The sequence below is a fragment of the Nocardioides mangrovi genome (assembly GCF_020073815.1).
Classification (GTDB): Bacteria; Actinomycetota; Actinomycetes; order Propionibacteriales; family Nocardioidaceae; genus Nocardioides; species Nocardioides mangrovi.
Map to the genome: position 1 here is coordinate 228,786 of NZ_JAIQZJ010000001.1, position 55,969 is coordinate 284,754.

58 protein-coding genes and 1 riboswitch (2 of these 59 only partly in view) are annotated in these 55,969 nt (G+C 71.9%); of the genes, 37 read left to right on the forward strand and 21 right to left on the reverse strand.

Annotated features, from left to right (window positions below; genetic code table 11):
* The 3 genes from dnaJ to K8U61_RS01030 all read left to right on the forward strand — a co-directional run.
* Positions 1–598, forward strand: partial view of a molecular chaperone DnaJ gene (gene dnaJ / locus K8U61_RS01020; protein ID WP_224121098.1) — the 3' portion only. 587 nt of this gene lie to the left of the window's left edge; 598 of the gene's 1,185 nt are visible here — the last part of the coding sequence; the start codon falls outside the window, past its left edge; it ends in the stop codon at positions 596–598.
* Positions 599–608: 10 nt separating this feature from the next.
* Positions 609–1,349, forward strand: a complete 741-nt coding sequence (locus K8U61_RS01025; RefSeq protein ID WP_224121099.1) for a 16S rRNA (uracil(1498)-N(3))-methyltransferase — start codon at positions 609–611, stop codon at positions 1,347–1,349.
* A gap of 211 nt (positions 1,350–1,560) precedes the next feature.
* Entirely contained in the window at positions 1,561–2,574 is a 1,014-nt protein-coding gene (locus K8U61_RS01030; RefSeq protein ID WP_224121100.1) for an aldo/keto reductase family protein, read from the forward strand.
* Between the two features lie 3 nt (positions 2,575–2,577).
* Here K8U61_RS01030 and K8U61_RS01035 read toward each other — a convergent pair whose 3' ends face one another.
* Positions 2,578–3,162, reverse strand: a complete 585-nt coding sequence (locus tag K8U61_RS01035; RefSeq protein ID WP_224121101.1) for a DUF3043 domain-containing protein — start codon at positions 3,160–3,162, stop codon at positions 2,578–2,580.
* A 150-nt stretch (positions 3,163–3,312) separates the two neighbouring features.
* On the opposite strand from K8U61_RS01035, the gene K8U61_RS01040 reads away from it, so the two are divergent.
* The 9 genes from K8U61_RS01040 to K8U61_RS01080 all read left to right on the forward strand — a co-directional run bounded on the left by K8U61_RS01040 (position 3,313) and on the right by K8U61_RS01080 (position 12,867).
* Entirely contained in the window at positions 3,313–4,107 is a 795-nt protein-coding gene (locus tag K8U61_RS01040; RefSeq protein ID WP_224121102.1) for a PspA/IM30 family protein, read from the forward strand.
* 33 nt (positions 4,108–4,140) lie between these two features.
* Positions 4,141–5,052 (forward strand): zinc metalloprotease HtpX, encoded by a 912-nt coding sequence (gene htpX / locus K8U61_RS01045; protein WP_224121103.1) that lies wholly within the window; start codon positions 4,141–4,143, stop codon positions 5,050–5,052.
* 10 nt (positions 5,053–5,062) lie between these two features.
* Complete coding sequence (pspAB, locus tag K8U61_RS01050) at positions 5,063–5,650, forward strand: PspA-associated protein PspAB (RefSeq protein ID WP_224121104.1); 588 nt, start codon at positions 5,063–5,065, stop codon at positions 5,648–5,650.
* Between the two features lie 126 nt (positions 5,651–5,776).
* A complete protein-coding gene (locus K8U61_RS01055) occupies positions 5,777–6,970 on the forward strand; it encodes an efflux RND transporter periplasmic adaptor subunit (RefSeq protein ID WP_224121105.1) in 1,194 nt (397 codons plus the stop codon).
* A complete protein-coding gene (locus K8U61_RS01060; RefSeq protein WP_308043074.1) occupies positions 6,967–7,677 on the forward strand; it encodes an ABC transporter ATP-binding protein in 711 nt (236 codons plus the stop codon). Before K8U61_RS01055 ends, K8U61_RS01060 begins: the two co-directional genes overlap by 4 nt.
* Entirely contained in the window at positions 7,674–8,909 is a 1,236-nt protein-coding gene (locus K8U61_RS01065; protein WP_224121106.1) for an ABC transporter permease, read from the forward strand. The genes K8U61_RS01060 and K8U61_RS01065 overlap by 4 nt, the downstream gene beginning before the upstream one ends.
* 11 nt (positions 8,910–8,920) lie before the next feature.
* Positions 8,921–9,787, forward strand: a complete 867-nt coding sequence (locus K8U61_RS01070) for a DUF5666 domain-containing protein (RefSeq protein ID WP_224121107.1) — start codon at positions 8,921–8,923, stop codon at positions 9,785–9,787.
* Between the two features lie 11 nt (positions 9,788–9,798).
* Positions 9,799–11,676, forward strand: a complete 1,878-nt coding sequence (locus K8U61_RS01075; RefSeq protein WP_224121108.1) for an efflux RND transporter periplasmic adaptor subunit — start codon at positions 9,799–9,801, stop codon at positions 11,674–11,676.
* 36 nt (positions 11,677–11,712) lie between these two features.
* Positions 11,713–12,867 carry a sensor histidine kinase gene (locus K8U61_RS01080; RefSeq protein WP_224121109.1) on the forward strand — a complete coding sequence of 385 codons (1,155 nt, stop codon included), beginning with the start codon at positions 11,713–11,715 and terminating at the stop codon, positions 12,865–12,867.
* Between the two features lie 45 nt (positions 12,868–12,912).
* On the opposite strand, the gene nadA is transcribed toward K8U61_RS01080, so the two are convergent.
* Both nadA and K8U61_RS01090 read right to left on the reverse strand, forming a co-directional pair.
* The gene (nadA, locus tag K8U61_RS01085; protein ID WP_263426474.1) at positions 12,913–14,088 is read right to left on the reverse strand and encodes a quinolinate synthase NadA; all 1,176 of its coding nucleotides are present in this window, start codon (positions 14,086–14,088) and stop codon (positions 12,913–12,915) included.
* Positions 14,089–14,121: 33 nt separating this feature from the next.
* Positions 14,122–15,003, reverse strand: coding sequence for a GNAT family N-acetyltransferase (locus tag K8U61_RS01090; RefSeq protein ID WP_224121111.1), 882 nt, complete (start codon positions 15,001–15,003; stop codon positions 14,122–14,124).
* A gap of 34 nt (positions 15,004–15,037) precedes the next feature.
* Between K8U61_RS01090 and K8U61_RS01095 the strand changes: the two genes are divergently transcribed.
* Both K8U61_RS01095 and erpA read left to right on the forward strand, forming a co-directional pair.
* Entirely contained in the window at positions 15,038–16,111 is a 1,074-nt protein-coding gene (locus K8U61_RS01095; RefSeq protein WP_224121112.1) for a glycerate kinase family protein, read from the forward strand.
* 60 nt (positions 16,112–16,171) lie between these two features.
* The gene (gene erpA, locus K8U61_RS01100; protein WP_224121113.1) at positions 16,172–16,534 is read left to right on the forward strand and encodes an iron-sulfur cluster insertion protein ErpA; all 363 of its coding nucleotides are present in this window, start codon (positions 16,172–16,174) and stop codon (positions 16,532–16,534) included.
* Between the two features lie 68 nt (positions 16,535–16,602).
* On the opposite strand, the gene K8U61_RS01105 is transcribed toward erpA, so the two are convergent.
* On the reverse strand, positions 16,603–16,809 hold the full coding sequence (locus K8U61_RS01105) for a hypothetical protein (protein WP_224121114.1): 207 nt from the start codon (positions 16,807–16,809) through the stop codon (positions 16,603–16,605).
* Positions 16,810–16,872: 63 nt separating this feature from the next.
* Here K8U61_RS01105 and K8U61_RS01110 point away from each other — a divergent pair, with 63 nt between their 5' ends.
* Positions 16,873–17,856 carry a carbohydrate kinase family protein gene (locus K8U61_RS01110; protein ID WP_224121115.1) on the forward strand — a complete coding sequence of 328 codons (984 nt, stop codon included), beginning with the start codon at positions 16,873–16,875 and terminating at the stop codon, positions 17,854–17,856.
* 3 nt (positions 17,857–17,859) lie between these two features.
* Here K8U61_RS01110 and K8U61_RS25295 read toward each other — a convergent pair whose 3' ends face one another.
* Together K8U61_RS25295 and K8U61_RS01120 are read right to left on the reverse strand one after the other, a co-directional pair.
* Positions 17,860–18,093, reverse strand: a complete 234-nt coding sequence (locus tag K8U61_RS25295) for a sulfurtransferase TusA family protein (protein ID WP_224121116.1) — start codon at positions 18,091–18,093, stop codon at positions 17,860–17,862.
* Positions 18,090–19,178, reverse strand: coding sequence for a cysteine desulfurase family protein (locus K8U61_RS01120; protein ID WP_224121117.1), 1,089 nt, complete (start codon positions 19,176–19,178; stop codon positions 18,090–18,092). The genes K8U61_RS25295 and K8U61_RS01120 overlap by 4 nt, the downstream gene beginning before the upstream one ends.
* Before the next feature lie 147 nt (positions 19,179–19,325).
* Here K8U61_RS01120 and ctaC point away from each other — a divergent pair, with 147 nt between their 5' ends.
* The 4 genes from ctaC (at position 19,326) to K8U61_RS01140 (ending at position 23,663) form a co-directional block, all read left to right on the forward strand.
* A complete protein-coding gene (ctaC, locus tag K8U61_RS01125; RefSeq protein ID WP_224121118.1) occupies positions 19,326–20,198 on the forward strand; it encodes an aa3-type cytochrome oxidase subunit II in 873 nt (290 codons plus the stop codon).
* Positions 20,195–21,946: an aa3-type cytochrome oxidase subunit I gene (gene ctaD, locus K8U61_RS01130; protein WP_224121119.1), complete on the forward strand. Its 1,752-nt coding sequence runs from the start codon at positions 20,195–20,197 to the stop codon at positions 21,944–21,946. The genes ctaC and ctaD overlap by 4 nt, the downstream gene beginning before the upstream one ends.
* On the forward strand, positions 21,946–22,344 hold the full coding sequence (locus K8U61_RS01135; RefSeq protein ID WP_224121120.1) for a cytochrome c oxidase subunit 4: 399 nt from the start codon (positions 21,946–21,948) through the stop codon (positions 22,342–22,344). Before ctaD ends, K8U61_RS01135 begins: the two co-directional genes overlap by 1 nt.
* 104 nt (positions 22,345–22,448) lie before the next feature.
* The gene (locus K8U61_RS01140) at positions 22,449–23,663 is read left to right on the forward strand and encodes a L,D-transpeptidase (RefSeq protein WP_224121121.1); all 1,215 of its coding nucleotides are present in this window, start codon (positions 22,449–22,451) and stop codon (positions 23,661–23,663) included.
* 319 nt (positions 23,664–23,982) lie between these two features.
* On the opposite strand, the gene qcrB is transcribed toward K8U61_RS01140, so the two are convergent.
* From qcrB to ctaE, 4 genes are read right to left on the reverse strand one after another with little or no spacing between them, the layout of a single operon-like run.
* The gene (gene qcrB / locus K8U61_RS01145) at positions 23,983–25,731 is read right to left on the reverse strand and encodes a cytochrome bc1 complex cytochrome b subunit (RefSeq protein WP_224121122.1); all 1,749 of its coding nucleotides are present in this window, start codon (positions 25,729–25,731) and stop codon (positions 23,983–23,985) included.
* 2 nt (positions 25,732–25,733) lie between these two features.
* Positions 25,734–26,777, reverse strand: coding sequence for a cytochrome bc1 complex Rieske iron-sulfur subunit (gene qcrA, locus K8U61_RS01150; RefSeq protein ID WP_224121911.1), 1,044 nt, complete (start codon positions 26,775–26,777; stop codon positions 25,734–25,736).
* A gap of 29 nt (positions 26,778–26,806) precedes the next feature.
* A complete protein-coding gene (gene qcrC, locus K8U61_RS01155) occupies positions 26,807–27,685 on the reverse strand; it encodes a cytochrome bc1 complex diheme cytochrome c subunit (RefSeq protein ID WP_224121123.1) in 879 nt (292 codons plus the stop codon).
* Between the two features lie 33 nt (positions 27,686–27,718).
* Entirely contained in the window at positions 27,719–28,357 is a 639-nt protein-coding gene (gene ctaE / locus K8U61_RS01160) for an aa3-type cytochrome oxidase subunit III (RefSeq protein ID WP_224121124.1), read from the reverse strand.
* A gap of 113 nt (positions 28,358–28,470) precedes the next feature.
* Here ctaE and K8U61_RS01165 point away from each other — a divergent pair, with 113 nt between their 5' ends.
* From K8U61_RS01165 to trpD, 3 genes are read left to right on the forward strand one after another with little or no spacing between them, the layout of a single operon-like run.
* A complete protein-coding gene (locus K8U61_RS01165) occupies positions 28,471–29,418 on the forward strand; it encodes a cytochrome c oxidase assembly protein (protein WP_224121125.1) in 948 nt (315 codons plus the stop codon).
* Positions 29,419–29,428: 10 nt separating this feature from the next.
* Complete coding sequence (locus tag K8U61_RS01170; protein WP_224121126.1) at positions 29,429–29,848, forward strand: Rv3143 family two-component system response regulator; 420 nt, start codon at positions 29,429–29,431, stop codon at positions 29,846–29,848.
* On the forward strand, positions 29,845–30,906 hold the full coding sequence (gene trpD, locus K8U61_RS01175; protein ID WP_224121127.1) for an anthranilate phosphoribosyltransferase: 1,062 nt from the start codon (positions 29,845–29,847) through the stop codon (positions 30,904–30,906). Before K8U61_RS01170 ends, trpD begins: the two co-directional genes overlap by 4 nt.
* A gap of 92 nt (positions 30,907–30,998) precedes the next feature.
* Here trpD and K8U61_RS01180 read toward each other — a convergent pair whose 3' ends face one another.
* Entirely contained in the window at positions 30,999–31,277 is a 279-nt protein-coding gene (locus tag K8U61_RS01180; RefSeq protein ID WP_224121128.1) for an Lrp/AsnC family transcriptional regulator, read from the reverse strand.
* A 9-nt stretch (positions 31,278–31,286) separates the two neighbouring features.
* A complete protein-coding gene (locus K8U61_RS01185; RefSeq protein WP_224121129.1) occupies positions 31,287–33,074 on the reverse strand; it encodes a DEDD exonuclease domain-containing protein in 1,788 nt (595 codons plus the stop codon).
* An 81-nt stretch (positions 33,075–33,155) separates the two neighbouring features.
* Here K8U61_RS01185 and K8U61_RS25300 point away from each other — a divergent pair, with 81 nt between their 5' ends.
* The 5 genes from K8U61_RS25300 to K8U61_RS01210 all read left to right on the forward strand — a co-directional run bounded on the left by K8U61_RS25300 (position 33,156) and on the right by K8U61_RS01210 (position 38,745).
* A complete protein-coding gene (locus K8U61_RS25300; protein WP_224121130.1) occupies positions 33,156–34,424 on the forward strand; it encodes an NYN domain-containing protein in 1,269 nt (422 codons plus the stop codon).
* Positions 34,425–34,611: 187 nt separating this feature from the next.
* Positions 34,612–34,818 (forward strand): hypothetical protein, encoded by a 207-nt coding sequence (locus K8U61_RS01195; RefSeq protein ID WP_224121131.1) that lies wholly within the window; start codon positions 34,612–34,614, stop codon positions 34,816–34,818.
* Positions 34,819–35,027: 209 nt separating this feature from the next.
* A riboswitch (cyclic di-AMP (ydaO/yuaA leader) is annotated at positions 35,028–35,189 on the forward strand.
* Between the two features lie 13 nt (positions 35,190–35,202).
* Positions 35,203–36,189 (forward strand): C40 family peptidase, encoded by a 987-nt coding sequence (locus K8U61_RS01200; protein ID WP_224121132.1) that lies wholly within the window; start codon positions 35,203–35,205, stop codon positions 36,187–36,189.
* A gap of 37 nt (positions 36,190–36,226) precedes the next feature.
* A complete protein-coding gene (locus K8U61_RS01205) occupies positions 36,227–37,501 on the forward strand; it encodes a hypothetical protein (RefSeq protein ID WP_224121133.1) in 1,275 nt (424 codons plus the stop codon).
* Complete coding sequence (locus tag K8U61_RS01210) at positions 37,498–38,745, forward strand: M48 family metallopeptidase (RefSeq protein ID WP_224121134.1); 1,248 nt, start codon at positions 37,498–37,500, stop codon at positions 38,743–38,745. Before K8U61_RS01205 ends, K8U61_RS01210 begins: the two co-directional genes overlap by 4 nt.
* Positions 38,746–38,760: 15 nt before the next feature.
* Here the strand turns inward: K8U61_RS01210 and K8U61_RS01215 are convergent, their stop codons facing one another.
* Positions 38,761–40,563, reverse strand: coding sequence for an AMP-dependent synthetase/ligase (locus K8U61_RS01215; RefSeq protein ID WP_224121135.1), 1,803 nt, complete (start codon positions 40,561–40,563; stop codon positions 38,761–38,763).
* 108 nt (positions 40,564–40,671) lie between these two features.
* Here K8U61_RS01215 and K8U61_RS01220 point away from each other — a divergent pair, with 108 nt between their 5' ends.
* From K8U61_RS01220 to K8U61_RS01240, 5 genes are read left to right on the forward strand one after another with little or no spacing between them, the layout of a single operon-like run.
* Positions 40,672–41,112, forward strand: a complete 441-nt coding sequence (locus K8U61_RS01220; protein WP_224121136.1) for an SRPBCC family protein — start codon at positions 40,672–40,674, stop codon at positions 41,110–41,112.
* The gene (locus K8U61_RS01225) at positions 41,112–42,305 is read left to right on the forward strand and encodes an ArsA family ATPase (RefSeq protein ID WP_224121137.1); all 1,194 of its coding nucleotides are present in this window, start codon (positions 41,112–41,114) and stop codon (positions 42,303–42,305) included. The genes K8U61_RS01220 and K8U61_RS01225 overlap by 1 nt, the downstream gene beginning before the upstream one ends.
* Positions 42,306–42,351: 46 nt before the next feature.
* Complete coding sequence (locus K8U61_RS01230; RefSeq protein ID WP_224121138.1) at positions 42,352–42,654, forward strand: hypothetical protein; 303 nt, start codon at positions 42,352–42,354, stop codon at positions 42,652–42,654.
* The gene (locus K8U61_RS01235; RefSeq protein WP_224121139.1) at positions 42,651–43,592 is read left to right on the forward strand and encodes an ROK family glucokinase; all 942 of its coding nucleotides are present in this window, start codon (positions 42,651–42,653) and stop codon (positions 43,590–43,592) included. The genes K8U61_RS01230 and K8U61_RS01235 overlap by 4 nt, the downstream gene beginning before the upstream one ends.
* 8 nt (positions 43,593–43,600) lie before the next feature.
* Entirely contained in the window at positions 43,601–44,566 is a 966-nt protein-coding gene (locus tag K8U61_RS01240) for an ROK family protein (protein WP_224121140.1), read from the forward strand.
* On the opposite strand, the gene K8U61_RS01245 is transcribed toward K8U61_RS01240, so the two are convergent.
* From K8U61_RS01245 to K8U61_RS01255, 3 genes are read right to left on the reverse strand one after another with little or no spacing between them, the layout of a single operon-like run.
* On the reverse strand, positions 44,499–45,743 hold the full coding sequence (locus tag K8U61_RS01245; protein ID WP_224121141.1) for an ornithine cyclodeaminase, nickel-pincer nucleotide-dependent: 1,245 nt from the start codon (positions 45,741–45,743) through the stop codon (positions 44,499–44,501). The genes K8U61_RS01240 and K8U61_RS01245 overlap by 68 nt on opposite strands.
* A gap of 40 nt (positions 45,744–45,783) precedes the next feature.
* Entirely contained in the window at positions 45,784–46,299 is a 516-nt protein-coding gene (locus K8U61_RS01250; RefSeq protein ID WP_224121142.1) for a hypothetical protein, read from the reverse strand.
* A 24-nt stretch (positions 46,300–46,323) separates the two neighbouring features.
* On the reverse strand, positions 46,324–47,097 hold the full coding sequence (locus tag K8U61_RS01255) for an alpha/beta hydrolase (RefSeq protein WP_224121143.1): 774 nt from the start codon (positions 47,095–47,097) through the stop codon (positions 46,324–46,326).
* Positions 47,098–47,174: 77 nt separating this feature from the next.
* Here K8U61_RS01255 and K8U61_RS01260 point away from each other — a divergent pair, with 77 nt between their 5' ends.
* Both K8U61_RS01260 and K8U61_RS01265 read left to right on the forward strand, forming a co-directional pair.
* Positions 47,175–47,909: a lysophospholipid acyltransferase family protein gene (locus K8U61_RS01260; protein ID WP_224121144.1), complete on the forward strand. Its 735-nt coding sequence runs from the start codon at positions 47,175–47,177 to the stop codon at positions 47,907–47,909.
* Positions 47,906–48,397 carry a flavin reductase family protein gene (locus K8U61_RS01265; RefSeq protein ID WP_224121145.1) on the forward strand — a complete coding sequence of 164 codons (492 nt, stop codon included), beginning with the start codon at positions 47,906–47,908 and terminating at the stop codon, positions 48,395–48,397. Before K8U61_RS01260 ends, K8U61_RS01265 begins: the two co-directional genes overlap by 4 nt.
* A 4-nt stretch (positions 48,398–48,401) precedes the next feature.
* Here the strand turns inward: K8U61_RS01265 and K8U61_RS01270 are convergent, their stop codons facing one another.
* From K8U61_RS01270 to K8U61_RS01285, 4 genes are all read right to left on the reverse strand, one after another.
* On the reverse strand, positions 48,402–49,088 hold the full coding sequence (locus K8U61_RS01270) for a class I SAM-dependent methyltransferase (protein WP_224121146.1): 687 nt from the start codon (positions 49,086–49,088) through the stop codon (positions 48,402–48,404).
* Between the two features lie 9 nt (positions 49,089–49,097).
* Positions 49,098–49,769, reverse strand: a complete 672-nt coding sequence (locus K8U61_RS01275) for a hypothetical protein (RefSeq protein WP_224121147.1) — start codon at positions 49,767–49,769, stop codon at positions 49,098–49,100.
* A 164-nt stretch (positions 49,770–49,933) separates the two neighbouring features.
* Complete coding sequence (locus K8U61_RS01280; protein ID WP_224121148.1) at positions 49,934–51,412, reverse strand: FGGY family carbohydrate kinase; 1,479 nt, start codon at positions 51,410–51,412, stop codon at positions 49,934–49,936.
* The gene (locus K8U61_RS01285; RefSeq protein ID WP_224121149.1) at positions 51,409–52,242 is read right to left on the reverse strand and encodes a DUF1028 domain-containing protein; all 834 of its coding nucleotides are present in this window, start codon (positions 52,240–52,242) and stop codon (positions 51,409–51,411) included. Before K8U61_RS01285 ends, K8U61_RS01280 begins: the two co-directional genes overlap by 4 nt.
* A gap of 157 nt (positions 52,243–52,399) precedes the next feature.
* Between K8U61_RS01285 and K8U61_RS01290 the strand changes: the two genes are divergently transcribed.
* Both K8U61_RS01290 and K8U61_RS01295 read left to right on the forward strand, forming a co-directional pair.
* A complete protein-coding gene (locus K8U61_RS01290; protein ID WP_224121150.1) occupies positions 52,400–53,623 on the forward strand; it encodes a pyrophosphate--fructose-6-phosphate 1-phosphotransferase in 1,224 nt (407 codons plus the stop codon).
* Between the two features lie 248 nt (positions 53,624–53,871).
* Complete coding sequence (locus K8U61_RS01295) at positions 53,872–54,900, forward strand: 6-phosphofructokinase (RefSeq protein WP_224121151.1); 1,029 nt, start codon at positions 53,872–53,874, stop codon at positions 54,898–54,900.
* Between the two features lie 7 nt (positions 54,901–54,907).
* Here the strand turns inward: K8U61_RS01295 and K8U61_RS01300 are convergent, their stop codons facing one another.
* A complete protein-coding gene (locus K8U61_RS01300; protein ID WP_224121152.1) occupies positions 54,908–55,282 on the reverse strand; it encodes a hypothetical protein in 375 nt (124 codons plus the stop codon).
* Between the two features lie 152 nt (positions 55,283–55,434).
* Between K8U61_RS01300 and K8U61_RS01305 the strand changes: the two genes are divergently transcribed.
* Positions 55,435–55,969 carry the 5' portion of an APC family permease gene (locus K8U61_RS01305; protein ID WP_224121153.1) on the forward strand. It continues 920 nt past the right edge of the window, so the window shows 535 of its 1,455 coding nt (coding positions 1–535); the start codon lies at positions 55,435–55,437; its stop codon lies beyond the right edge, outside the window.

Genomic DNA, 55,969 nt, shown 5'->3' on the forward strand with positions numbered 1-55,969 from the left:
CATCCCGGACCCCTGCCGTGAGTGCTCGGGCGATGGACGGGTCCGCTCGCGCCGCACGCTGACCGTCAAGATCCCGGCGGGCGTCGACGACGGCACCCGCGTCCAGCTGACCGGCGAGGGCGAGGTCGGCCCGGGCGGCGGTCCGGCCGGAGACCTCTACGTCGAGATCCACGTCGCGCCGCACTCGACCTTCACCCGGCACGGCAACGACCTCCACTGCACGGTCACCCTGCCGATGACCGCCGCGGCGCTCGGCACCACGCTCACCCTCCCGACGTTGGAGGCCGACGTCGTCGAGGCCGAGGGCGAGGAGTCCGAGTCGGGCGTCGAGACCAGCTTCGAGCTCGACATCCGGGCCGGGACCCAGTCCGGGTCCGAGCACGTGCTCCGCGGCCGCGGGGTGCCGGGCCTGCGCGGCGGGCGCGGCAACCTCATCGTGACCGTCGTCGTCGAGACGCCGACCCGGCTCGACCCGCGGCAGGAGGAGCTCCTGCGCGAGCTGGCCGCGATCCGCGACGAGGAGTCGCCGACCGGTCAGGTGCGTCCGGCGCAGAAGTCGATGTTCGGCCGGATCCGCGACGCCTTCAACCAGCACTGAGCCGGCGCTGATGTCGCTCCCCGTCCACCTGGTGCCGTCGCTGGTCGGCGTCGCCGTCGGTGACGAGGTGGTCGTCGAGGGCGACGAGGCACACCACGCGGTCGCCGTACGCCGGCTCCGGGTCTGCGAGGAGGTCGTCCTCACCGACGGCGCCGGCCGGTCGGTGCAGGGCCCGGTCGCCTCGACCGGCAAGCGGGTCTTCGCGATCACCGTCGGCTCGGTGGCATCCTCCGACGCGCCGGCGCCGGCGATCGTGGTGGTGCAGGCGATCCCGAAGGGCGACCGCGGCGAGCTGGCCGTCGAGGTGCTGACCGAGGTCGGCGTCGCCGAGGTCGTCCCCTGGGCGGCCGCGCGCAGCGTGGCGGTCTGGAAGGGCGAGCGGGCCGCGAAGTCCCTCGGCCGCTGGCGCTCGACCGCCCGCGAGGCGGCCAAGCAGGCGCGGCGCACCTGGTTCCCCTCGGTGGCCGAGCTCGCGTCGACCGCCGACGTCGTCGCGCTCGTGGGCGAGGCGGACCTGGCCGTCGTGCTGCACGAGGAGGCCACGTCCTCGCTGGCCGCCCTGCCGGTCCCCACGGCCGGCCGGATCGTCGTGGTCGTCGGCCCCGAGGGCGGGCTCACCGACGACGAGGTCGCGGCGTACGTCGCCGCCGGCGCCCACTCGGTCCGCCTTGGCGCCGAGGTGCTCCGCACCTCGACCGCCGGCGTCGCCGCCGTCTCCGCCCTGCTCGCCCGCACCCCGCGCTGGGGCTGACGCGATCGGCGCTGCTGCCCCGTCTGCCCCGACTGCCCCGACTGCCCCGACTGCCGCAGGTTCACCAAGGGATGAGGGCGGACCCGCGCTTCCCTCGGTGAGCTCCGCCAGGGGAGCGCGGGTTCACCAAGGGATCGAGGCGAACCGACACCCCGCGGCGTCACCGTGATCCCTTGGTGAACCCACACCCCCGCTGGCTAGGGTCGGACCTATGGAGACTCGCAACCTCGGACGCAGCGGCCTCAAGATCACCGAGATCGCCTACGGCAACTGGCTCACCCACGGCTCGCAGGTCGAGGAGGACGCAGCGGTCGCGTGCGTGCGGCAGGCGCTGGAGGAGGGCATCACCACCTTCGACACCGCCGACGTCTACGCCAACACCGCGGCCGAGTCGGTGCTCGGCCGGGCGCTCCAGGGGGAGCGGCGCGAGGGGCTCGAGATCCTCACCAAGGTCTTCTGGCCGACCGGCCCGGGCAAGCACAACGACCACGGCCTGTCCCGCAAGCACATCCTCGAGTCGATCGACGGCTCGCTGAAGCGGCTGCAGACCGACTACGTCGACGTCTACCAGGCGCACCGGTACGACGACGAGACGCCGCTCGAGGAGACGATGGAGGCGTTCGCCGACGTCGTCCGCCAGGGCAAGGCGCTCTACATCGGCGTCTCGGAGTGGCGCGCGGACCAGATCCGCGCGGCCCACGAGCTGGCCCGCGAGCTGCGCATCTCGCTGGTGTCCAACCAGCCGCAGTACAACCTGCTCTGGCGGGTCATCGAGTCCGAGGTCGTCCCGACCTGCGAGGAGCTCGGTCTCGGCCAGGTCGTCTTCTCGCCGATCGCGCAGGGCGTGCTGACCGGCAAGTACGTGCCCGGCCAGGCGCCGCCGGAGGGCTCCCGCGCCACCGACGACAAGGGCGGCGCCGACATGGTCGGCCGCTGGATGCGTGACGACGTGCTCGAGCGGGTGCAGCGGCTCCGCCCGATCGCCGACGAGGCCGGCCTGACGATGGCCCAGCTCGCGGTCGCGTGGGTGCTGCAGAACGACAACGTCTCCTGCGCGATCATCGGCGCCAGCCGGCCCGAGCAGGTCACCGACAACGCTCGCGCCGCCGGCGTACGCCTCGACGAGGCGACGCTGACGGCGATCGACGAGGTCGTCGGCGACGTGGTCGAGCGGGACCCCGCCAAGACCCAGCAGGTACGCCGGCGCGACCTGATGAACCGGTAGGGGCTACTTGTACTGCTCGGGCAGCTGCTGCCCGATGCGGACCTGCGCCTTCGGCAGCCGCATGAACTTCATCTGCAGCGCGCGCGTGATCGCGTAGTAGGTCAGGCCCTTGGTGGACTGGTCGGGGAAGCGGCGCGCCAGCTCGCGGCGCAGCCGGAAGCGCAGCCAGATCATGTCGCCGACCACGGCGAGCACGGTGACGAGCAGCAGCGTGTTGCCCCAGGCGCGGAGCGTCGCGTTGCCGGAGTAGCCGAGCAGCATGGTCACCAGCAGCAGCGGGATGACCAGCTCGATGAGCGAGAAGCGGCAGTCGATGAAGTCGCGCACGAAGCGGCGGACGGGGCCGCGGTCCCGCGCGGGGTAGTAGCGCTCGTCGCCGTCCTTCATCGCCTGGCGGACCGTCTTGCTCGACTCCGACCGCTGCACGCGGGACGCCGCCGCCTGCTCCTTGCGGGTCCGCGGCACCTTGGCGCGCGCCTTCGCGGCGGCCTCGGCCTCCTTGCGGGTCGGCGTGGGCCGACCCTTGCCACCGACCTTGTCGGTGACGGCGGTGGAGGTGACGGTCTCGGACTTGTTGCGACGGAACACGCTTGACCTTCAGGTACGACGGGCGGGCACGACGGGGGAGCGGCCGACGTGGCCGCGTCCCCAGCCTACCGGCGCCGCCCGTTCCCCGATTGGGTCGCACCGCCTAGGGTTGGGGTCCAGACGTCGGACGTTCGGAGAGGGACCAGCTCGATGGGCTTGTGGCAGCGCTTCACCCTGATCTTCAAGTCGAAGGCCAGCAAGGCACTCGACCGCGCCGAGGACCCGCGCGAGACGCTCGACTACAGCTATCAGAAGCAGCTCGAACTCCTCTCGAAGGTACGCCGCGGGGTCGCGGACGTCGCGACCAGCCGCAAGCGGGTCGAGCTGCAGATCGGCCAGCTCGAGCAGCAGTCGGCCAAGCTCCAGGGTCAGGCCGAGAAGGCCATCACCATGGACCGCGAGGACCTCGCCCGCGAGGCGCTGACCCGCAAGTCCGGCCTCACCACGCAGATCGCCGACCTGCAGACCCAGCTCGCGCAGCTCCAGGGTGAGGAGGAGAAGCTGACGCTCGCCCAGCAGCGACTGCAGGCGAAGGTCGAGGCCTTCCGCACCCGCAAGGAGACGATCAAGGCGACGTACACCGCCGCCGAGGCGCAGACCCGGATCAACGAGGCGGTGTCGGGCATCGGCGACGAGCTCGGCGACGTCGGCCAGGCGATCCAGCGGGCCGAGGACAAGACCGCGCAGATGCAGGCCCGGGCCGGCGCGATCGACGAGCTGATCGCCTCCGGCGCGCTCGACGACGTGACCGCGACCGCCGGCGGCGACGACATCTCCCGCGAGCTCGAGGCGATGAGCTCCCAGGCCGACGTCGAGGCCGAGCTGGCCCGGCTCAAGGCCGGCTCGACCCCGCAGGCGATCGAGGCCGGCGAGGACGGCGGCGACCTCCTGGCGGCGGAGCCCCAGCAGGTGACGGAGAAGAAGGCCGAGGGCGACTCCGCCTGACGCACCGCTTGGGCCGCCCCGGAGAATGGGTTCATGGCACGTACGCGCTTCGTCGGTGACGCCGGGCTGACCGCCCGGATGACCACGGTCATCTTCCTGCTCGGCGCGCTCTTCGTCGGCATCATCGCGATCCTGATCGCGGTCATGCCCGTGGGCTGGGCACCGTTCATCGCGATCATCGGCCTCGGGATCGTCTGGTTCCAGTGGTACAACTCCGACACCGTCGCGATGAAGGCGATGCGCGCCCGCGAGGTCAGCCCGCAGGAGGCGCCCGAGCTGCACGGCATGATCGACCGGCTCTGCGCGCTCGCCGACATGCCGAAGCCGCGGGTCGGGATCGCCGACACCGACGTCCCCAACGCCTTCGCCACCGGCCGCTCGCCCCAGCGCTCGGTCGTCGTGGTCACCACGGGCATCCTGCGCCGGCTCGACGCCGAGGAGCTCGAAGGGGTCCTCGCCCACGAGCTCTCGCACGTCGCCCACCGCGACGTGCTCGTCATGACCGTCGCGTCCTCGGCCGGCATCGTCGCCGGGATGCTCAGCCGGGGCGCGCAGTACGGCGCGATCTTCGGCGGCAACCGCCGCGACAACAACGGCGGGCTCCCGGTGTGGCTGGTCGTGCTGGTGGTCAGCCTGGTCACCTACGCCGTCAGCTTCCTGCTCCTCAAGCTCCTCTCGCGCTACCGCGAGCTGTCGGCCGACCGGGCCGGCGCCTACCTGACGATGAAGCCCGAGGCGCTCGCCTCGGCGCTGCAGAAGATCACCGGCGAGATCAACACCATCCCCGAGCGCGACCTGCGCTCGTCGCAGGCGATGAACGCCTTCTTCATCGCCCCCGCCGTCCACGGCGTCTCGCTGAAGACCCTCACCTCGACCCACCCGACCCTCGAGCAGCGGCTGGAGCAGCTGGCGAAGATCCGCGCCGAGCTGAACCGGCCCGCCTAGGCCCCGCCTGATGGGTCTCTGGGACGTCATCACCGGGCGGAGCCGGCCCAAGCCCGCGCGCCTCGACTCGCTCTTCCTGGTCCCGAGCGCGGCGATCACCCTCGAGACGACGCTCGGGCTGACGCCGACCGGCACCGGGTCGGTCTGCTACCGCGCCGCGACCGGCGCCGCGTTCGCCCAGGTGCAGGCCGAGGTCGTCGAGCTGCTCAACGCCGACCCGGACGAGCCGGACGTCGAGATCCGGCAGGACGAGTTCGGCTTCACCTGGCTGGTCGTCCACGACGACCCGGAGGACGAGGCCGGCATCGGCGACCTGATGACCGACCTGCACGCCGTCAACGCCTCGCTCGAGGAGCACGGCTTCGGCCCGGGCCTGCTCTGCTCGCTGGTGCCGTTCGCCGGGGCGGACGGACGACCGGTCGGGCTCGTCTACCTCTACAAGCAGGGCACCTTCTACCCGTTCGCCCCGGCTGCCGGCGGGGACAGGCGGCGCGACAACCTGCTGGAGATCCAGCTGCGCGACACCCTGGCCGGCGAGCTGCCGATGGAGCAGGACCTGAGCCGCTGGCTGGCCGTCTGGGGCGCCCCCGGCCTCTGAGCCGGCTCGGATCGCGCCGTACCCGGTCGCCCGCGGCCCCGGGTGCTCCGACGAAACTCCCGCCCCACAGGTCGCCCACAGGAAGACCCCACCACCGGCACAGCCCGCCTCGCGAGGGTGTGCGGCGTGTGGAAAAGACTTCGCGGCCGGCGACGCGCCTGGCTCCTCATCCCGCTCGTGCTCGTGGTCGCCGCCGGCAGCGGCGTGTGGCTGCTGACCAAGGACGACTCGTCCGCGGCGGCCAGCAGCACGACGGAGACCGTCAGCAGCCAGACCATCCAGCAGACCGTGTCCGCGGACGGCACGATCGCCGCCCGGCGTACCGCCGACGACAGCTTCGCGGTCTCCGGCACCGTGACCCGGGTCGCGGTCGACGAGGGCGACACCGTCAAGAAGGGTGACGTGCTCGCGACCGTCGACCGGGAGGCGCTGGTCGCCACCCGGACCGCCGCGGCCAGCTCGCTCGACGCGGCGATCACCCAGCTCGACGACGACTACGACGACGACGCCAGCGACGTGCAGATCGCGGCCGACAAGGCCAACATCGTCTCCGCCCGCGCCACGCTCGCCGACGCCCGTGAGGCCGTCGACGACGCCACCCTGCGGGCGACCGTGTCCGGCACCGTCACCGACGTCGGGATCAAGAAGGGCGACAGCGTCGGCTCGTCGAGCTCGAGCTCCTCCAGCTCGTCCAGCACCGGCATGTCCGACTCCAGCAGCTCGAGCAGCACCACCGACACCAGCGGCACGATCAGCATCGTCTCGACCAGCTCCTTCGTCGTCGACGCGACCGTGGCCGCCGAGGACGCCGACCAGCTCAAGAAGGGCCTCCAGGCGGAGATCACCGCCACCGGTGTCGACGACACCGTCTACGGCACCGTCTCCGAGGTCGGCCTCGTCGCGCAGACCAACGACAGCGGCGCCGCGGTCTTCCCGGTCACCATCGAGGTGACCGGCAAGCAGAAGGACCTCTACGCCGGGGTCTCCGCGACCGCCTCGATCGTGGTCAAGCAGGTGGAGGACGTCCTCACCGTCCCGAGCCGCGCGCTCACCACCGAGGACGGCGCGACCTACGTGACGAAGGTCGTCGACGGCAAGGAGGTCAAGACCGCGGTCGAGACCGGCGAGGCCTACGGCATGTCGACCGAGGTCACGAAGGGCCTGGAGGAGGGCGACACGGTCGTCATCCCGGGCTTCACCATGCCGACCGGCAGCGGCAGCACCGGCGAGCAGCAGCAGGAGGGCTTCCCCGGCGGCGGCCAGATGCCGGACGTCAGCCAGATGGGCGGGGGCGGTCAGATGCCGGGTGGTGGCCAGTGACGAGCGAGCCCATCATCGAGCTCACCGCGATCCGCAAGACCTACCGCAGCGGCACCATCGAGTTCGAGGCGCTGCGCGGCATCGACACCGACATCGCCGAGGGCGAGTACGTCGCCGTCATCGGCCCCTCGGGCTCCGGCAAGTCGACGCTGATGAACATCCTCGGCTGTCTCGACAACCCGACCGAGGGCCACTACCTCCTGGCCGGCGAGGACGTCTCCCAGATGACCGAGACCCAGCTCGCCGAGGTCCGCAACAAGCGGATCGGCTTCGTCTTCCAGCAGTTCAACCTGCTGGCCAGCCTCTCCGCCTGGCGCAACGTCGAGCTGCCGCTCATCTACGCCGGGGTCCCGCGGGCCGACCGCAGGGCCAGGGCCGTCCGCGCCCTGGAGCGGGTGGGCCTGGGGGACCGGGTGGACAACCGTCCCGGCGAGCTGTCCGGTGGTCAGCAGCAGCGCGTGGCCGTGGCCCGCGCGCTGGTGACCGAGCCGGCGATGATCCTGGCCGACGAGCCGACCGGCAACCTGGACTCCCGCTCGACCGCGGACGTCCTCGGGCTCCTCGACGAGCTCCACGCGAGCGGTCGCACCATCGTGCTGATCACGCACGAGCACGAGGTCGCCGAACGCGCCCAGCGCAACCTCGTCATCGCGGACGGCGAGATCACCTCCGACGTGCCGACCGCCCGTGCCGGGGTGATCGTGTGAACTGGCTCGAGACCGTCCGCGCCGGCGCAGAGGCGGTCCGTGCGCACCGGATGCGCTCCATCCTCACCATGCTCGGCATCGTCATCGGCATCGCCTCCGTCATCCTCACCGTCGGCTTCGGTCAGGGAGCGCAGAAGGAGGTCAAGGACGAGATCGACGCCCTCGGCAGCAACCTGCTCATCGTGTCGCCGGGCAGCACCACCGACTCCTCCGGCGTCCGTGGCGGCTTCGGCTCGGCCACCACACTGACCCTCGACGACGCCTCCGCGATCGGTGAGGACAGCGTCGTGCCCGACGCCGAGAAGGTCGCCGCCACCACGAGCACCAACGCGGCGGTGGCGGCGGGTGAGACCAACTGGACGACCTCGGTCGTCGGGACGACGCCCAGCTGGCTCGACGTGCGCACCCGCACCCTCGAGGCCGGCCGGTTCTTCACCGCCGAGGAGCTGGCGAAGGGCGCCGACGTCGTCGTGCTCGGCCCGGACACCGCCAGCGAGCTCTTCACCGGGCCGACCGCGGCCAACCCGGTCGGCCAGACCGTCAGCATCGGCGGCCGCCAGCTCACCGTGATCGGGGTCCTCGACTCCAGCGGCGCCTCCTCGACGGGTACGTCGGAGGACGACCAGGCCGTGGTCCCGATCAGCACCGCGAAGTCGCTCACCGGCTCGACCGACAACGCCGTCTCGACGATCTACGTCGAGGCCACCTCGGCGGACACGCTGAGCGCGGCGTACCAGGAGGTCCAGAGCCTGCTCCTGACCCGGCACGGCGTGGCCGCGAGCGACGCGGACTTCAGCATCTCCACGCAGGACTCGCTGGTGGAGACGGCCAACTCGACCAACGAGACCCTCACCGTGCTGCTCACCGGTGTCGCGGCGATCTCCCTGCTCGTCGGCGGCGTCGGCGTCATGAACATCATGCTCGTCTCCGTCACCGAGCGGATCCGCGAGATCGGCCTGCGCAAGGCGCTCGGCGCGACGCCGAGCGTGATCGGGCGGCAGTTCCTCGTGGAGGCCTCGATGCTGGGGCTGGCCGGCGGCATCGCCGGTGTGCTGATCGGCGTCGTCGGCTCGTGGGTGCTGCCCTCGATCATCGACCAGCCGGTCACCCTCTCGGCCTTCGCGACCGGGGCCGCCCTGGCCACCTCCCTCGCCCTCGGCGTCGGGTTCGGCGTGTACCCCGCCAGCCGTGCCGCCCGCCTGACCCCCATCGACGCTCTGCGGAGCGAGTGAAAGGAACCTCGATGAACCTCTCCCGCGTCACCCTCGCGACCGCCTCCTCGGTGCTGCTGCTGGCCTCGCTGGCCGCCTGCGGCGGCTCCTCCGACGACTCCTCGACCGCGAGTGACCAGAGCACGGCCCAGGCCGGGCAGCAGCAGGGCGCCGGTGCTGGCGGCTTCCCGGGCGCCTCGGGCCTGGTCGCCGCGGTCAGCGGCAAGACCGCCCAGGTGCAGAACGCCCAGTCCGGCCAGGTCGCGGTCTCCTGGACCTCCGACACGACCTTCACCCAGCAGGTCGACGCCACGCTCTCCGACGTCAAGGTCGGCTCGTGCGTGATGGTCACCAGCGCCGACGACAGCGGCTCGGACTCCACCGAGCAGGCCACCGAGGTCACCGCGGCCAGCGTGCGCATCGTCGCCGCGAGCGACGACGGCAGCTGCAGCACCGGGTTCGGCGGCGGAGGCGGCGGCATGCCGGGCGGCGGCGAGATGCCGTCGGGGGCGCCCAGCGACATGCCGACCGACATGCCCTCGGACATGCCGACCGACATGGCGCAGGGCGGTCGCGGCGGCTTCGGCGGCGGCACCTTCGGCGAGGTCACCGCGGTGAGCGGCGACGGGTTCACCGTCTCGGCGACGACGCCGGCCATGGGCGACGCCTCGGCCTCGGCCGACCCGGTCGACGTGGCCGTCACGGTCACCGGCGACACGACGTACACGACCACCGGCGACGCCACGGCCTCCGCGGTGAAGACGGGCGTGTGCGTGACCGCTCAGGGCGACACCGACGACACCGGGGCGCTGACCGCGACCTCGATCAGCGTGACCAAGGCGGTCGACGGTGCGTGCACCGGCGGCTTCGGCGGCGGCGCTCCCGGGGCCGCGTCGTGAACATCTCCCGCATGCGTCGTCCGGGCCGACGCGCCCGCCGCGTGATCGCGGGCGGCGTCGTGGTCGCGGTGGTCGGCGTCGGCTACGCGGCCTACGCCGCCAACGCGGACGCACCGTCCTACCGCACCACGTCGGCGACCACCGGCGACGTCGAGCAGACCCTCGACGTGTCCGGCAGCGTCGAGCCCGCGGGCCGTGCCGACCTCGCGTTCGCGACCTCCGGCACGATCGAGTCGATCACCGTCAAGGCCGGCCAGACGGTCAAGGCGGGGGAGGTGCTCGGCGAGCTCGACGACACCAGCCTGCGCAAGACGCTCCAGCAGGCGCGGGCCACGCTCGCCTCGGCCCGCGCCCAGCTCGAGTCCGACGAGGACGCCCAGGCCGACACCGTGAGCTCGGCCAGCTCCAGCTCCAGCACCGGCTCGAGCTCCGGTGGCGGTACGACGACCCCGTCGACCGGCGGGCAGTCCACCCCGACCGACACGGCCACGGACACCCCGACGGACACCCCGACGGACGACCCGACCACGCCGACCGACGACGGGGGACTGTCGGACGCCCTGGCCGAGCTGGCCGCCGAGCAGCAGGCGGTGGTCGACGCCCAGAGCACCGTGAGCGCCTCGCTCACCGCCGCCCAGGACGCTCTCGCCGCCCAGCAGACCGCCTGCACCGACGCGTTCTCGACCGACCCGGGCGACCCGTCCGACGACCCCACCACGGACCCGACCGACGGTGCCACCACCGACCCGGGCACCGGGACCGGCGACGACGCGACCAACCAGGCGTGCAGCGACGCGCTGACCGCCGTCCAGACGGCCCAGCAGCAGGTCTCGACCGACCAGGACGCGCTGCAGACCGCGCTCGAGGACCTCTCGGGCACCCTCACCGACGCGATCACCGCGCTCCAGCAGAGCGGTCAGTCGGGCGGCTCCGACAGCTCGGGCGGCTCCGACGGCTCGGGCGGCTCGGGCGGGTCGGACACCTCGACCGGCGGCCAGGGGAGCCAGCAGCAGTCGTCCGGGTCGGGCAGCAGTGGCTCGTCGCCGGCGTCCTCCGGGTCCGGATCGGCCTCGGCAGCGTCGTCCTCCTCGTCGGCGTCCTCGGCGTCCTCGGCGTCCTCGTCGTCGTCGATGAGCGGCTCGACCACGGTCAGCGCCGCGACCCTGGCCCAGGACCAGGCGGCGATCGACCAGGCGCGCGCCGACGTCATCACCGCGAAGGAGGCGCTGCGCACCGCGACGGTGACGGCGCCGTTCGCCGGCAAGGTGGTGTCCGTCGACGCCGCCGAGGGCGACTCCGTCTCGTCCGGCACCGAGGTCTTCATCGTGGTCGCGCCGGGCACCACCACGGTCCAGGTCGACGCCAGCAGCAGCGAGGTGCAGCAGCTGGAGGTCGGCCAGACCGCGACCGCGACGCCGGCCGGGTCGGACCAGGAGCTGGTGGGGACCGTGACGCAGATCAGCACGGTGCCCGACGACTCCTCGACGTACCCGGTCACCATCACCCTGAAGAAGAAGGACCTCGACATCGCGACGGGTCTCAACGCCTCCGTCTCGATCGTCACCGGTACGGCGACGGACGTCGTGACGGTGCCGGCCTCGGCGGTGAGCGACGGGGTGGTCATGGTGGTCGGCGACGACGGCGAGGCGACCCGCACCCGGGTCACCACCGGCGTCGTCGGTGCCACCACGGTCGAGGTCACCGATGGGCTCGAGGCCGGCGACGAGGTCGTGCTCGCGGACCTCAAGGAGGCGCTGCCGACCACCGACGACAGCAGCACCAACCAGGGCGGGTTCGGCGGCGGCGGCTTCAGCGGCGGTGGCGGCGGCTTCCCCAGCGGGGGCAGCGGGTTCAGCCCGCCCTCCGGAGGGGGTGGCTTCCCGGGCTGATGACCGCGGGGTGGCGGCCGTGGCAGAATTTCGGACGTGACGACTCTCATGGGGGACGAGTCGCGGGTCGCCCAGATCGACAAGTACCGCGTCCTCGTCGAGCCGCCTCGGGCGGACCTGCTCGCCCTCGTCGACGTGGCTGCCCAGGTGGCGCAGGTGCCGATGGCGACGATCAACCTGATCACCGACACCGAGCAGCACCAGATCGCCACCCACGGCTTCGACGCCTCCGTGTGCAGTCGCGAGGACTCCATGTGCGCCCTCGTCCTGCACGCGGGGGCGCCGGTCATCGTCCCCGACGCGACCCAGGACCCGCGCTTCGCCGACAACCCGTTCGTGACCGGCGTGATCGGCAACGTCCGCTTCTACGCCACCCACCAGCTGGTCACCCCGGAGGGCGTCGTGATCGGCACGCTGTGCGTCTTCGACGAGGTGCCGCGCACGCTGACCGACGAGCAGGAGCAGGCGCTGGTCTCGCTGGCGGCCCGGGTCGTCGACCTCCTCGAGCTCGAGCTGCGCACCCGTGAGCTCAAGCGCTCCAACGAGGCGCTGGCGGCGTTCGCCGGCCAGGTCAGCCACGACCTGCGCAACCCGCTGACCGCGGTCTCGATGTCGCTGAAGATGATGGACGAGGAGATCGACGGCGACGAGGACCTCGCGTTCCTCCTCAAGCGGGCGATCGGCGGCGCCGACCGGATGCAGAGCCTCATCGACGACCTGCTCAAGTTCGCCCGCGTCGGCGGCGAGCTCCAGCGCGGGCCGGTCGACTTCGCCGCCGTCGTCCGTGACGCGCTCGAGGACCTCGCGGTCCCGTTGTCCGACGCCACCGTGATGGTCGGCGACCTGCCGACCATCCTCGGTGACGCGGTCCAGCTCCGCGCCGTGGTGCAGAACCTCGTCGCCAACGCCGCCAAGTTCACCCGCGCCGGCGCCCCGCCCCACATCGAGATCGACAGCTCCCGCACGGGCGAGCGCTGGCGGATCGTCATCTGCGACCGCGGTCCCGGCATCCCCGAGGACCAGCGCGAGCGGGTGTTCCTGCCGCTGGCGCGCATCGACGAGGAGGTCGAGGGGTCCGGCATCGGGCTGTCGACCTGCCGCCGGATCATCGAGGCGCACGGCGGCCGGATCGGCCTCGCGGACGCGCCGTACGGCGGCACCTGCGCCTGGTTCGAGCTGCCCGAGGGCTGACCTGGCAGGAACTGATCGCCGGGTCGGCGTGCAGCTGCTGCCGGGTCAGTCCTTGGCGGTCCTGCCGGGCAGGGCGAGCATCCGCTCGAGCGCGAGCAGCGCCCACCGCTCGGTGTCGGGGTCGACCTCGATCCGGTTGACGACCGTGCCCGCGACCAGCGACTCCATCGCCCACACGAAGTGGGGAAGGTCGATGCGGTTCATCGTCGAGCAGTAGCAGACGGTCTTGTCGAGGAAGACGATCCGCTTGTCGGGGTGGGCCGCCGCGAGCCGCTTCACGAGGTTGAGCTCGGTGCCGATCGCCCAGGCCGAGCCCGCCGGCGCGGCCTCGATCGTCTTGATGATGAACTCCGTCGACCCGACCAGGTCGGCCTTGAGCACGACCTCGTGGCGGCACTCGGGGTGCACCAGGATGTTGATGTCGGGGATCTCCGCGCGCAGCGCGTCGACGACCTCGGGGGAGAAGCGCCCGTGGACCGAGCAGTGGCCCTTCCAGAGGATCATCTTCGCGTCGCGCAGCTGCTCGTCGGTCAGGCCGCCGTGCGGGCGGTGCGGGTCCCAGACCACGCAGTCGTCGAGCGAGTAGCCCATCTGCAGCACCGCGGTGTTGCGCCCGAGGTGCTGGTCGGGGAGGAAGAGGACCTTGGTGTCCGGTCCGTGCTGCTCGAACGCCCAGGTCAGCGCGGTCTCGGCGTTGCTGGAGGTGCACACGACGCCGCCGTTGCGGCCGCAGAACGCCTTGATGTCGGCCGAGGAGTTCATGTAGGTCACCGGGACGACCGACGCGGCGATCCCGGCCTCGGCCATCGCCTCCCACGCCATCTCGACCTGGGTGAGCCGGGCCATGTCGGCCATCGAGCAGCCGGCCGCGAGGTCGGGCAGGATCACCTGCTGGTCGGGGCCGGTGAGGATGTCGGCCGACTCGGCCATGAAGTGCACGCCGCAGAAGACGATGTACTCGGCCTCCGGCCGGGCCGCCGCGTCGCGCGCGAGCTTGAAGGAGTCGCCGGTGACGTCGGCGAACTGGATGACCTCGTCGCGCTGGTAGTGGTGACCGAGCACGAACACCTTGTCGCCGAGCGCGGCCTTCGCCGCCTGCGCCCGGGCCACCAGGTCCGGGTCGGATGCGGCGGGCAGGTCGCCCGGGCACTCGACGCCGCGCTCGCTGGAGAGGTCGGTGCCGCGGCCGAGCGGCAGCAGCGGGAGGTCGACGGTCGTCATGGCGTCCATCCTATTTGCTCGGTGTGGGGCGGCTCAGAGCAGTGCACCGTTGTGAACGTACGGCGCGGGCGGCTTCATCCCGCGCAGCGCGAGGTAGCCCTCCTGGTGCAGCCGGAGACCGGCCGCCAGCCCCACGTCGACGGCCCACTGGTTGGCGCCCGTCACGTGCGGCACGGCCGCGCGGTCGGGCGCCTCGGCGAGGGCCGCCCACAGCAGCCGGGTCGCCGTACGCCGGTTCGTCGCGGCGAGCAGTGCGACGCGGCCGCGCTCGTCGAGGTAGGTGTAGCCCGACCCGGTGGTCGTGTCGGAGACCAGCAGCCGCCACGAGGCCCCCATCAGCTCGTGGTCGACACCGTGCGCGGCGCCGCGGGTGGCCCGGTCGAGGGAGTCGAGCAGGTCGCGGTCGGCGGCCGAGCCGTCGCGGACCTTCTCGACGACCGGCAGCACGGCCCGGTCCACGGTGCCCGTGAGGAACATCTGCGGGTGCAGGTCGAAGCCTGCGCGGCGGTAGACGCGCGCCGCGGTGGGGTCGGACGACGAGGACAGCATGCCGCGGCTGCAGCCGCGGGAGTGCTCGAGCGCCGCGGCCAGCAGCGGCGCGCCGATGCCCTGGCCCTGGCGACCCGGCAGCACGGCGTACGTCGCCAGGCACCACATCGACTCGCGGCGCAGCGAGCTGGCCATGCCGACCAGGCCGGTCTCGTCCTCGGCGACCCAGCAGCCGCCCGGGTCGTGCTCGACGAGGTGGCGGGTCCGGCCGATCCACGAGGCCCGGTGCCGCTCGGAGCGGTGCTCGGGCTCGGGGTCGCTCGCGCGGCGCAGCCGCACGTCGAGCTCGTAGAACGCCGCGTCGCTGACCCGCTCCGCGCCCGGCACGTCGTCGGGGGTCATCGGCCGGATCAGCAGGTCGGTCACGCCGCCACCGTAGGGGTCGCGCCAGAATGCGCGCATGCGAGTTCTGGTGGCGCCCGACAAGTTCGCCGGCACCCTCACCGCGGTCGAGGCCGCCCAGGCGATCGCGTCGGGGTGGGCCCGCCGCGCGCCGGCCGACGAGCTCGACCTCGCTCCGATGTCGGACGGCGGGCCGGGCTTCGTCGACGTCCTCCACGCCGCGCTCGGCGGCGAGCTGCTGGCGGTGACCGTCCGCGGCCCGCACGGCGAGCCGACCCCCGGCAGCGTGCTGCTGGTCGGGACGACGGCGTACGTCGAGTCGGCCCAGGCGTGCGGCCTGCACCTCACCGGCGCCGAGGGCGCCGAGACGGCGTCGTCGTACGGCGTGGGGGAGCTGGTGCGGTCGGCTGTCGAGGCCGGCGCCACCCGCGTGGTGGTCGGGCTGGGCGGCAGCGGCACCAACGACGGCGGCGCCGGGCTGCTGGCCGCCCTCGGGGCGACCGCCGACCGCCCGCTCGACGCGGGGCCCCTCGCGCTGGAGGGCGTCTCGTCGGTCGCGCTTCCGGCGGTGGGCGTCGAGCTGGTCGCCGCCTCCGACGTCGACAACCCGCTGACCGGGCTGTTCGGGGCCACCAAGGTCTTCGGGCCCCAGAAGGGGGTCGCCGAGGACCGGCTGCCCGAGCTCGACGGCCGGCTCGAGGAGCTCGCCGCCGCGACCGACCGGCGGACCGCCCTGGAGAAGGGCGCGGGCGCCGCCGGTGGGCTCGGCTTCGCGCTGCTGCTCCTCGGCGCCACCCGCGAACCCGGGATCGGCCTGGTCGCCGCCGCCGTCGGGCTGGCCGACCGGGCCCGCGCCGCCGACCTGGTGCTCACCGGCGAGGGTGCCTTCGACTTCTCCAGCCGCTCCGGCAAGGTGCCGTACGGCGTGGCCGAGATCGCGGCCGAGGCGGTCCGCCCCTGCGTCGCGCTGGCGGGGCAGGTCCTGGTCGGCTCGCGGGAGATGCGGGCGCTCGGCGTGGAGTCGGCGTACTCCCTGGTCGACCTGGTGGGGGAGGACCGCGCGTTCGCCGACCCGGCCGGGTCGCTCGCGGACCTCGCGGAGCGCGTCGCCCGCAGCTGGTCCCGGGAATAACCGCCCGTGTGCGACCATTGGAGCCAGTAACAGACCTCCGTCGACCTTGGGAGAACGCACATGACCGAGCAGGTCGAGACCACCACCGAGCGCCGTACCGACTCGATCAACCTGAGCTCCGTGGCCGCCTCGAAGGTGAAGAGCCTCCTCGAGCAGGAGGGCCGCGACGACCTGTCGCTGCGCATCTCCGTGCAGCCGGGCGGTTGCTCCGGCCTCCGCTACCAGCTCTTCTTCGACGAGCGCAGCCTCGACGGTGACGTCGTCACCGACTTCGACGGCGTGTCCGTCGTCGTCGACCGGATGAGCGTCCCCTACCTCAACGGCGCGATGATCGACTTCGTGGACTCGATCGAGAAGCAGGGCTTCACGATCGACAACCCCAACGCCACCGGCTCCTGCGCCTGCGGCGACAGCTTCCACTGAGCTGACCCAGAGCTGAACGTCGAAGGCCCCGCTCCGGCTTGCCGGAGCGGGGCCTTCGTGCGTTCAGGTCACTCCCCGTAGATGGCCTGGGCCAGGCGGGCGGCGGCCTCGGGGACCTGGATGTCCCGCTTGGTCTGCTCGGCCGAGAGGTGGCGGGCGGCCGCGCTGAGCGGCCGGGTCAGGGCGGCCTGGACGGCGAGGCAGTCCGCGCCCATCTCGGCCGGGGTCGAGATCTCGTCGTACGCGAGGCGCTGGCCGGGGTGCGTGGAGGTCATGTCACGACGCTAGGGGCTACTCGAAGGTAGTCCTACGGGTACCGATCGGTAGTCTTCCGTGTCGTGTCTCTGCTGATCGCCGGCTCCATCGCCACCGACCACCTGATGAGCTTCCAGGGCAAGTTCCGCGACTCCCTCGTGGTCGAGCAGCTGGACAAGATCTCGCTGTCCTTCCTCGTCGACGACCTGGAGATCCGGCGCGGCGGCGTCGCGGCCAACATGTGCTTCGGCCTCGGCCAGCTCGGGCTGCGGCCGGTGCTGGTCGGCGCGGCCGGTGAGGACTTCGCCGACTACCGCTCCTGGCTGGAGCGGCACGGCGTCAACTGCTCGCACGTGCGGATCTCCGAGACCCGCCACACCGCGCGCTTCGTGTGCACCACCGACCCGACCGGTGCGCAGATCGCCTCGTTCTACCCCGGCGCGATGAGCGAGGCCCGGCTGATCGAGCTCGGCCCGGTCGTCGCCCGCGTGGGCGAGCCGGAGTACGTCCTCATCGGTGCCGACGACCCCGACGGCATGCTCCGGCACACCGAGGAGTGCCGTCAGCGCGGCTACGCCTTCATCGCCGACCCGAGCCAGCAGCTGGCCTTCAGCGACGGGGAGCTGATCCGCGACCTCATCGACGGTGCCGCGATCCTCTTCTCGAACGAGTACGAGTCGCACATGATCGAGCAGAAGACCGGCTGGACGGCCGACGAGGTCCTCGACCGGGTCGGCGTGCAGGTCACCACCCTCGGCAAGGACGGCGTCCGGGTGCAGCGGCGCGGCGAGGAGCCGATCGTGCTCCCCGCCGCCAAGGACGTCTCCGCGGTCGAGCCCACCGGCGTGGGCGACGCCTTCCGCTCCGGCTTCCTGGCCGCGCTGGCCTGGGGTCTCGAGCACGAGCGGGCCGCGCAGGTCGGGTGCGTCCTCGCGGCGTACGTCGTCGAGACGGTCGGCACCCAGGAGTACACCTTCACCCCGGCGCAGTTCCTCGCGCGCCTCGAGCACTCGTACGGCGCGGACGCGGCCGCCGACGTGCAGCCGCACCTCAAGTCGCTCGGCTGACCGCTAGGGGCCGACCCGGCGCACCAGGTAGCGCCCCGTCGGGTCCTCGCCGAGGTAGTCCTGGCCGCGCATCCGGCACCACGCCGGGATGTCGGTGCGCGCCGCCACGTCGTCGGCCAGCACCGCGACCACCCCGCCGACGGGCACCTCGGCGTACCGCTTGCCGAGCTCGATGACCGGCAGCGGGCAGAGCAGCCCGCGGCAGTCGAGCTCGAGGTCGACGACCGGGTCGGTCACAGGCCCACCTGCGTCCGGATGTCCCGGACGACCCCGGGCAGGGCCTCGAGGAAGCCCTCGACGGTCGCCGCGGTGGTGTCGCGGGTGAGCGAGACCCGCACGTTGCCGTGGGTGAGGACGCCCATCGCCTCGAGCACCCGGCTCGGTGTCAGGGTCGAGGCGGTGCAGGCCGAGCCGCTGGCCACGCCGTACCCGCGCCGGTCGAGCTCGGTCACGAGCGTCTCGCCGTCGACGTAGAGGCAGGAGAAGGTGACCAGGTGGGGGAGCCGGTCGACCGGGTCGCCGACCACCTCGACGTCGGGGACCTCGGCCGCGACCCGGGTCCGGACCAGGTCGACCAGCGCGTGCTGCCGCGCGTTGACCTCCTCACGCTCCTCGACGACCGCCCGCAGCGCGGCGGCCGCGGCCAGGGCGGCCGGGACGTTCTCGAAGCCACTGGCGCGCTCGTCGATGCGGTCGTCGCCGGGGAAGGGGTTGAGCCACCGCGCACCCTTGCGCACCAGCAGCACGCCGACCCCGGCCGGTCCGCCCCACTTGTGGGCGGAGCCGGCCAGCGCGTCCCAGCGGTCGGGGAGGGGGAGCCGACCCATCGAGGCGCAGGCGTCGACGAAGAGCGGGACGCCGGCCGGGACCTCGGCGACCGGCTGGAGCGTGCCCACCTCGTGGTTGGCGCTCTGGACGGCGACCACCGACGCATCCGAGGGCGCGGTGGCGGGATCGACGCGCCCGAGCCGGTCGACCGGCAGCTCGAGGGCCGCGCCGGCCCAGGTGGCGGCGTGCACGACCGCGGAGTGCTCCACGGCGGTGTGTGCGACCGGGCCGGGCCCGCGGCGCAGCCCGAGGAGACCGCGGTGGACCGCCTCGGTGCCGGAGGAGGTGAAGGTGACCTCGTCGGGGCGCACGCCCAGGCACTCGGCGACCACGGCGCGGGCGTTGTCGAGCAGCAGTCGTGCGTCCCGGCCCGGTCCGTGGAGCCGGCGGGGGTCGGCGTACCCCCGGTCGTACGCCGCGAGCAGGGTCTCCCGAGCGGCCGGGTGCAACGGCTCGGAGGATGCGGTGTCGAGGTACGACGCGGCACTTCTCACAGTCGCAACTTACCGACACCCCAGCGGCTCATCAGGGGCACGGTTCCGATAGTGTGCGGCGTATCCGTGATCGTTGAGAGAGAGGCTCAGACGTTGAGTCTGCAAGTCCCCAGGCGCGCGGCCGGACGACCGGCCACCCTCCGTCGGGTGAGCTCCATCGCCATGGCCCTCGTCGGCGTTCTGCTGCTGGCCGGCTGCTCGACCGACAACGAGTGGGAGCGCTTTGCGATGCCCGACCCGGCGTCGGAGCAGGGTGAGCGCATCCTGAGCCTCTGGCAGGGCGCCTGGATCGCCGCGCTGGTCACCGGCGTCATCGTCTGGGGCCTGATCTTCTGGGCGATCATCAAGTACCGCCGTCGCAGCGACGACGAGATCCCGGTGCAGACGCGCTACAACCTGCCGCTCGAGATCTTCTACACGATCGCGCCGGTGATCATGGTGATCGTGTTCTTCGCCCACACGGTGAAGACGCAGAACTACGTGCTCGACGACGACCGCCCGGTGGACAACACCATCGAGGTCGTCGGCCAGCAGTGGTCCTGGACCTTCAACTACGGCATCGGCGAGATGGACGCGTCGGCCAACGACGACGCCGCCGACGACAACTTCCCCTACTCGTCGTACGTCCACGACTCCGGCACGGGCTCGCACATCCCGATGCTCTACCTGCCGGTCGGCGAGACCACCCGCTTCAACCTGCACTCGCCCGACGTCATCCACGACTTCGGCGTCCCGGGCTTCCTGATGAAGATGGACGTCATCCCGGGCCGGGTGAACCACTACGAGATCACCCCGACCCGCAAGGGCGTCTTCAAGGGCAAGTGCTACGAGCTCTGCGGCACCTACCACTCCCGGATGCTCTTCGAGGTCCACGTGGTGAGCCCGGAGGAGTACGACCAGTACGTCCAGTCGCTCCAGGACGCCGGCGCCGAGAGCGACCTGCCGCTCCTGGGCGGCGAGTACGCCAGCACCCAGGCCGGACTCGAGTCCGGTGACGAGTCCGAGGAGGGGGCGGAGTGACCGCCACAGCAGCTGCACCCACTGGCACCCCGGCGCCGCGCAGGCCGCTCGGCGACCAGGTGGCCCGGATCCTCACCACGACCGACCACAAGCTGATCGGCAAGCTCTACCTCGGCACCTCGTTCGCGTGGTTCCTGATCGGTGGCCTGATGGCCATGCTGATCCGCTCGGAGCTGGCCTACCCGGGCATGCAGGTCGTCAACGACGAGCTCTACAACCAGCTCTTCACCATGCACGGCACGATCATGCTGCTGCTCTTCGCGACGCCGCTGTTCTTCGGCTTCGGCAACGTGATCATGCCGCTCCAGATCGGCTCGCCGGACGTCGCGTTCCCGCGCCTGAACATGTTCAGCTACTGGCTGTTCCTCTTCGGCGGCATCATCGCCGCCTCGGGCTTCGTGACCCCGCAGGGCGCCGCCGACTTCGGCTGGTTCGCCTACACGCCGCTCTCCGACGCGGTGCGCTCACCGGGGGTCGGCGGTGACCTCTGGATCATGGGCCTGTGGATGGCCGGTCTGGGCACCATCCTCGGTGCGGTCAACTTCATCACCACGATCATCTGCATGCGTGCGCCCGGCATGACGATGTTCCGGATGCCGATCTTCGTCTGGAACACCCTCGTCACCAGCCTCCTGGTGCTGATCGCGTTCCCGGTGCTCGCCGGCGCGCTGCTCTCGCTCGAGGCCGATCGCCAGCTCGGCGCCCACGTCTTCGACACCGCCCACGGCGGCGCGATCCTGTGGCAGCACCTCTTCTGGTTCTTCGGGCACCCCGAGGTCTACATCATCGCGCTGCCGTTCTTCGGCATCGTCACCGAGATCCTGCCGGTCTTCAGCCGCAAGCCGATCTTCGGCTACGTCGGCCTGGTCGGCGCGACCCTCGGCATCGCGATCCTGTCGGTGGCCGTGTGGGCCCACCACATGTTCGTCACCGGCGCGGTCGACCTGCCGTTCTTCTCCGGCATGACGTTCCTGATCGCGATCCCGACAGGCGTGAAGTTCTTCAACTGGATCGGCACGATGTGGGGCGGGTCGATCTCGTTCGACACGCCCATGCTCTGGTCGATCGGCTTCCTCACGACCTTCCTCTTCGGTGGCCTGACCGGCATCATCCTGGCCAGCCCGCCGCTGGACTTCCACGTGTCCGACTCCTACTTCGTGGTCGCGCACTTCCACTACGTCGTCTTCGGCACCGTCGTGTTCGCGATGTTCGCGGGCTTCTACTTCTGGTGGCCCAAGATGACCGGCCGGATGCTCGACGAGCGCCTCGGCAAGCTGCACTTCTGGCTGCTGTTCATCGGCTTCCACACCACCTTCCTGGTCCAGCACTGGCTGGGTGTCGAGGGCATGCCGCGTCGCTACGCCGACTACCTGCCCGAGGACGGCTTCACCACCCTCAACCAGGTCTCGACGATCGGCGCGTTCCTGCTCGGCGCCTCGACGCTGCCCTTCCTCTACAACGTCTACGTCTCCCGGCGGGCCCCGCTCGTCGAGGTCGACGACCCGTGGGGCTGGGGCCGGTCGCTCGAGTGGGCCACCAGCTGCCCGCCGCCGCGCCACAACTTCGTCACCATCCCGCGGATCCGCTCGGAGTCGCCGGCCTTCGACCTGCACCACCCGGAGGTGGCCGCGATCGAGCTGGAGGAGAACGAGATGGCGCGGGTCGGCGGTCCGGCCGACGCTCCTGACATGGACGGTCGCGAGGACCTGCTCCACGACCGCACCGACAACCCGGAGGGCAACGCCTGATGAAGTCCGAGGCCTGGATCTTCGCGATCTGCACCATCTTCCTGGTGCTGGTGAGCCCGGCGTACTGGTTCATCACCGGCGACTGGACGGGCACCTCCGCCCTCACCATGACCACCCTGCTCACCGCCATGGTGACGCTCTACCTCGGCTTCCACGCGGCCCGCATGGACCCGCGTCCCGAGGACCGCAAGGACGGCGAGATCGCCGACGGCGCGGGCGAGCTGGGCTTCTTCCCGCCCTACTCCTGGTGGCCGCTGTGGTGCGCCCTGTGCCTCTCGGTGTGCGTCTACGGCGTCGCCGCGGGCGCGTGGTGGCTCTTCATCATCGGGGTCATGCTCGGCGCGCTCGCGCTGTGCGGCTGGATCTTCGAGTACTACCGGGGCGTCCACGCCCACTGAGGACGACTGAGGCAGGACTCACGCCGCGCCGAATCGGCGTGTCAGGGACGGGCGGTTACTCTGGGAGTGATCGCCCGTTCGTCTGTCTTGGGGGAGTTCCTCGCATGTCCGTGACCCACACGCGCCGGATGAAGCTCGGGGCGGTCGCGGCGCTCGCCGTCGCCAGCCTGTGCCTCTCGGCCTGCAACGCGGACGACGTCCCGGGTGCGTCCACGGTCACCGGTGACGACCCCTCGGAGTCCGCCAGCCAGGCCGCGGCCCTCAAGCCCAGCGTGACCGTCAACGTCCACCGCGGCGCGCAGGACGTGCCCGTGGACACCCAGCTCGCGGTGACCGTCTCCAACGCCGAGCTCGACTCCGTCAAGGTCACCTCGGCGGCCGGCGCGGTCGCCGGCGACCTGGCCGCCAACAAGATGTCCTGGCGGGCCTCCGACCTGCTCGAGCCGGGCGCGGCGTACGCCGTCACCACGACGGCGACGGGCAGCGACGGCACCGCCATCTCCCGCACCACCCGCTTCCACACCCAGGCGCTCACCCTCGACCAGCAGACCTACCCGTCGCTGGCGCCGCTGCAGGGCGAGACCGTCGGCGTCGGCATGCCGGTGATCGCGACGTTCGACGTCCCGGTCAAGGACAAGGCGGCCTTCGAGAAGCACATGACCGTGACCTCCCAGCCCGCCCAGCAGGGCTCCTGGCACTGGCTCAGCGACACCGAGGCGCACTGGCGCCCCAAGAGCTACTGGAAGCCCGGCACCAAGGTCCACGTCGACCTCGACGTCAACGGCGTCGACGCCGGCAACGGGATCTACGGCCAGGAGAGCCGCGACATCGACTTCAAGATCGGCGACGCGCACATCTACAAGGTCAACACCGTGACCGACCAAATGCGGGTCTTCAGCAACGGCAAGCTGCTGCGCACCATCCCGATCACGACCGGCCAGCAGCCGGCGTACACCACCCGCTCCGGCACCAAGGTCATCATCGAGAAGTTCGCGTCCAAGGACATGAACTCCGAGACCGTCGGCATCACCGGCGCGGACGCCTACAACATCGAGGGCGTGAAGTGGGCGATGCGCCTCACCTACTCCGGTGAGTTCATCCACGCTGCGCCGTGGTCCGTCGGCTCCCAGGGCGTCGCCAACGTCTCCCACGGCTGCACCGGCATGAGCACCGAGAACGCCGGCTGGCTCTACGCGATGTCCCGCCGCGGCGACGTCGTCGAGTACACCGGCACCGACCGCCCGATGACCCTCGACAACGGCTACGGCGACTGGAACGAGACGTACAAGAAGTACGCCCAGGGCTCTGCCCTGAGCTGATCGCCGACCTGGATTCGTCCGTCCTGCGGGAGGTGCCGTTTCACCAAGGGATCCAGGCGAACCCGCACGTCCCCCGGTGAGTTCACCTGGGGGAGTGCCGTTCCACCAAGGGATCCAGGCGAACCCGCGCTTCCCCCGGTGAGTTCACCTGGGGGAGTGCCGTTCCACCAAGGGATCCACCCAAGCCGACCGCTGGCTCCCCGTGATCCCTTGGTGAACCCGCAGCCCGGCAGCCGACCACCGGCCATGCGAAAGGCCGCCCGACTCCCGTGGGGGAGTGGGGCGGCCTTCGCGGTGGTTCGGCGCGAGCCGGTCCGGGTCAGTGACCGCGGAGCGACTCGTCCTCGACCAGGTGGTGGCCGTCGAACTGGTGCCCGTCGGCGGCGTGGCCCTCGTCGCCGGCCTGGAGCTCGTGCTCGTGCTCGGCGTGGTGGTGGCCGTCCTCGAGCTCCTCCACCGTGGGCTTCTGCACGTTGTCGGAGTACCAGACCGTGCGGACCCGGTGACGCAGGCCGGCGAACCGGCCGCCGCCCGGGGCGGGGAGGCCGTTGGCGTCGGTGCCCTCGTCGTGGCCGTTGACCACGGGGTCGCGGTCACGCGCGGTGAGCGTGTAGGCCTTCGACTCCGGCAGCGGCAGGTGACGCTCGGAGTAGCCGCCCTCGGCCGACCGCATGATGATGCCGGTCTCGTAGCCGTGGAGCAGCGTCTCGTTGTCCTTGCGCTGCAGCGAGATGCACCAACGCCTCGTGATGACGAACGCGAGCACCGGTCCGATGAGCACGGCGGCTCGCAGGAAGTAGGTGATCTCGTTGATCGACGAGTGCAGCTTGATCGCGATGATGTCGTTGCCGCCGGCGACCCAGAACAGGCCGTACCAGGTCATCAGCGCCACCATCAGCGCGGTGCGCGTCGGCGCGTTGCGCGGCCGCTCGAGCAGGTGGTGCTCCCTCTTGTCGCCGGTGATCCAGGCGTCGAGGAAGGGCAGCATCAGCACGAACAGGAACGAGACCACCGGGAGGATCAGGATCGGCAGCATGATGTTCCAGCTGATCGTGAAGCCCCAGATGTGGGTCTCGAGGCCCGGCATGATGCGCAGCGCGCCGTCCGGCCAGCCCATGTACCAGTCGGGCTGGGAGCCCGCTGTCACCTTCGACGGATCGTAGGGGCCGTACTTCCACACCGGGTTGATCGACAGCAACGCGCCCATGAAGGCGGTGACGCCGAAGACGATGAAGAAGAAGCCGCCCGCCTTCGCGGCGTACACGGGGAGCATCGGGAAGCCCACGACGTTCTTCTCGGTACGTCCGGGACCAGGCCACTGGGTGTGCTTGTGGTAGACGAGCAGCAGCATGTGCGCGGCGATCAGCGCCAGCAGCAGGCCCGGGATCAGCAGCACGTGGACGGTGTAGAGGCGCGGGATGATCGAGTCACCCGGGAACTCACCGCCGAACAGCAGGAACGACATGTAGGTGCCGATGACCGGGGAGGCCTTGATGAAGCCGTCCGCCGCGCGCACGCCGGTGCCGGAGAGCAGGTCGTCCGGCAGGGAGTAGCCGGTGAAGCCCTCGAGCGTGCCCAGGATGAGCAGCAGGCAGCCGATCACCCAGTTGAGCTCACGCGGCTTGCGGAACGCGCCGGTGAAGAACACGCGGAGCAGGTGCACCATCATCGAGGCGATGAAGAGCATCGCCGCCCAGTGGTGCATCTGGCGCATCAGCAGGCCGCCGCGGACGTCGAAGGAGATCTTCAGGCTCGAGGCGTACGCCTCGGACATGTGGACGCCACGGAGCTGCTCGTAGGTGCCGTTGTACTGCACCTCGCCCATGCTCGGGGTGAACCAGAGCGTCAGGAAGACACCCGTCAGCAGCAGGACGACGAAGCTCCACAGCGCGATCTCGCCGAGCATGAAGGACCAGTGGTCCGGGAAGACCTTGCGCAGGTTCTTCTTGGCCATCGAGGCGATGCCGAGCCGTTCGTCGGCCCAGGTGGCCACCGCCGCGGCGCGGTTGGGCTTGCCGCCCGTCGCCGCTGCGGTGCCGTTGGTGTTCGCGACCTTGGTCGTGTCCATGATCAGCCACGCTCCCAGTAGCTCGGTCCCACGGGTTCGGTGAAGTCGCTCTGCGCCACGAGGTAGCCCTCGTCGTCGACCGCCAGCGGCAGCTGCGGCAGCGGTCGCGCCGCCGGGCCGAAGACGACCCGGGCCGAGTCGGCCAGGTCGAAGGTCGACTGGTGGCAGGGGCAGAGCAGGTGGTGGGTGGTCCGCTCGTAGAGCGAGATCGGGCAGCCCACGTGGGTGCAGATCTTCGAGTAGCAGACGATGCCGTCCACCGACCAGTTCTCGCGGCCCTTGCCCGGGGTGATCTGCTCGGGCTCCATGCGGACCACGACGACGGCGCCCTTGGACTTGCCGACCTGGAGGGCCACGCCCTCCAGCGGCTCGCCGTCCTCGCCGCCGTTGAAGAGGGCCTCGGGCTCGGCGTTGACCAGGTCGCCGATCTGGAGGTCGGACGGCTTGATCGGGGTGCCGACGACGTCGCGGACGACGCGCATGCCCTGATCCCACACGGTGTGCTCGAGGCCGGCGCCCGGGTAGGGCTGCTCCTTGGTCACCTTGGCGTTGGTCGGGCCGAGGTCCCACAGCGGGACGATCGCGGTCACGCCGACCAGGCCGACGGCGCCGAGCAGGGAGTTGCGGACCAGCGGGCGGCGGCCGATGCCGGACTCCTCGAGGCCCAGCTGCAGCGCCTCGACGGTCGCGGCGCGGTCCTCCTCGGAGGAGGACGCCGGGTGGCGGTACTCGACGATCTCGTGGTCACCCATGAGCTTGCGGGCCCACTGGATGATGCCGATGCCGATGAAGAGCAGGGCGCCGGAGAGCGCGAGACCGAGGGAGACGTTCTGGGCGCCCAGGCCGATGACGGTGTCGTCCTTGCCGACGCTGAAGTAGGCGACGACGAAGAGCACCGTGCAGATAGCGGAGAGGACGAACAGCGTCGCCACCTGGCGCTCGGCGCGCCGCTCCGCCTTGGGGTCGACGTCGGTCGGCCGCCAGTGGTGCTCGGGCAGACCCGGGTTGGCGTACAGGTCGTCGCGAGCGGGGAGGTTCTCGTCCACCGGCTCGTCGTGGCCGTCGGAGTGGGTGCTCACGCCTCAGCCTCCACCTTCTTCTTGTTCGAACGGGTCGTGTGGGCGGCGATCCAGACGGCGGCGCCCACGAGCACGCCGATGCCGAACAGCCAGGCCACGAGACCCTCGGGCACGGGGCCCAGGCCGCCGAGGCCGAAGCCGCCGTACCCGGGCTGGTCGTTGAGCGAGCCGAGGTAGGCGATCACGTCGCGCTTCTCGTCGGGGGAGAGGTTGCCGTTGGCGAAGTTGGGCATGTTCTGCGGCCCGGTCAGCAGCGCCTCGTAGATGTACTTCGGCTCCACGCCGCGGATCTTCGGTGCGTAGCCGCCGCGCGGCATGGCGCCGCCGGAGCCCTCGAAGTTGTGGCAGGCGGTGCAGTTGGTCAGGAAGATCTGGCCACCGCGGACGACCGCGGCCTGCTTCTCCTCGTCGCTGAGGCCGTCGGTGCTGTAGTCGCCCTCGTCGGGGACGGCGGGACCGGGGCCCAGCGAGGCGACGTACGCCGCCAGCGCGGCGATCTCGTCGTCGTCGAACGTCGTGGGCTTCTGGGGTACCTGCGCGCCGGGCTGCACCATCGGCATCCGGCCGGTGCCGACCTGGAAGTCGACCGCGGCGGCGCCGACGCCGACCAGCGACGGGCCGAGCTGGTGGTCCTCGTCGGTCCGCACGCCCTCGCCGTTCTGCCCGTGGCAGAAGGCGCAGCTGACCAGGAAGAGCTCACGGCCCTGCTGGATCTGCTCGGCGTTGGTCGTCGACTCGTCGGCCTGGGCCGAGGAGAAGAAGGCGGTGTAGATGCCGCCGGTCATCAGCAGGCCCACCAGGACGACCACCAGGCCCGCGAGGGGGCCGCGACGATGCCGCGAGAGTCGACCGGCGGAGCGGTTCAGGAGACGCACATTCAGTCCTTGCGTTGGTCGGTCGGCGGGCAGCTACTGGACGAGGTAGATCGTGGCGAACAGGCCGATCCACACGACGTCGACGAAGTGCCAGTAGTAGGAGACGACGATCGCGCTCACGGCCTGCTCGTGCGTGAACTTGCGCGCGACGAAGGTCCGGCCGAGGACGAAGAGGAAGGCGATCAGACCGCCGGTCACGTGCAGACCGTGGAAGCCGGTGGTCAGGTAGAACATCGTGCCGTAGGCCGAGTCCTGGATCGTGACGCCCTCCTTGACGAGGGAGGCGTACTCGGTGGCCTGACCGGCGATGAAGACCGCGCCCATGATGTAGGTGAGGACGAACCACTCGCGCAGACCCCAGCCCTTGACGTTGAACACCGAGCCGGAGCGCCCGACCTGGCCACGCTCGGCGGCGAAGACGCCGAGCTGGCAGGTGAGCGACGACAGCACCAGGATCGTGGTGTTCACCGAGGCGAACGGCACGTTCAGGATCGCGGTGTTGTCGGCCCACAGCTCGGGACTGACCGCCCGGATCGTGAAGTACGACGCGAACAGGGCGGCGAAGAACATCAGCTCGCTGGAGAGCCAGATGATCGTCCCGACGCTGACCATGCTCGGTCGGTCGTGGTGCCCGTGCAGGCGGGATGCCGGAATCGCGGTTGCTGTCGCCACGCCGTCATTATGTCGTGAGCCACGGATGAGGGCACCCCGACCCCCTGTGTTTCGCCGTCATAAAGTTCACAGCGTGCTCATCCCCGCCTCAGCCCCCGCTCAGTGACGCCGTCATGACAGGTTTCGGCCCTATCCTCGACACCGGCGCCAACCTGCCGGAGTACACCTTCTGGACCACCTTCACGGGCTGGTCCTTCCAGCCGGTCCCGATCGTGATCACCGCCTGGATCGCAGGCCTCTACCTCTGGGGCGTGGTCACCCTCCACCGGCGAGGCGACCACTGGCCGATCGGCCGGACGATCGCCTTCGTCCCGATCGGGATGGGGTTCTTCTTCTTCGCGACGTCCTCGGGCCTCGGCACCTACGACGACACCCTCATCAGCGTCCACATGGTCCAGCACATGGTCCTGTCGATGCTGGTGCCGATGGCGATGGCCCTGGGGGCGCCGGTGACCCTCGCGCTGCGGACCCTGCCCGCCCGCCCGCGGCGCTGGCTGCTGGTGGTGCTCCACTCGCGGGTGGCGAAGGTGCTGTCCTTCCCGCCGCTGACCTTCGTGCTCTACGTGACCGCGCCGTGGATCCTCTACTTCAGCGGGTGGTACCCCGCGACCCTCCACCACGACTTCCTGCACGAGACCATGCACCTGCACTTCGTGCTGGTCGGCTCGCTCTTCTTCTGGCCGATCGTCGGCGTGGACCCGGTGCCGGGGAAGGTCGCCTACCCCTTCCGGATGCTGCTCGTCGTCCTCACGCTGCCCTTCCACGCCTTCCTGGGCATCACGATCATGTCCGAGGAGGACATCATCGGCGGGTCCTGGTACGCCGACCTCCACCAGGGCCCGATGGGGTCCTGGCTGCCTGCCCCGCTCGACGACCAGCACCTGGCCGGCGGCATCCTCTGGGGCTCGGGCGACCTGGTCGCGCTGGCCCTCTTCGGCGTGCTCTTCGTGCAGTGGGTCCGCGAGTCGATGAAGGAGGCCAGGCGCGAGGACCGGCGCCTGGACCTGCTCGAGGCGCGAGAACGTGCGGCGGCCGCCCGCGCGGCCGCCGGTGACGAGTAGCATCGCCGCCGTGAGCGACTCGACCTCCCGGACCACCCCGCTGCGGGTCCTGGTCTACAGCGACGACGTCAACACCCGCCAGCAGGTCATCCTGGCCCTGGGCCGACGGCCGCACCCCGACCTCCCCGAGGTGGAGTACGTCGAGGTCGCGACCGAGCCCGTCGTCATCTCCAACATGGACTCCGGCACGATCGACCTGGCGATCCTCGACGGCGAGGCGGTGCCCGCCGGTGGCATGGGCATCGCCAAGCAGCTCAAGGACGAGATCTACCAGTGCCCGCCGGTCGTCGTGCTGACCGGCCGGCCGCAGGACGCCTGGCTCGCCACCTGGTCGCGCGCCGAGGCCGCCGTACCCCACCCGCTGGACCCGGTCCAGCTGGCGGAGGCGGTCGTGACGCTGCTGCGCTCGCGCGTGCCCGCGACCACGTGACCGACCGCGTGGCCGACGGCGTGACCGACCCGGTGACGCACACCTGGCCCGACGTCCTCGGGACGCTCGTGGCCGGGACGGACCTCAGCGCCGAGCAGACCGCCTGGGCGATGGGGGAGATCCTCGAGGGCGCCGCGACGCCCGTCCAGATCGCCGGCTTCGCCGTGGCGCTCCGGGGCAAGGGCGAGACGCCCGAGGAGGTCAACGGCCTCGTCGACGCGATGTACGCCGTGGCGACGCCGCTCGACATCCCGGGGCGGCTGCTCGACGTGGTCGGCACCGGCGGCGACCGCTCGATGTCGGTCAACATCTCCACGATGTCGGCGATCGTCGCGGCCGGTGCGGGCGCGAAGGTCGTCAAGCACGGCAACCGCTCGGCGTCGTCGATGTCCGGCTCTGCCGACGTCCTCGAGAGCCTCGGCATCCGCCTCGACCTGCCGGTCGACCGGGTCGCGGCCGTGGCGGCCGAGGCCGGCATCACCTTCTGCTTCTCGGCCGCCTTCCACCCGGCGATGCGGCACGCGGCCGTCCCGCGGCGCGAGCTCGGCATCGGGACGACCTTCAACCTGCTCGGCCCGCTCACCAACCCGGCGCACGCCGGCGCCCGTGCGATCGGCTGCGCCGACGTCCGCGCCGCTCCGGTGATGGCGGGCGTCTTCGCCGCCCGGGGGATCGACGCCTGGGTCTTCCGGGGCGACGACGGGCTCGACGAGCTCACCACCACGACCACCTCGCGGGTCTGGCAGGTGCACGACGGGGACATCGTCGAGCGGACCGTCGACCCGGCCGAGCTCGGCGTGCCGCGTGGGACCACCGAGGCGCTGCGGGGCGGGGACGCCGCGCACAACGCGGACGTCGTACGCCGCCTGCTCGACGGCGAGACCGGCGCGGTCCGCGACGCGGTCGTGCTCAACGCCGGCGCCGCGCTCGCGGTCTACGACGACCCGGCCGCCGACCCGGTCACCGCGCTCGGCGCGGGACTGGCCAAGGCGGCCGAGGCGATCGACTCCGGCGCCGCGAAGGCGACCCTGGACCGCTGGATCGCCGCCACCCGTTGAGTCGAGGCTTTCCGTCGTTCGAGTCGAGGGTTTCCGTCGGATAGGGCCGCGGAAGACCTCGACTCGACCCACGGAAAACCTCGACTCGGCGGCTAATCGAGGCCGATGGAGAACGCCGACTCGAGATCGTGGCGGGAGTAGGTGCGGAAGGCGATGTGGGTCTCGGTGGCGGTGACGCCCGGGACCTTGTTGAGCCGGTCGGCGACCACCGCGGCGATGTCGTCGTGGTCGCGCACCCGGACCAGCGCGATCAGGTCGATCTGGCCGGTCACGGAGTAGACCTCGCTGACGCCCTCGAGCGCGGCGATCTGCTCGGCGACCTCGGGGATCCGGGCGACGTCGGCCTTCACGAAGACGATGGCGGTGATCACGTGCCGACCCTAACGGGCGGGCCGGTGGACGGTCGACAGGCCGCGACGGTCGTCGAAGGGCACCAGCGACAGGCGCGACTGGTTGACCGCGTCGTGCACGGCGAGGTGACGGGTGGCGCCGCCGACCGGACAGGTCCACTCGCCGTCGACCGTGACCAGGCGGATGCCGGGGGACTCCAGCCAGCGCAGGACCTTCTCGGTCTCCTCCGCCGTGGCGGCCGGCACCGGACCGGGCGCGCCGCCGACGGTCTCGGCCGAGGCGCGCAGCGTGACGACGTACCCGTTGGCGTCGGCGCCGGAGGGGATCACCCCCGCCGCGGCCAGCCGACCGTGGCGGACGACGTGGACCGCCCAGCGGCCGTCGTCCTCGCGCCGGGCGGCGACCACCTCGGGGCAGCGGGTGAGCGCCGAGAGCCGCTGGGTGCGGGCCGCGGCGCGCACGAACGCGGCGAGCCGGTCGCGGTGGACGCCCGCCTCCTCGAAGCGCTCGTCGGCCGCCAGCGCCGCCATCTTGGCGTTGATCGCCTCGACGACCTCGTCGGGCCGGCGGAGCAGGGTGTCGCGCAGCTGACGCACCACCGCGGCGTACGTCGCCTCGTCGACGCTGCCGTCGCAGGGAGACAGGCAGCGGCCCATCTCGGCGAGCACACAGGGGCTGGTGCCGCCGGGCTTGCGGCCGATGCGGTCGGAGCACTGGCGCACCGGGAACGTGTCGTGGAGGGCCGCCAGGCACTTCTCGGCCGCCTTCTTCGACGAGAACGGACCGAGGTAGTCGGCGTCGTCGTCGAGCACCCGCCGCACCAGTGACAGCCGCGGCCAGGGCTCACGGGTGAGCTTGACGAAGTGGACCCGCTCGGGGAATCGGGAGCGTCGGTTGTAGCGCGGCTTGTGCTCGGCGATCAGCCGCAGCTCGCGGACCTCGGCCTCGAGCGGGGTCGCGCACTCGATGCCGTCGACCGAGCTGGCGATGCCGACCATCTCGCCCATCCGGGAGCGGGTCTCGGAGGCCGTGAAGTAGGACCGGACGCGGGAGCGCAGGTCGCGGGAGGTGCCGACGTAGAGGACGCGCTGGCGCTCGTCGCGGAAGAGGTAGACGCCCGGGGCGTGGGGGAGGCCCTCGGCCAGGTGACGCTTGCGGCGCTGCGCCGGGGTGACCCGGGAGGAGAAGGTCTGCAGCTCCTCCAGGGTGTGGACGCCGAGCCCGCCGAGGCGCTCCATCAGGCCGTGCAGCACGTCGACCGTGGCCCGGGCGTCGGAGAGCGCCCGGTGGTTGGGGGTGGTGCCGGACTTGAACGCCTTGGCGAGCGAGGACAGCTTGCAGTTGGGGGCGTCGTCGCGGGTGATCACCCGGCGCGCCAGCTTGGCGGTGTCGAGCACCTCGAAGCGCGGCCAGGCCCGGCCCTGCTGCTCGGCGAAGTAGCGGAGGAAGCCGACGTCGAAGGGCGCGTTGTGGGCCACCAGCACGGTGCCGGCCGCGAACTCCAGGAACGACGGGAGCGCCGACTCGATCGGCGGCGCGCCGGCCACCATCGCGTTGCTGATGCCGGTCAGGACCGCGATGAACGCCGGGATCTCGGTGCGCGGGTCGACCAGGGTCTGGAACTCGCCCAGCACCTCGCCGCCGCGGACCTTGACCGCCCCGATCTCGGTGATCATCGAGCCGCCCTCGGCGGACCCGCCGGTGGTCTCGAGGTCGACGACGCAGAAGGTGATGTCGCGCAGCGGCCGGCCCAGCTCGTCGAAGCTGCGCTGGCTCTCCCACCGGGAGGAGGTCTCCCGCGCCGCGCTGCTCGTCATGTCCTCGACGCTAGATCGGGCCACCGACAATCCGACGGCGACGCGCGGGCCACCCCCGTACGCTGGAGGCGTGAGGACGCCGTGACCGCGGTCGGGCCGGACACGCTCGACGGTCTTCCCGAGCAGGTGCGCGCCCGCGTCGTCGCCATGACCGCGGACGTGCTCCCCGACGTGCCTCGCCTTCCTCCCGCCGTACGTCGGGTCGCGTCGTTCGCGCCGGCCCGACGAGCCCGCCTGGGGGCCGGCGCCATCCTCGACGCGCTCCTCGACGACGAGCTGCGCGAGCGGGTGGGCGTCCAGGTCTCGGCGCGGCCGGCGCCCGACGCCGGAGACGTCCCCGCCGTGGCCGCCCGGTCCTGGCTGGTGCGGCCCGAGGGGTGGGAGCTGGTGGTCACCGACGCCTCCGCCCGGCTCGCCGCCGCGCTGGCGCCGGCCGTCGACGACCGCGAGCTCGAGCGGCTGCGCGCCCGGCTCGCCGACGCCGAGCAGGCGACCCGCGAGCTGCGGGCGGCGCACAAGGCGCAGGTCGAGGAGTACAAGACCGAGAACACCAGCCTGCGCCGCAAGCTCGGCGAGGAGCGCGCCGCCCACCGCGCCGCGCGGGCCGAGACCGAGGCCGCGGAGCAGTCGGCGGCGGAGGCGCGGCGTACCGCCGAGACGGCGACCGCGGCACTGGAGAAGGACAACCGCCGGCTGCGTGCGCAGGTCGAGCAGCTCGAGGCCGCGGAGGCGCGCGGCCGCCGCGACGCGCGCGCCGAGCGGGACGAGGCCAGCCTGCGTGCCCGGCTGCTGCTGGAGACCGTCATCGACGCCGCGAACGGTCTGCGCCGCGAGCTCGCGCTGCCCACGGTCGAGGGCGCGCCCGCGGACCGGGTGGAGGCGGACGTGGCCGAGGCCGGCGTGCGGACGCCGTCGTCGGCCGGGGTGCTCGGCCCGGGGAGCGCGGCGCTGCTCGAGCAGCTGCTGGCGATGCCGCGCTCGCGGCTGGTGGTCGACGGCTACAACGTCAGCAAGACCGCCTGGCCGACCTCCTCGCTGGAGGCCCAGCGGCTCCGGCTGGTCGGCGCACTGGCGCCGCTGGTGGCCCGCACCGGCGCGGAGACCACCGTCGTCTTCGACGCCGCCGAGACCGACCATCGCCCGCCGGTCACCGCGCCCCGCGGCGTGAAGGTGCTCTACAGCCCCCGCGGCGTGATCGCCGACGACGTGATCCGCGACCTCGTCGCCGCCGAGCCCACCGGCCGGGTCGTCGTGGTCGTCACCGGCGACCGGGCCGTGGCCGTCGACGTCACCCGCGACGGCGCCCGCGTCGTCGTACCGGAGGCGCTGCTGGAGCTGGTCGCGCGGTAGGCGACACGCCGAGCGGCGAACGGCGGGTTTCCCCGGGCAGCCGGGGAAACCCGACCGACACCCGGGCACTCCTCGGCGTGTCGGGCGGGGACTGGCTGACGACCCGGCGGTGATCCCCGGCCAGCCGGGGAAACCCGCCGACACGCCGCACCGGCCGATGTCGGTGGGCCCTGTCACCGTCGTGCCCATGACGACGAGAATCGACTGCGACACCTGCGTGGTGCGCGGGCTGCACTGCCACGACTGCGTGGTGACCGTCCTGCTGGGGCCGCCGCCGGAGCTGAGCTTCGGGGACGACGAGGAGCGGGCGCTGGAGGTGCTGGCGGCGAGCGGGCTGGTGCCGCCGCTGCGGCTGGTCCAGCCGGTCGACACGCCCTGGACCGAGACCGCCTGACCCCCGACGCCGGACCGACGCCGGACCGACCGTGTGACGGATGTGACGCGTGTGACGTCGGCGCGTAAATTCTTCCGGTCTGGTCCGAAAAACCGGTGGCGACATCTGTTGAAAGTTTGGCCACCGGCCGGGGGCGCGACTACGGTGTGTGGCTCAGGTGGCCGTGGACGTGGATCAGCAGGGTCCGCGCGGCCACCGCGCTGAGTTCGGAGAGATCGACACCTGTTGATCGACCCGGAGCCGGGGAACCACCACACCTGGGGTGAATCTCCCGCAAGGCGGAGGTCGCGAGACCGCCGAGGAGCGGGAGTAGGGCAAATGTCGTGCCCGAACCCGTCAGCTCACCCGGTAGGCGTACGACGTACCGAAGGAGACCGCCCGCTCGTGCAGAACGGCCGGAAGCGACTCGCCACCACCCTGTCCGGAATCGCCCTGATCGCCGTCGTGGGATTCGTGCCCACCTCGTCGCCCGCTCAGGCGCAACCCGACATCGACGACGTCCAGGCGCGCGTCGACACGCTCTTCCGTCAGGCCGAGGAGGCCTCGGAGCGCTACAACGACGCCAAGATCGAGCTCAAGCAGCTGCGCGGCGAGCTCACCTCGCTGCAGGCCGACGAGGGTCGTCAGGACGACACCCTCGAGGCGGTCCGCTCGCAGGTGAGCGACTCGGTCGTGCGCCAGTACGAGGGGCAGAGCCTCTCGGCCGTCGGCCAGGTCGTCGTCTCCGACGACCCCCAGAAGTTCCTGTCGCAGCTCTCCACCATGTCGGCCTACAACGACATGCAGGCCTCGCTGTTCGACAAGTACTCCGCCGAGCTCAAGGAGCTCACGCTCCGCCGTGAGGCCACCGAGCGCCGCGCCGACCAGGTCTCCTCGCTCGAGAAGAAGCTCGGCACCGAGAAAGCCACGATCGACAAGAAGCTCGACGAGGCCCAGGCGCTGCTCGGCCGGCTCAAGGCCGAGGAGCGCGAGGAGATCCTCTCCCGCGGCACCGCCCGTGTCCCCTCGGAGGTGCCGGCCTCCGGCCGCGCCTCCGCCGCGATCGCCTACGCGATGGCCCAGGTCGGGGACGCCTACGTCTACGGCGCCGCCGGTCCGAGCGCGTTCGACTGCTCCGGCCTCACCATGATGGCCTGGGCGCAGGCCGGCGTGTCGCTGCCCCACTCCTCGTCGGCTCAGTACTCCTCCGGCCCGCACATCGCCGAGAGCGACCTCCAGCCCGGCGACCTGGTCTTCTACTACAGCCCGATCAGCCACGTCGGCATGTACATCGGCAACGGCCTCATCGTGAACGCCGAGAACCCCGGCACCGGCGTCCGGGTCACCGGCCTCCACTCGATGCCCTACGTCGGCGCCGTCCGCCCGGGCTGATCCTGAGCCGCAACCACCGGGGCTGGACAATGTCCCGGTGACCACCGACCAGCCACCACAGGCCGGTCGTCCCCGTTGGGGGGCGACCGGCCTCGTGCTGCTGGTGGGTGTGGTCGTCGTCGCGGTCCTGGTCGGAGCCGGTCTGCTCGCCTGGTCGCTGACCTCGGACGACCCGTACGTCGCGCCCACGCCGAAGGTCGTGCACCCCTCGGTCGACCCCGAGCAGGCGGCGAGCACCCTGGAGGCGTTCGAGAAGGCCGTGCGCACCCACGACGTCGACGCCGCGGAGGCGCTCGCCCCCGAGGGCGACGACGACGCCGAGGCGTGGCTCGCGGCGGTGGTCCGCAACGCGGAGAAGCTCCGGCTGGCCGACGTGTCGCTGCGCTACGTCACCGACCTCGGCACCCCCGGCTCGGACGGCGAGTGGGACGCCGCCGTGGACTCGACCTGGCGGATGCGCGGCTTCGACCGCCACGCCGCGACCGCCGAGATCGGCTTCCACCTGCGCGACGACGGCGACCGGGTCGCCCTCACCGGCGCGGGCAGCTCCGACGGGGTCTGGCCGCTCTGGCTGCACGGTCCGCTGCAGGTGCGCCGTACCGCCGACACGCTCGTGCTCGTCGACGGGTCCGCCGCCGAGGCCAGGGTCGTCGCGGCCCGGGCCCGCACCGCCGTGCCCCAGGTACGCCGGGTGCTGCCGGCCTGGCAGCAGGGCCTGGTCGTCGAGGTGCCGGCGTCGGTGCGCGACCTCGAGCGCACCCTCGACGCCGACAAGGGAACCTACGACCAGATCGCGGCGGTCACCACGTCGGTCGACGGCACCACCGCGCCCTCCGCGCCGGTCCACGTCTTCGTCAACCCCGACGTCTACGACACGCTCAAGCCGACCGGCGCGCAGGTGGTGATGACCCACGAGTCGACCCACGTCGCGACCGGCGCGTGGACCAGCCAGATGCCGCTGTGGCTGCTCGAGGGCTTCGCCGACTACGTCGCGCTGCGCGACGTCGACCTGCCGGTCTCGCGGACGGCCTCCCAGATCATCGCCCAGGTCCGCAAGGACGGTCCGCCGCGCGCGCTGCCGAGCTCCGCCGACTTCGGCACCCGGACGCCGGACCTCGGCGCGACGTACGAGAGCGCCTGGCTGGTCTGCCGGCTCCTCGCCGAGCGCGGGGGCGAGGACGCGCTCGTGTCGTTCTACCGCGCCATGGACGGCGGCACGGCGCTCGGCACGGCGCTCGAGCAGTCCTTCGGGATGTCGGTCGCCGAGCTGACCCAGGCCTGGCGCACCGAGCTCACGGGGCTCGCCTCGTGAGCTCCGCGACGACCCAGCGCCGCGTGTCGCTGGTGGTGATGGCCGTCGGCGGCCTCGCCTTCATCGTGCTGGCCGCGGCCCTGGTGCCGTGGCACCCGGTGCCCGGCGGCACGCCCTCCGCGGCGTCCGCCGACGCGGTCTTCACCAGCGCCCAGGTCGACCGGGCCGAGGCCTACGCCCGCTGGGCGCGGGTCTGGAGCTGGAGCTCGATCGCGGTGTCGCTGCTCGTCGCGTGCGTCCTCGGCTTCGGCCCGTGGGGCCGCCGGATCGTCGACCGGCTGCCCGGCTGGTGGTGGGTGCGGGTCGTGCTCGCCGTCGCGGCCCTCGAGCTCATCGGCCGCGTCGTCACGCTGCCGCTGTCGGTCATGCTGCGCCGGCACGCGATCGACTACGGGCTCAGCACGCAGGCGTGGTCGGGCTTCGCCTCCGACCTGGCCAAGAACGAGGCGCTCACCATCGTGGTCACGTCGCTGGCGCTCGTGCTGCTGATCGGGCTCGCCCGCCGCTGGCCGCGGGCCTGGCCCGCCGTCGCCGGCGGTCTGCTCGGCGTGCTGGTGATGGTCGGCTCGTTCGTCTACCCGGTCGTGGTCGAGCCGCTCTTCAACCACTTCACGTCGCTGCCCGACGGCGAGCTGCGCAGCCAGGTGCTCGCGCTCGCCGACGACGAGGGCGTCACGGTCGACGACGTGCTCGTCGCGGACGCGTCGCGGCGTACGACGACGCTGAACGCCTACGTCTCGGGCTACGGCAGCACCCGGCGGGTCGTGCTCTACGACAACCTCCTCCAGGACGCCGACCGTGACGAGGTCCTCTCGGTCGTCGCCCACGAGCTCGCGCACGCCAAGCACGACGACGTGCTCACCGGCTCGCTGCTCGGCGCGGCCGGCGTCGTCTTCGGCGTCGGCCTCCTCGGCCTGCTGGTCGGCGCCGTGGGGGAGCGGCGCGGGCTGACCATGCGCGATCCGGCGATCGTGCCGCTCGTGCTCGCCCTGGTCGCGCTCGGCTCGTTCCTGGCGCTGCCGGTGCAGAACACCATCAGCCGGCACATCGAGACCCGCGCCGACGTCGACGCCCTCGCGACCACCCGGGACCCGGACGCGTTCGTCGCCGTGCAGCGCGAGCTCGCGCTCCACTCGCTGGGCGACCCGGACCCGTGGCGGCTCTCGCAGATCTGGTTCGGGTCGCACCCGACCACGCTGACCCGCGTGGCGATCGCCGAGCAGTACGCGCGTCAGCCCTGGTAGCTCAGCCCTGGTAGCTCAGCCCTGGTAGAGCGCCGCGACCTCGTCCTTGAACTCCCGCATCACGACATTGCGCTTGAGCTTGAGGCTCGGGGTGAGCTGGCCGCCCTCCTCGGTCCACTCGTCCGCGAGGATGGTGTACTTGCGGATCGACTCGGCCTTGGAGACCGCCTTGTTGGCCTCCTCGACGGCGGCGTCGATCTCGGCCCTCAGGTCCGGGTCGCCGACCAGCGCCGCGACATCGGTCGACTTGCCGTGCTGCTCGGCCCAGACCGGCAGCGACTCGCGGTCGAGGGTGACCAGCGCGGCGATGAAGGGCTCGCCGTCGCCGACGACCATGCACTGGTCGACGAGCAGGTGGCCGCGGAGGCGGTCCTCGAGGACGGCGGGCGCGACGTTCTTGCCGCCCGCGGTCACGATGATCTCCTTCTTGCGGCCGGTGATCCGGACGAAGCCCTCGTCGTCGACCTCGCCGAGGTCGCCGGTGTGGAACCAGCCGTCCCGCTCGAGCACCTCGGCGGTGGCGTCGTCGTTGCCCCAGTAGCCGGCCATCACCTGGCCGCCGCGGAAGAGCAGCTCGCCGTCCTCGGCGACGCGCACGGCGGTGCCGGGCAGCGGCCGGCCGACGGTGCCGATCCGGGTCGCCTCGGGCAGGTTGGCGCTCAGTGCGGCCGTGGTCTCGGTGAGGCCGTAGCCCTCGAGGACGACCAGCCCGATGCCCCGGTAGAAGTGGCCGAGCCGCTCGCCCAGCGGCGCGCCGCCGGAGACGGCGTACCCGCACCGGCCGCCGAGCGCAGTGCGCAGCTTGGCGTAGACGAGCCGGTCGAAGACGGCGTGCTTGGCGCGCACCGACAGCGGGATCCGGCCCCGCTCGAGCCCGCGGGAGTAGGCGATCGCGGTCTCGGCGGCGGCGTCGAAGATCTTCCCGCGACCGTCGGCCGTGGCCCGCTGCGAGGCGGTGTTGAAGACCTTCTCGAAGACCCGCGGCACCGCCAGGATGAAGGTCGGCTTGAACTCGGCGAGGTCGGGCAGCAGCTGCTTGATGTCGGCGGTGTGGCCCATCTTGGTCCGGGACTTGATGCAGCCGACCTGGATGATCCGGGCGAAGACGTGCGCCAGCGGGAGGAAGAGCAGGGTCGAGCCCTCGCCCTCGGTCTCGGGGAAGAGCTCCTCGAGCTCGTCGACCGCCACGCCCAGCTCGAACATGAAGTTGCCGTGGGTGAGCATGCAGCCCTTGGGACGCCCGGTCGTGCCGGAGGTGTAGATGAGGGTCGCGAGGTCGAGAGGCGTCGCCGTCGTACGCCGCTTCTCGAGCTCCTCGTCGGTGATGTCGCCGCCGAGCCGGGTGAGGGTGTCGACCGCGTTGTCGCCGATCGACCAGACGTGGTTGAGCTGGTCGAGCTCGCGGCGCGCCTCCGTGACGCGGGCCAGGTGGTCGGCGGTCTCGGCGACCACGGCGCGGGCGCCGGAGTCGGCCAGGATCCACTGCACCTGCTCGGTCGAGGACGTCTCGTAGATCGGCACGGTGGCCGCGCCGGCGAACCAGATCGCGTAGTCGAGGAGGGTCCACTCGTAGCGGGTCTTGGAGATCAGCGCGACGCGATCGCCGACCTCGATGCCGGCCGCGATCAGTCCCTTGGCGACCGCGCTCACCTCGGCGAGGAACTCGGTCGTGGTCACGTCCTCCCACGCGCCGTCGGCACCGCTGCGCCGGCTGAACTGCACGACGGAGCCGTGCTCGCGGGCGTTGGTCACCACGTCGTCGGTGAGGTTGCCGGTCGCCGGGATCTCGGTCGTCATCGGGGTCGAGAACTCACGCACCGGGTGAGGTTACCGCGCACCCTGTGCGGGGGTGTCGATCCGGTACGCTCGCTGGCCAGTGAGGCCGGATCCGGCCCCCTCCCACCCCCACCCGCTCGAGGAGCCACGATGGCGGAGCAGACCACCTCGTCGATCGTCATCGACGCATCGCCCGAGGACGTCATGAACGTCATCGGCGACTTCCCCGCCTACCCCGAGTGGGCCAAGGGCGTCACCACGGCCGACGTGGTGAAGGAGGGCCCGGAGGGCTGGGCGGAGCAGGTCTTCTTCGCCCTCGACGTCAGCCCGATCAAGGACGAGTACACCCTCGCCTACGAGTGGGACGGCTACGACGAGGTCACCTGGACCCTCGTCGAGGGCAAGATGCTGCGCGCGCTCGACGGCGCCTACGTGCTCAAGGACCTCGGCAACGGCTCGACCGAGGTGACCTACCGGCTCGCCCTCGACGTCTCGATCCCGCTCATCGGCATGCTCAAGCGCAAGGGCGAGAAGATCCTCATCGACACCGCGCTCAAGGGGCTCAAGAAGCGCGTGGAGTCCACCTCCTAGTGCGGATCCTCCTGTTCACCGGCAAGGGAGGGGTCGGGAAGTCCACGATCGCGGCCGGTACGGCGGCGCTGGCCGCTGCGGCGGGCCGCCGTACCCTCGTGCTCTCGACCGACGCCGCCCACTCGCTCGCGGACGCCTTCGGGTGCGCGAGCGGGGCGATCGGGGCCGAGCCGACCGAGGTCGCCGACCACCTCTTCGTGCAACAGGTCGACGCCCAGCTGCGCTTCGAGCAGTCCTGGGCCGACATCCAGCGCTACCTGCTCTCGGTCCTCGACGTCACCGGCATGGACCCGGTCGCGGCCGAGGAGCTGACCGTCATCCCCGGCGCCGAGGAGGTGCTGGCGCTGCTGGAGCTGCGGCTGCACGCGCTGTCGGGGGACTGGGACGTCATCGTCGTGGACTGCGCGCCGACCGCCGAGACGCTGCGGCTGCTCGCGCTGCCCGAGGCGCTGGGCTGGTACATGCACCGGGTGCTGCCGGTCGAGCGCCGGGTGGTCAAGGCGCTGCGGCCGGTCCTCAGCCGCGCGGCCGGCGTGCCGATGCCGGGCGACTCGGTCTTCGACGCGATCGAGCGGCTGCACGCCGAGCTCGACGAGGTCCGGACCCTGCTGTCCGGCCCGGACTCCAGCGTGCGGCTCGTGCTGACCCCCGAGCACGTCGTGCTGGCCGAGGCGCGCCGCTCCTACACGACCCTGTCGCTCTTCGGCTACCGCGTCGACGGCGTGGTGGCCAACCGGATCTTCCCGGCCGACGGTGCCGACGACTGGCGCGCGGGCTGGGTGCTCGCCCAGGACGAGGTGCTCGAGCACGTCGAGGAGTCCTTCGCGGGGCTGCCGGTGTGGCGCTCGGCGTACCGGCCGCGCGAGCCGGTGGGCGTCGAGGCGCTGACGGACCTGGCGCGCGAGGTGTACGGCGAGACCGACCCACTGGAGCGGACCCGCCCGCAGGGGCCCTTCCGGATCAGCGGCGGCGAGGGGAGCGCGGTCCTGCGGCTCGCGTTGCCGCTGGTGACACGCACCGAGGTCCATCTGGCGCGCAATGGCGACGACCTGGTGGTGACCGTGGGATCGTATCGTCGGCTGCTCACGCTCCCATCCGGTCTGGCACGCTTCCGCATCGCCGGAGCCCGGGTGGAGCAGGGGGAACTGCAGGTGCGGTTCGTCGAGGACCCCGTGGACGAGGCTGGGAGGTGACGTGAGCGGGGAACGAGACGACGTCGGATCTGTTGCTGACGAGGCGGTGAAGCTGCTCGGAGCGCTGGCCGACTGGGCGAAGGACACGACCCACGGCATCGACGCGCACATCGCGACGGGTGCGACGGAGTGCACGCTGTGCCCGATCTGCCGGACGGTGCACGCCGTCCGCGAGCTGAGCCCGGAGGTCAAGGCCCAGCTGGCCACGGCGGCGACCTCGCTGCTGAACGCCGCGGCGGGGCTGCTCGCGGCCGCCGTACCCGATCAAGGCGCACGGAGCGGGGTCGAGCACATCGACCTGGACGACGATGCGACAGAGTGGCCCGAAGAACCTGAGGAGGACCGATGAGTCTCGCGTGCGGGATCGACGTGGGCGGCACCAAGATCGCCGGAGGGGTGGTCGACGAGGACGGCACGATCCTCGAGGAGCTGCGCGTCGAGTCGCCGGCGACCAACGCCGACGCCATCGAGGAGGCGATCGCCGGCCTGGTGACCGAGCTGCGCTCGCGGCACGAGATCGAGACCGTCGGGGTCGGTGCGGCCGGCTACGTGGACAAGGCGCGGGCCGTGGTGCTCTTCGCGCCCAACGTGGCCTGGCGCAACGAGGACCTCAAGGCCGAGCTGGAGAAGCGCTGCGACCTGCCGGTCGTCATCGAGAACGACGCCAACGCCGCGGCGTGGGGCGAGTTCGCCTTCGGCGCCGCCCACGACGCCGAGGACCTGCTGGCGGTCACCGTCGGCACCGGCGTCGGCGGCGGGCTGGTGCTCGACGGCGAGCTCTACCGCGGCGCCAACGGCGTCGGCGCCGAGATCGGCCACATGCGGGTGGTGCCCAACGGCATCCTCTGCGGCTGCGGCAAGCACGGCTGCTTCGAGCAGTACGCCTCCGGCACCGCGCTGGTCCGCGAGGCCCGCGCACTCGCGCTCAGCGGCGCCCAGATCGCCCAGGGCATGCTCCAGCGCGCCGGTGGCGAGCTCGGCAAGATCACCGGCCCGCTGATCACCGAGGCCGCCCAGGCCGGCGACCAGGGTGCGATCCAGCAGCTCGCCGAGCTCGGCCGCTGGCTGGGCGAGGGCATCGCCTCCCTCACCGAGATCCTCGACCCGGAGGTCGTGGTCATCGGCGGCGGCGTGAGCGAGGCCGACGAGCTCCTGCTCGGCCCGACCCGCGAGGCCTTCTCCGGCCAGCTGGTCGGCCGCGGCTTCCGGCCGATCCCCGAGATCCGCCGCGCCACGCTGGGCAACCGGGCCGGCCTGATCGGCGCGGCCGACCTGTCCCGGCGCTAGCAGCCGGGATGGCTCTCTTCATCGGCGTCGACATCGGCGGCACCAAGGTCCTCGCGACGGCGGTGTCGTCGACCGGGCGCGTGGTGCGCACGGCCGTCCGCAGCACGCCCGGGCGGCGGGTGGAGTCGCGGCTGGTCGAGGACGCGCTGACCGAGGCGGTCCAGGAGGTCGCGGGCATCCGGCGGCCGGCGGCGATCGGGATCGCAGCGGCCGGGTTCGTGGACGCGCAGGGGGAGCGGGTGCGCTTCGCCCCGCACCTGCCCTGGCAGGACGAGGGGGTGCGGGCGCGGCTCGCCGAGCGGTGGAGCGCGCCGGTCGTGCTCGACAACGACGCCAACTGCGCGGCTCGCGCCGAGCTGACGTACGGCGCGGTGAGCGGCGCGCAGGACGCCCTGGTGATCACGCTCGGCACCGGGATCGGTGGCGCGGTCGTGCTCGACGGTGCGGTGCACCGTGGCTACAACGGCATGGCGGGGGAGTTCGGCCACATGCAGGTGGTGCCCGGCGGTCGGGACTGCGAGTGCGGCGGCACCGGCTGCTGGGAGCAGTACTGCAGCGGCAACGCGCTGGTCCGCTTCGTCCGCGACCAGGGGGTGAGCGACCTGTCCGGCCCGCAGGTCACCGAGGCCGCGCTGGCGGGTGACGAGACCGCGCTCGCGGCGTTCGCGTCCGTCGGCGAGTGGCTGGGCGTGGGTGCGGCCAACCTGGTGGCGGCGTTCGACCCCGAGATCGTGGTCATCGGCGGCGGGCTCTCCGCCGCCGGCGACCTGCTGCTGGAGCCGGCGCGCGACGCGATGCGCGACTCGCTGGTGGGTGCGGCGCACCGCACCGTGCCGCCCGTCGTACGCGCGGCGCTGGGGCCGGAGGCCGGCGCCATCGGCGCGGCCGACCTGGCCCGGCAGCGGTTCAGGACCGTCGGTACTCGGGCACGAGCTCGACGGCGAGCTGCTCGAGGAACAGGCCAACGTCGGTGACGATACCGCGGGCCTGCGAGGACCCGCGGTCGGCCAGCTTGGTGACCGTCGCCGGGTTGATGTCGACGCAGACCAGCGGGATCGAGGCCGGCAGGATGTTGCCGGTCGCCACCGAGTGGAGCATGGTCGCGACCATCAGGCAGAAGCCCACGTCCTCGAGCTGCCCGCGCATCGCGCGCTGACCGTCGATGACGTCGGTGTAGACGTCCGGCAGCGGGCCGTCGTCGCGGACCGAGCCGACCAGCACGAACTCCTTGCCGTGCGTGACCAGCGCGTGCATGATCCCGCCGGTCAGGACCCCGCTCTCGACGGCCTCCCTGATCGAGCCCTCCTTGCGGATCGTGTTGATCGCGCGGATGTGGTGCTCGTGGCCGTGCTCGACGCCGCGGCCCATGGCCAGGTCGACGCCGAGGCTGGTGCCGTAGAGGGAGGACTCGATGTCGTGGGTGGCCAGCGCGTTGCCGGCGAAGAGCACGTCGACGAAGCCGGCGTGCACCATCGCGACCATCGCGGGCGCGGCGCCGGTGTGGACGACGCCCGGGCCGCCGACCCACAGGACCTTCTTGCCCTGGGCCTTGGCCTCGCGCATGCCGTCGGCGACCTGGCGGACCAGGACGGCCTGGGGCTTCTCGGAGGAGACGTCGGACTCCATGAAGCCGAACGCCTCGCCCGTCGACTCCGGCTCGGGGATGGTGACCTTGACGCCGTCGGCGCCGGTGACCACGAGCATCCCGGCGCGTACGTCGGACATCGGCAGCGTGTAGACGCGCACCGGCTTGCCGTTGGCGTCGCGCTCGAGGATCAGGCCGCAGTCCATCTCCGGGTTGCCGACCTCGAGCCACTGACCGTCGACCCGGACCCGGGTCTCGAGGTTGGTCGTGGAGTAGAAGTGGTCGGGGAAGACGCCGTCGCGGTCGGCCTCGTCCACGGTGGCCTCGCCCGGGTCGACCTGGTTGACCCCGCGGGTCTGCAGCCGCATCAGCAGCCGCTGGAGCGCCTCGTCGTCCTCGGCGATCACGGTGATCACCGCGTGCGACACGTCGTCGGTCTCGCGGCCCACGTCGAACCGCTCGATGGCGTAGTCGCCGCCGTACTCCCGGATGTCGTCGAGGACCCGCGACAGGATGCCGTGGTCCATCAGGTGGCCGGTGATCTCGACGGTCTCGTTGGTGCTCACACCGCGCACCCTAACGGGCCTCGGACGCGACGCCGCGGCCCTACACCTGCGCGCCGTCGTCCCAGGGGTCGCGGGGCTCGCGGGACATCTTCATGACCAGGTAGAGGAAGCCACCGACGAAGGCGGCGACGAGCCCGTAGCCGAGCCAGGTCGGGATCGAGATCTTGAAGATCAGCGCGGCCAGCAGGACGACGGGAGAGCCCAGCACGCCCGCCCACGCGACGAAGCGGTCGGGGGCGACGGTCGGCAGCGGAGGCGGCTCGGGAGGGACGTAACCCTCCTCCTCGGGCTCGGGACCGACGTAGGGGTCGTCGGCGTCCTCGCCGTACTCGTCGTAGGGGTCGAAGGCGCGCGGGTCGCCGAAGCGGCCGCCGAACGGCGCATCCGGTCGTACGGCGGGCGTGTCCGACGTCGGCGCGACCGGCGGCGCAGACGCCGCAGGCGGCCCGGGAGGCTCCTCGAGGTCGGCGAGGTCCGGACGGTCGCCGTAGTTGTCGATGATCGCCTGCCAGGCGCGCTCGTCGGCGTCGTCGGGTTCGCGGGCGTCCGGCTGCACAGGACTACCGTAAGTCCCCGCTGGTCAGGAGGCGGAGGTCACCCGGGCGATGAACGCCGCCGACTGCTCGACGATCGTCGGGGCGTCGTTGTCGAGGGTCGCCACGTGGTAGCTGTCCTCGAGCCGCACGATCGTCACGTCGGTCGACGAGATGCCGCCGGTGATGAGCGGCTCGGAGGCCTCGTCGACGACGTGGTCCTCCGACGAGCGCAGGTAGAGCAGCGGCGCGGTGACCTTCGGCAGGTCGGCGATGATGCCCGGCCAGGCCTGCATCATCGAGTGGATCGCCTTGAGCGGCGTGCGGGTGTAGCCGTGCTCCTCGACGCCGGACTTCTTGATGTCGTTGGCGATCCCGGGGAAGGAGCCGACCAGGTGCTTGAGCACGGGCAGCAGCTTCACGTCGAGCCGCTTGGTCGCCACGGCCGGGTTGACCACCATGACCCCGGCGACCTGGTCGGCGCGGTCCTCGGCGAGCCGCAGCACCAGCGCGCCCCCCATCGACAGGCCCCCCACGACGACCGCGTCGTTGTCGGCCGCGAGGCGGTCGAAGGTCGCCACGATCTCGGCGTACCAGTCCGCCCAGGTCAGCGTGTTGAGCTCCTGCCAGGTGGTGCCGTGGCCGGGCAGCCGCGGCACCTCGACGGCGTACCCGCGGGCCGCCAGCTCCTCGCCCCAGGGCGTCATCGACGCGGGCTGGCCGGTGAAGCCGTGGCTGAGCAGGACGCCGATCCTGCGGCCGGCGGTGAGCTCCGGCTGCGCCGGACGGGAGTACGGCGAGGCGAGCGGGTGGATCGTCATGGCGGCAGTCTGCACCACCCGCTCGCCACACGAACCGGGTCTGGGGAAGTGGCGGTTCGGCGGTCTAGGCTGCAGCCGTGTTCTATTGGTTCCTGAAGTGGATCGCGCTCGGGCCGTGGCTGCGGATCATCTTCCGCCCGCGCGTCTCCGGCGCCGAGAACGTCCCCCTCGAGGGGCCTGCGATCCTGGCCAGCAACCACCTCTCCTACGCCGACTGGCTCTTCATGCCGCTGACCCTGCCGCGCCGGGTCACCTTCGTCGCGAAGGCCGAGTACTTCACCACCCCGGGCCTCAAGGGCTGGCTGCAGAAGACCTTCTTCAAGGGCTCCGGCCAGGTGCCGATCGACCGGTCCGGCGGCAGCGCCTCCGAGGGCGCGATCATCTCGGCGAAGAAGCTCCTCGCCGACGGCGAGCTCTTCGGCATCTACCCCGAGGGCACCCGCTCCCACGACGGCAAGCTCTACCGCGGCAAGGTCGGCGTCGCCCGGCTCGCCCTCGAGGCGAAGGTCCCGGTCATCCCGGTGGCCGTGGTCGGCACCGACGTCGTGGCGCCCCCGGGCAAGACCTTCGGCCGCTTCACCCGGCCGGTGGTGCGCTTCGGCAAGCCGCTGGACTTCTCGCGCTACGAGGGCCTGGAGAACGACCGCTACATCCTGCGGTCGATCACCGACGAGATCATGTACGAGATCATGCGGCTCTCCGAGCAGGAGTACGTCGACATGTACGCCACCCGGGCCAAGGAGCTGTCGAAGTCCGACAAGGACCCGGGCAAGGGGCCGGAAGAGGGCGGGACCGAGAAGCCCGCCGCGTGACGATCCACTCGACGCACCCCTTCGCGGACCCCGACCCGGACCCCGTACGCCGCTTCCGCGGCCGGCTGGGCGGCGCGGTCGCGCTGGTGACCGCGGGGGAGGCGGGGCTGACCGTCAGCTCGCTGATGGTCGCCAACGGCGAGCCCGCACGCATCCTCGCGCTCGTCGACCCGGACAGCGACCTGGCCGACGCCGTCGGGCGGACCGGCCGGGCGGTCGTGCAGCTGCTCTCGTGGTCGCACCGCGACCTGGCCGAGGCGTTCGCGGGCACCGCGCCCGCGCCGGGCGGGCCCTTCCGGACGGGCAGCTTCGTCGACACGGAGTGGGGTCCACGGCTCGCGGACGCGACCACCTGGAGCGGGACGTCGCTCGAGTCCGTCGCGCCGGTCGGCTGGTCGGACCTGCTGACCCTGGTCGTCGAGGAGATCTCGGTCGGCGAGGACGACGAGCCGCTGGTCAGCCGCCGCGGCCGCTACCTCCGACTCTGAGGCCTCAGGCGCCGGTCGGGAGCCGGGTGGCCGCGAAGGTCAGCAGCCACGGCACCACCCGCGGCCCGGCCTCGTGCAGGTCCGTGATGCCGAGGCCGTGCGCACCCAGCGCGGCGACGTACGCCGAGAGCGGGCGGTGCACGCTCTCGAAGGTCATCGCGAGCCCGTCGCGCTCGGCGCGGTCCGCGAACCGGCGCGGCGCCAGGTAGGGACGGCCGACGCGGAACTCGTCGGTGCCGGAGAGCTCGTCGTCGCGGGCGGTGATGAAGGGGTGCACGATCGCCACGACCAGCCGGCCGCCGGGCCGCAGGACGCGCGCGATCTCGGCGCCGGTGGCCGCCAGGTCGTCGACGTCGTGGAGCACCATGCAGGCGACGACGAGGTCGAACGCGCCGTCGGCGAAGGGGACGGCCGCGGCGTCCGCCAGCGCCACGGGCAGGTCCGCCGCGTCGCGCGCGGCGCGGGCCAGGGTCGGCGACCGGTCGAGGCCGACGACGCGGTGCCCGAGGGCTGCCAGCTCCCTGCTGAGCCGGCCCTCGCCGGAGCCGAGGTCGAGGGTCCGCTCGCCGGGCTCGGGCAGCAGTGCGCGCACGGCGGGCCAGGTGTCGGACCAGAACGCGTCGTGCCCCGGCGTACGGGCCCAGGTGATCCAGTCGGTCGCGTGGCGCTCCCAGGCCGACGACACCTCCACACCGGCACTCTAGGGTGTCCTGACATGGCTGACCTGCTCGCGATCGCGGACGAGCTCTACGGGCTGTCGTTGGCGGAGTTCACGCCCGCGCGGGACGCCCGGGCGAAGGAGCTCAAGGGCACCGACCTCGCCGCCCCGGTGAAGGCGCTGCGCAAGCCGTCGACGGCCGCCTGGGCCGTCAACCTGCTGGTCCGCCGCGAGGCCGACCAGGTCGCCCAGGTGCTCGAGGTGGGGGAGGCGCTGCGGGCCGCGCAGGAGTCGATGTCGGCCGACGACCTCCGCGCGCTGACCCGCCAGCGCCGCCAGCTCACCGCCGCGGTCACCACCCAGGCGCGCCGGGTCGCCCGCGAGGCGGGGACGAAGGTGACCGAGGCCGTCGCCGGTCAGGTCGAGGCGACGCTGACCGCCGCGATGGTGGACGCCGAGTGCGCCCGTGCCGTCCGCAGCGGCCTGCTCGTGGCCGCCCTGACCACCACCGGCCTCGAGCCGGCGGACGTCGCCGACGCGGTCGCGCTCCCGGACGCGCTCGGCTTCACCGCCACGCCCCGGGCCGAGGAGCCGCCCGCCCGCCCGGAGCTGCACGTCGTCCCGGACCCGGATGCCGACGAGAAGGCGCTCGCCGCCGCCGAGGAGGCCCTGGCGGAGGCGGAGGAGGAGCTCGCGGCCGCGACCACCGCCCACGACGAGAACCTCGAGGCCGTCGACCGCCTCCAGGCGCGCAGCCTGCAGATCCAGGCCGAGATCGAGGAGCTCCAGGGCCAGATCGGCCGCCTCGAGGCCAATGCCGAGGCGGTCGACGACGAGATCGTCGACGCCGAGGACGCCCGGGACTACCCCGCCGACGCCTACCCCTTCGCCCAGCCCTTCGCGAGCTCGACGGCGCGCGACCAGCGCGCGTGGGCGGCGTCGGCGTCGGTGCGGTCGGTGGCGGGCTCGAAGCGGCGGTCGAGGGTCCAGGTGTCGCGCAGGTCGTCGGTCGAGGACCAGACGCCGGTGCCGAGGCCGGCGAGGAAGGCCGCGCCGAGACCGGTCGTCTCGACGATGGTCGGCCGCTCGACCGGGACGCCCACCTGGTCGGCCTGGAGCTGGCAGAGCAGGTCGTTGGCGGCCGCGCCGCCGTCGACCCGCAGCGAGGACAGCTCGGGCATCACGTCGAGCACGTCGCGCACCTCGAAGGTGATCGCCTCGAGCGTCGCGCGCACCAGGTGGCCGCGGGTGGTGCCGCGGGTGATGCCGACGACCAGGCCGCGCGCGTCCGGGTCCCAGTGCGGCGCGCCCAGGCCCGTCAGGGCGGGCACGAACACCACGCCGCCGCTGTCGGGCACGGTCGAGGCGACCGCCTCGCTCTCCGCGGCCGAGCCGACGATCTGGATGCCGTCGCGCAGCCACTGCACGGCTGCGCCGGTGACGAAGATCGAGCCCTCCGACGCGTAGGTGATCGGGCCGTCGGGGGCGCGCCACGCGGCCGAGGCGAGCAGCGCGTCCGAGCGCTGGATCGTCGTACCGGTGTTGGTGAGGATGAAGGACCCGGTGCCGTAGGTGCACTTCGAGTCGCCCTCGTCGAAGCAGGTCTGCCCGAAGAGCGCCGACTGCTGGTCGCCGGCCATCCCGGAGATCGGTAGCGAGAGGCCGAGGAAGACCTTCGGGTCGGTGACGGCGAGCTCGCCCCAGTTGGGGACCAGCTCGGGCAGCGCGTCGCGCGGGACGCCGAAGAGCTCGCACAGCTCGTCGGACCAGTCGCCGGTCTCGAGGTCGAGGAGCAGAGTCCGGCAGGCGTTGGACACGTCGGTGACGTGGTAGGTGCCGCGGCTCATCCGGGCGGCGAGGTAGGAGTCGACCGTGCCGACGGCGTAGCGCCCCGACTCGACCAGCGCCCAGGTGTGCGGCTCGTGCTCGGCCAGCCACATCAGCTTCGTGCCGGAGAAGTAGGGGTCGAGCCGCAGCCCGGTCAGCTCACGCACCCGCTCCTCGTGGCCGGCGTCGCGGAGCCGGTCGCAGAGCTCGGAGGTACGCCGGTCCTGCCACACGATCGCGCGGCGGGGCGAGCTCAGCGTCTCGCGGTCCCAGAGCATCACGGTCTCGCGCTGGTTGGTGATGCCGACCGCCTGGAGCGCGTCCGCGTCGTACTTCTTCAGGACCTCGCGGGTGGCCTCGAGGGTCGCCTGCCAGATCTCCTCGGGGGAGTGCTCGACCCAGCCCGGCTTGGGGAAGTGCTGGGCGAACTCCTGGTAGCCCTTGGCCGCGATCGTCCCGTCGTGCTCGACGACCAGCGCGGTGACGCCGGTGGTGCCGGCGTCGATCGCCAGGACGCTCCCCGCGGTCACCGGCCTGCCTCGCGGATGATCTCGAGGATGCGGACGTCGATCCAGGAGCCGTCGTCGGCGACCCGCATCTCGTAGTTCTCCGTGCCGACCCAGGCGGCGAAGTCGCGGTGACCGAGCCCCGTGGCGAGCGACTCGAGCTCGGCCTCGAGCTCGGGGGTGATCGCCACCTTCTCGTCGTCGGTCGACGCCGTCAGGTAGAGCTCGCTGAGCGAGAGCAGCCGCTCCAGCTCGACGATCGGCGTCCCCCCGCACGACGCTGCGTCGTCGACCCGGAGGTCGCAGGCGATGTCGTCGTTGCCGCCGTACCCGGCCCCGTCGCGGACGACGAGCAGCGCGGCGGACTGCCGGCCCCGGGAGTCGCCCCCGGCCTCGTCCCCCGCGGTGAGCGCGGCGAGCAGCCGGCGCTCGAGCGAGGTCTCCGCGCCGGAGGCGAGCCAGGCGGCCTCCATCGCCTCGACCACCTCGGGGCCGGTGAGGATGTTGCCCTGGATCGCGTAGCCGTCACCGGTGACCCCGCCCGCCCAGTCGAGGCAGTCGCCGCCGGTGTGGCTGGCGGCACTCCCGTCGACGTCGACGATGCCGACCTGGCGGTGGTCGCGGCCGTCGTCCTCCTCCAGCAGCCGTTGGAGGGCGACCTCGGCGGTGGCGCCGTCGTCGAGGTGGGACAGGGCCAGCCCCTTGTAGGCGACGTTGGCGTCCGCCTGGGTGGCGATCGCGCCGACCCCGGCGACGGCGGCCGGGACCGGGGACCCGACCGCGAGGAACTTGGAGGCCACCGCCACGCCCCACGACTCACCGTCGGCGGAGCGGGCCACGATCGAGAACGTCATGCGGGGTCCCCTCGGCGTTGTTCGCCGGAGGAGCGAAGCGGGGGAGGTGAAGAACGTCGTGGGGTGCTCATGCGCCGACAGTAGCGATTTCTGAGGTCGCCTCCTTTAGTCTTGGAAGGACCAAAGCATGTCTCGCTCCCGGAAGAAGTAGCCGTCCATGACCGTCCGTCGCGTCGCCCTCCTCACCGCCGGTGGCCTGGCCCCGTGCCTGTCCTCCGCGGTCGGTGCCCTCATCGAGCGCTACACCGCCCTCGACTCGGCGATCGAGATCATCGGCTACCGCGACGGGTACGCCGGGCTGCTCCGCGGCGACCACCTCACGGTGACCCCGGAGGACCGCGAGCGGGCGCACCTGCTGCACCGCTTCGGCGGCAGCCCGCTCGGCAACAGCCGGGTCAAGCTCACCAACGTCAAGGACTGCGTGAAGCGCGGCCTGGTCGCCGAGGGGCAGGACCCGCTCCACGTGGCCGCGGAGCAGCTGACCAAGGACGGCGTCGACGTGCTGCACACCATCGGCGGCGACGACACCAACACGACCGCGGCCGACCTCGCGGCCTACCTCCACGACAACGGGTACGAGCTGACCGTCGTCGGCCTGCCCAAGACGATCGACAACGACGTCGTCCCGATCCGGCAGTCCCTCGGCGCCTGGACCGCCGCCGAGCAGGGTGCGCTCTTCGCGCGCAACATCGTCGCCGAGCACTCCTCCAACCCGCGGATGCTCATCGTCCACGAGGTGATGGGCCGCCACTGCGGCTGGCTGACCGCGGCCACCGCGGCGCGCTACCAGGACTGGCTCGACACCCAGGAGTTCTCCGGCTTCGGCGACAACACCCGCCGCAGCTGGGAGATCCACGGCGTCTACGTCCCCGAGCTCGACTTCGACATCGCGGCCGAGGCCGAGCGGCTCAAGGCGATCATGGACGAGACCGGCTGCGTCAACCTCTTCCTCTCCGAGGGCGCGGGCGTCTCGACCATCGTCGCCGAGATGCTCGCCCGGGGCGAGGAGCCCAAGCGGGACGCCTTCGGTCACGTCAAGCTCGACACCATCAACCCCGGCGCCTGGTTCGCCAAGCAGTTCGCCGGCATGGTCGGCGCCGAGAAGACGATGGTCCAGAAGAGCGGCTACTTCTCCCGGTCCGCCGCGGCGAACGCCGAGGACCTGGCGCTGATCCGCGCGTGCGCCGACCTCGCGGCCGACGCCGCGCTGCGCGGCGAGAGCGGCGTCGTGGGCCACGACGAGGAGGCCGGCGACGTGCTGCGGGTCTGCGAGTTCTCGCGGATCAAGGGCGGCAAGGCGTTCGACCCGTCCGAGCGCTGGTTCGGCGACCTCATGCAGCAGATCGGCCAGCCGCTCGGCTCCCTGGCTCCGACGCGCTAGTGTCCTGAGTCGGAAGTTCATGCGCACTGCGCGTGCTCAGCGTGTGTGCATCGCAAGGCGCCGGAGCGAAGCTCTACCCGGTCGTCCAGCGAGCGACGGCAACGCAGCGAGGTGCGTGCGATGTGTGCGCGAAGCGCACACGAACTTCTGATTCAGGACACGAGGACGCCTGGCCCTAGCGGCCTCCGGGAGCGGCCCCTAGAGTCGGACGGGCTGGGTAGGACACCGTCTCGAACCAGGAGCCCGTCATGCGCGTCGGAGTACTCACCGGAGGCGGGGACTGCCCCGGCCTCAACGCCGTCATCCGGGCCGTGGTCCGCAAGGGCGTCAAGGAGCACGGCTTCGAGTTCGTCGGCTACCGCGACGGCTGGCGGGGGCCGCTCGAGGGCGTGACCATGGAGCTCGGGATCGAGCAGTGCCGCGGCATCCTGCCGCGCGGCGGCACCATCCTCGGCTCCTCGCGCACCAACCCGTTCAAGCTCGACAACGGCGTGGAGCGGATCAAGGACAACCTCGCCAAGGACGGCGTGGACGCGCTCGTCGCGATCGGCGGCGAGGACACGCTCGGCGTCGCCACCAAGCTGGCCGACCTCGGCGTGCACGTCGTCGGAGTACCCAAGACGATCGACAACGACCTCTCGGGCACCGACTTCACCTTCGGCTTCGACACCGCCGTCAACATCGCCACCGAGGCCATCGACCGGCTGCACACGACCGCCGAGTCCCACCACCGGGTGCTCGTCGTCGAGGTGATGGGCCGGCACGCCGGCTGGATCGCGCTGCACTCCGGCATCGCCGGCGGCGCCAACATCGTGCTGATCCCCGAGCAGCCCTTCGACATCGAGGAGGTCTGCGCGCTCATCGAGAGCCGCTTCGAGTCGCGCTACGCGCCGATCCTCGTGGTCTCCGAGGGTGCCGTCCCGCGCGAGGGCGGCGACATGACGCTCGTGTCCGGCGAGCTCGACGACTTCGGCCACGTCCGCCTCGGCGGCATCGGCGACCGGATCGCCGCCGAGATCGAGAAGCGCACCGGCAAGGAGGCCCGCGCGGTCGTCCTGGGCCACATCCAGCGCGGCGGCACGCCGACGGCGTTCGACCGCTGGCTGGCCACCCGCTTCGGCCTCCAGGCCATCGACGCCGTCGCCGACGGTGAGTTCGGCACCATGATGGCGCTGCGCGGCACCGCCATCGTCCGGGTCCCGCTCATCGAGGGCACCGGCGAGCTCAAGCTGGTCAGCCCGGCGGAGTACGCCGAGGCGCAGGTCTTCTTCGGCTGAGTGCCGCTCAGCCCGACGTGACGACGTCGAGCAGGTCAGCGCCGGTGGCGACGACGACGGCGCCGTCGGCCAGCTCCTCGGGGAGATCTGCGACCAGGTCCGCCGAGGTCACGCAGGTCGGATGTCCGATCGGCATGATCGCCCACCCGGCGCTCCGCGCGCACTCGACCACGACGTCCCAGACGTCTCGCCCGGACAGGTGGTTCGCCATCATCCCGTCGTCGTGGAGGTAGACGTCGGCCTCGCCGTCACCGTGGCGGACCAGCAGGAAGGCCCCGTCCTCCCGGACGACGTACGGCGCCAACGTCGACCGGGCCAGGTCACCGCCTGTTCCCGATGCCTCGCCGGCCGCGAAGCCCTGGAGGTGCACGTCGAACGACACTGGTCAGTCCGCCCGGCTCTCTTCGGGCGCCGGGAGGTAGGTGTCGTTGCGGAGACGGCGCATGCGCCGACGGTACGAAGCCGCAGCGCGCATGTCAGCCGAATGGCCGCCGCCCCTGGTTAGACCGGGCAGGTCAGGGGCAGGGTGGATCCATGACGACCCAGAGCGCCGAGGCCGACGTCAACGGACCGACTCCCGACCTGAAGCGGGTGATGGGGCCGAAGCTGCTCCTGCTCTTCATCGTCGGCGACATCCTCGGTGCCGGGATCTACGCCGTGACCGGCCAGATGGCCCTCGAGGTCGGCGGGATCGTGTGGGTCCCCTTCCTGGTCGCGTTCGCGGTGGCGACGCTGACGGCGCTGTCCTATCTCGAGCTGGTCACCAAGTACCCCCAGGCCGCGGGGGCCGCTCTCTACACGCACAAGGCCTTCGGCATCCACTTCGTCACCTTCCTGGTCGCCTTCGCCGTCGTCTGCTCCGGCATCACCAGTGCCTCGACGTCGGCCAACCTCCTCGCCACCAACCTGCTCGCGGGCTTCGACGTCAACGGCTGGCACGTCCCGCAGGGCAACACGGCGATCACCCTGGTCGCGATCGCGTTCATGGTGCTGCTGGCGCTGATCAACCTGCGCGGCGTCGGGGAGAGCGTGAAGTTCAACGTCGTGCTGACCGTCATCGAGATGAGCG

Excerpts from the sequence above, each read along its gene's own strand:
- K8U61_RS01025 (WP_224121099.1), top strand. The coding sequence starts at position 609 with ATGTCGCTCCCCGTCCACCTGGTGCCGTCGCTGGTCGGCGTCGCCGTC.
- K8U61_RS01030 (WP_224121100.1), top strand. The coding sequence starts at position 1,561 with ATGGAGACTCGCAACCTCGGACGCAGCGGCCTCAAGATCACCGAGATC.
- K8U61_RS01040 (WP_224121102.1), top strand. The coding sequence starts at position 3,313 with ATGGGCTTGTGGCAGCGCTTCACCCTGATCTTCAAGTCGAAGGCCAGC.
- htpX (WP_224121103.1), top strand. The coding sequence starts at position 4,141 with ATGGCACGTACGCGCTTCGTCGGTGACGCCGGGCTGACCGCCCGGATG.
- pspAB (WP_224121104.1), top strand. The coding sequence starts at position 5,063 with ATGGGTCTCTGGGACGTCATCACCGGGCGGAGCCGGCCCAAGCCCGCG.
- K8U61_RS01070 (WP_224121107.1), top strand. The coding sequence starts at position 8,921 with ATGAACCTCTCCCGCGTCACCCTCGCGACCGCCTCCTCGGTGCTGCTG.
- K8U61_RS01075 (WP_224121108.1), top strand. The coding sequence starts at position 9,799 with ATGCGTCGTCCGGGCCGACGCGCCCGCCGCGTGATCGCGGGCGGCGTC.
- nadA (WP_263426474.1), bottom strand. The coding sequence starts at position 14,088 with ATGACGACCGTCGACCTCCCGCTGCTGCCGCTCGGCCGCGGCACCGAC.
- K8U61_RS01095 (WP_224121112.1), top strand. The coding sequence starts at position 15,038 with ATGCGAGTTCTGGTGGCGCCCGACAAGTTCGCCGGCACCCTCACCGCG.
- erpA (WP_224121113.1), top strand. The coding sequence starts at position 16,172 with ATGACCGAGCAGGTCGAGACCACCACCGAGCGCCGTACCGACTCGATC.
- K8U61_RS01105 (WP_224121114.1), bottom strand. The coding sequence starts at position 16,809 with ATGACCTCCACGCACCCCGGCCAGCGCCTCGCGTACGACGAGATCTCG.
- K8U61_RS01135 (WP_224121120.1), top strand. The coding sequence starts at position 21,946 with ATGAAGTCCGAGGCCTGGATCTTCGCGATCTGCACCATCTTCCTGGTG.
- K8U61_RS01140 (WP_224121121.1), top strand. The coding sequence starts at position 22,449 with ATGTCCGTGACCCACACGCGCCGGATGAAGCTCGGGGCGGTCGCGGCG.
- qcrB (WP_224121122.1), bottom strand. The coding sequence starts at position 25,731 with ATGGACACGACCAAGGTCGCGAACACCAACGGCACCGCAGCGGCGACG.
- K8U61_RS01165 (WP_224121125.1), top strand. The coding sequence starts at position 28,471 with ATGACAGGTTTCGGCCCTATCCTCGACACCGGCGCCAACCTGCCGGAG.
- K8U61_RS01185 (WP_224121129.1), bottom strand. The coding sequence starts at position 33,074 with ATGACGAGCAGCGCGGCGCGGGAGACCTCCTCCCGGTGGGAGAGCCAG.
- K8U61_RS01195 (WP_224121131.1), top strand. The coding sequence starts at position 34,612 with ATGACGACGAGAATCGACTGCGACACCTGCGTGGTGCGCGGGCTGCAC.
- K8U61_RS01220 (WP_224121136.1), top strand. The coding sequence starts at position 40,672 with ATGGCGGAGCAGACCACCTCGTCGATCGTCATCGACGCATCGCCCGAG.
- K8U61_RS01235 (WP_224121139.1), top strand. The coding sequence starts at position 42,651 with ATGAGTCTCGCGTGCGGGATCGACGTGGGCGGCACCAAGATCGCCGGA.
- K8U61_RS01240 (WP_224121140.1), top strand. The coding sequence starts at position 43,601 with ATGGCTCTCTTCATCGGCGTCGACATCGGCGGCACCAAGGTCCTCGCG.
- K8U61_RS01255 (WP_224121143.1), bottom strand. The coding sequence starts at position 47,097 with ATGACGATCCACCCGCTCGCCTCGCCGTACTCCCGTCCGGCGCAGCCG.
- K8U61_RS01285 (WP_224121149.1), bottom strand. The coding sequence starts at position 52,242 with ATGACGTTCTCGATCGTGGCCCGCTCCGCCGACGGTGAGTCGTGGGGC.
- K8U61_RS01290 (WP_224121150.1), top strand. The coding sequence starts at position 52,400 with ATGACCGTCCGTCGCGTCGCCCTCCTCACCGCCGGTGGCCTGGCCCCG.
- K8U61_RS01295 (WP_224121151.1), top strand. The coding sequence starts at position 53,872 with ATGCGCGTCGGAGTACTCACCGGAGGCGGGGACTGCCCCGGCCTCAAC.